Origin of the sequence: Bacillus sp. HY001 (genome assembly GCF_007558965.1) — a bacterium.
GTDB lineage: Bacteria > Bacillota > Bacilli > Bacillales > Bacillaceae_G > Bacillus_A > Bacillus_A mobilis.
Genome location: NZ_VLTE01000002.1, coordinates 1 through 57,671 on the forward strand (window position 1 = coordinate 1; position 57,671 = coordinate 57,671).

At 36.8% G+C, this 57,671-nt stretch carries 60 protein-coding genes and 1 riboswitch; of the genes, 21 read left to right on the plus strand and 39 right to left on the minus strand.

The annotated features are described in order from the left end of the window. From FOT98_RS00500 to FOT98_RS00510, 3 genes are all read left to right on the plus strand, one after another. Nucleotides 1-968: MSCRAMM family protein (locus FOT98_RS00500; RefSeq protein ID WP_144290919.1), on the plus strand; the 968-nt coding region annotated here is incomplete at its 5' end. A 487-nt stretch (nucleotides 969-1,455) separates the two neighbouring features. Then, complete coding sequence (locus tag FOT98_RS00505) at nucleotides 1,456-2,856, plus strand: M28 family metallopeptidase (protein WP_063262353.1); 1,401 nt, start codon at nucleotides 1,456-1,458, stop codon at nucleotides 2,854-2,856. Nucleotides 2,857-3,003: 147 nt separating this feature from the next. After that, nucleotides 3,004-3,378, plus strand: a complete 375-nt coding sequence (locus FOT98_RS00510; protein ID WP_063262354.1) for a hypothetical protein — start codon at nucleotides 3,004-3,006, stop codon at nucleotides 3,376-3,378. Between the two features lie 25 nt (nucleotides 3,379-3,403). Here the strand turns inward: FOT98_RS00510 and FOT98_RS00515 are convergent, their stop codons facing one another. From FOT98_RS00515 to FOT98_RS00535, 5 genes are all read right to left on the minus strand, one after another. After that, entirely contained in the window at nucleotides 3,404-4,075 is a 672-nt protein-coding gene (locus tag FOT98_RS00515; protein ID WP_063262355.1) for an ABA4-like family protein, read from the minus strand. After that, a complete protein-coding gene (locus FOT98_RS00520) occupies nucleotides 4,059-4,373 on the minus strand; it encodes a hypothetical protein (protein ID WP_063262356.1) in 315 nt (104 codons plus the stop codon). The genes FOT98_RS00515 and FOT98_RS00520 overlap by 17 nt, the downstream gene beginning before the upstream one ends. Further along, on the minus strand, nucleotides 4,360-4,887 hold the full coding sequence (locus tag FOT98_RS00525) for an RNA polymerase sigma factor (protein ID WP_063262357.1): 528 nt from the start codon (nucleotides 4,885-4,887) through the stop codon (nucleotides 4,360-4,362). Before FOT98_RS00525 ends, FOT98_RS00520 begins: the two co-directional genes overlap by 14 nt. 397 nt (nucleotides 4,888-5,284) lie before the next feature. Then, a complete protein-coding gene (argS, locus tag FOT98_RS00530) occupies nucleotides 5,285-6,955 on the minus strand; it encodes an arginine--tRNA ligase (protein ID WP_001086441.1) in 1,671 nt (556 codons plus the stop codon). After that, a complete protein-coding gene (locus FOT98_RS00535; RefSeq protein ID WP_000414868.1) occupies nucleotides 6,955-7,392 on the minus strand; it encodes a YwiB family protein in 438 nt (145 codons plus the stop codon). Before FOT98_RS00535 ends, argS begins: the two co-directional genes overlap by 1 nt. A gap of 202 nt (nucleotides 7,393-7,594) precedes the next feature. Here FOT98_RS00535 and FOT98_RS00540 point away from each other — a divergent pair, with 202 nt between their 5' ends. After that, nucleotides 7,595-8,581 (plus strand): S66 family peptidase, encoded by a 987-nt coding sequence (locus tag FOT98_RS00540; protein ID WP_063262358.1) that lies wholly within the window; start codon nucleotides 7,595-7,597, stop codon nucleotides 8,579-8,581. A 26-nt stretch (nucleotides 8,582-8,607) separates the two neighbouring features. On the opposite strand, the gene FOT98_RS00545 is transcribed toward FOT98_RS00540, so the two are convergent. Beyond that, nucleotides 8,608-8,970 (minus strand): YxeA family protein, encoded by a 363-nt coding sequence (locus FOT98_RS00545; RefSeq protein ID WP_061680051.1) that lies wholly within the window; start codon nucleotides 8,968-8,970, stop codon nucleotides 8,608-8,610. Between the two features lie 234 nt (nucleotides 8,971-9,204). On the opposite strand from FOT98_RS00545, the gene FOT98_RS00550 reads away from it, so the two are divergent. Continuing rightward, nucleotides 9,205-10,242, plus strand: coding sequence for a PTS sugar transporter subunit IIC (locus tag FOT98_RS00550; RefSeq protein WP_063262359.1), 1,038 nt, complete (start codon nucleotides 9,205-9,207; stop codon nucleotides 10,240-10,242). Nucleotides 10,243-10,588: 346 nt separating this feature from the next. Here FOT98_RS00550 and speB read toward each other — a convergent pair whose 3' ends face one another. The 4 genes from speB to FOT98_RS00570 form a co-directional block, all read right to left on the minus strand. Continuing rightward, the gene (speB, locus tag FOT98_RS00555) at nucleotides 10,589-11,461 is read right to left on the minus strand and encodes an agmatinase (protein WP_001209831.1); all 873 of its coding nucleotides are present in this window, start codon (nucleotides 11,459-11,461) and stop codon (nucleotides 10,589-10,591) included. Between the two features lie 217 nt (nucleotides 11,462-11,678). Further along, on the minus strand, nucleotides 11,679-12,506 hold the full coding sequence (speE, locus tag FOT98_RS00560; RefSeq protein WP_000424696.1) for a polyamine aminopropyltransferase: 828 nt from the start codon (nucleotides 12,504-12,506) through the stop codon (nucleotides 11,679-11,681). Nucleotides 12,507-12,692: 186 nt separating this feature from the next. Continuing rightward, nucleotides 12,693-13,856 (minus strand): MFS transporter, encoded by a 1,164-nt coding sequence (locus tag FOT98_RS00565; protein ID WP_063262360.1) that lies wholly within the window; start codon nucleotides 13,854-13,856, stop codon nucleotides 12,693-12,695. Nucleotides 13,857-13,861: 5 nt separating this feature from the next. Then, complete coding sequence (locus FOT98_RS00570) at nucleotides 13,862-14,269, minus strand: MerR family transcriptional regulator (protein WP_061680054.1); 408 nt, start codon at nucleotides 14,267-14,269, stop codon at nucleotides 13,862-13,864. A 152-nt stretch (nucleotides 14,270-14,421) separates the two neighbouring features. Here FOT98_RS00570 and FOT98_RS00575 point away from each other — a divergent pair, with 152 nt between their 5' ends. Together FOT98_RS00575 and FOT98_RS00580 are read left to right on the plus strand one after the other, a co-directional pair. Beyond that, nucleotides 14,422-15,147, plus strand: a complete 726-nt coding sequence (locus FOT98_RS00575) for a glycerophosphodiester phosphodiesterase (protein WP_063262361.1) — start codon at nucleotides 14,422-14,424, stop codon at nucleotides 15,145-15,147. 102 nt (nucleotides 15,148-15,249) lie between these two features. Continuing rightward, nucleotides 15,250-17,301 carry a transglycosylase domain-containing protein gene (locus FOT98_RS00580; protein WP_063262362.1) on the plus strand — a complete coding sequence of 684 codons (2,052 nt, stop codon included), beginning with the start codon at nucleotides 15,250-15,252 and terminating at the stop codon, nucleotides 17,299-17,301. Between the two features lie 34 nt (nucleotides 17,302-17,335). Here the strand turns inward: FOT98_RS00580 and FOT98_RS00585 are convergent, their stop codons facing one another. Both FOT98_RS00585 and FOT98_RS00590 read right to left on the minus strand, forming a co-directional pair. Continuing rightward, nucleotides 17,336-17,845: a YwhD family protein gene (locus tag FOT98_RS00585; RefSeq protein ID WP_000136683.1), complete on the minus strand. Its 510-nt coding sequence runs from the start codon at nucleotides 17,843-17,845 to the stop codon at nucleotides 17,336-17,338. A 25-nt stretch (nucleotides 17,846-17,870) separates the two neighbouring features. Continuing rightward, nucleotides 17,871-18,545 (minus strand): site-2 protease family protein, encoded by a 675-nt coding sequence (locus FOT98_RS00590; protein ID WP_063262363.1) that lies wholly within the window; start codon nucleotides 18,543-18,545, stop codon nucleotides 17,871-17,873. Between the two features lie 111 nt (nucleotides 18,546-18,656). Between FOT98_RS00590 and FOT98_RS00595 the strand changes: the two genes are divergently transcribed. Beyond that, nucleotides 18,657-18,842: a 2-hydroxymuconate tautomerase gene (locus tag FOT98_RS00595; protein WP_001147171.1), complete on the plus strand. Its 186-nt coding sequence runs from the start codon at nucleotides 18,657-18,659 to the stop codon at nucleotides 18,840-18,842. Nucleotides 18,843-18,881: 39 nt separating this feature from the next. Here FOT98_RS00595 and FOT98_RS00600 read toward each other — a convergent pair whose 3' ends face one another. The 6 genes from FOT98_RS00600 to FOT98_RS00625 form a co-directional block, all read right to left on the minus strand. Beyond that, nucleotides 18,882-20,186, minus strand: a complete 1,305-nt coding sequence (locus FOT98_RS00600; protein WP_063262364.1) for an HD domain-containing protein — start codon at nucleotides 20,184-20,186, stop codon at nucleotides 18,882-18,884. A 146-nt stretch (nucleotides 20,187-20,332) separates the two neighbouring features. Further along, nucleotides 20,333-21,280 carry an ABC transporter substrate-binding protein gene (locus FOT98_RS00605; RefSeq protein ID WP_000787719.1) on the minus strand — a complete coding sequence of 316 codons (948 nt, stop codon included), beginning with the start codon at nucleotides 21,278-21,280 and terminating at the stop codon, nucleotides 20,333-20,335. A 190-nt stretch (nucleotides 21,281-21,470) separates the two neighbouring features. Then, on the minus strand, nucleotides 21,471-22,283 hold the full coding sequence (locus tag FOT98_RS00610; RefSeq protein WP_000212060.1) for an ABC transporter ATP-binding protein: 813 nt from the start codon (nucleotides 22,281-22,283) through the stop codon (nucleotides 21,471-21,473). 15 nt (nucleotides 22,284-22,298) lie between these two features. Further along, nucleotides 22,299-23,315 carry a FecCD family ABC transporter permease gene (locus FOT98_RS00615; RefSeq protein ID WP_001260777.1) on the minus strand — a complete coding sequence of 339 codons (1,017 nt, stop codon included), beginning with the start codon at nucleotides 23,313-23,315 and terminating at the stop codon, nucleotides 22,299-22,301. Then, nucleotides 23,312-24,367, minus strand: a complete 1,056-nt coding sequence (locus FOT98_RS00620) for a FecCD family ABC transporter permease (RefSeq protein ID WP_061680058.1) — start codon at nucleotides 24,365-24,367, stop codon at nucleotides 23,312-23,314. Before FOT98_RS00620 ends, FOT98_RS00615 begins: the two co-directional genes overlap by 4 nt. A 312-nt stretch (nucleotides 24,368-24,679) precedes the next feature. Next, the gene (locus tag FOT98_RS00625) at nucleotides 24,680-24,904 is read right to left on the minus strand and encodes a YuzB family protein (protein WP_000526074.1); all 225 of its coding nucleotides are present in this window, start codon (nucleotides 24,902-24,904) and stop codon (nucleotides 24,680-24,682) included. Nucleotides 24,905-25,343: 439 nt separating this feature from the next. On the opposite strand from FOT98_RS00625, the gene FOT98_RS00630 reads away from it, so the two are divergent. Beyond that, entirely contained in the window at nucleotides 25,344-26,036 is a 693-nt protein-coding gene (locus FOT98_RS00630) for an RsfA family transcriptional regulator (RefSeq protein WP_063262365.1), read from the plus strand. A 29-nt stretch (nucleotides 26,037-26,065) separates the two neighbouring features. Here the strand turns inward: FOT98_RS00630 and FOT98_RS00635 are convergent, their stop codons facing one another. Then, nucleotides 26,066-26,656 carry a lipoprotein BA_5634 family protein gene (locus tag FOT98_RS00635; protein WP_063262366.1) on the minus strand — a complete coding sequence of 197 codons (591 nt, stop codon included), beginning with the start codon at nucleotides 26,654-26,656 and terminating at the stop codon, nucleotides 26,066-26,068. A 173-nt stretch (nucleotides 26,657-26,829) separates the two neighbouring features. On the opposite strand from FOT98_RS00635, the gene lipL reads away from it, so the two are divergent. Further along, the gene (lipL, locus tag FOT98_RS00640) at nucleotides 26,830-27,675 is read left to right on the plus strand and encodes an octanoyl-[GcvH]:protein N-octanoyltransferase (protein WP_063262367.1); all 846 of its coding nucleotides are present in this window, start codon (nucleotides 26,830-26,832) and stop codon (nucleotides 27,673-27,675) included. A gap of 48 nt (nucleotides 27,676-27,723) precedes the next feature. On the opposite strand, the gene pta is transcribed toward lipL, so the two are convergent. Next, the gene (gene pta / locus FOT98_RS00645; RefSeq protein ID WP_000067226.1) at nucleotides 27,724-28,695 is read right to left on the minus strand and encodes a phosphate acetyltransferase; all 972 of its coding nucleotides are present in this window, start codon (nucleotides 28,693-28,695) and stop codon (nucleotides 27,724-27,726) included. A 280-nt stretch (nucleotides 28,696-28,975) separates the two neighbouring features. Between pta and hemQ the strand changes: the two genes are divergently transcribed. The 4 genes from hemQ to gerQ all read left to right on the plus strand — a co-directional run bounded on the left by hemQ (nucleotide 28,976) and on the right by gerQ (nucleotide 32,247). After that, nucleotides 28,976-29,719: a hydrogen peroxide-dependent heme synthase gene (gene hemQ, locus FOT98_RS00650; RefSeq protein ID WP_063262368.1), complete on the plus strand. Its 744-nt coding sequence runs from the start codon at nucleotides 28,976-28,978 to the stop codon at nucleotides 29,717-29,719. Between the two features lie 196 nt (nucleotides 29,720-29,915). After that, nucleotides 29,916-31,193 (plus strand): serine hydrolase, encoded by a 1,278-nt coding sequence (locus FOT98_RS00655; RefSeq protein WP_144290921.1) that lies wholly within the window; start codon nucleotides 29,916-29,918, stop codon nucleotides 31,191-31,193. A gap of 175 nt (nucleotides 31,194-31,368) precedes the next feature. After that, complete coding sequence (gene cwlJ / locus FOT98_RS00660; RefSeq protein ID WP_000538161.1) at nucleotides 31,369-31,791, plus strand: cell wall hydrolase CwlJ; 423 nt, start codon at nucleotides 31,369-31,371, stop codon at nucleotides 31,789-31,791. A 27-nt stretch (nucleotides 31,792-31,818) separates the two neighbouring features. After that, complete coding sequence (gerQ, locus tag FOT98_RS00665) at nucleotides 31,819-32,247, plus strand: spore coat protein GerQ (protein WP_000068647.1); 429 nt, start codon at nucleotides 31,819-31,821, stop codon at nucleotides 32,245-32,247. A 30-nt stretch (nucleotides 32,248-32,277) separates the two neighbouring features. Here gerQ and FOT98_RS00670 read toward each other — a convergent pair whose 3' ends face one another. The 3 genes from FOT98_RS00670 to FOT98_RS00680 all read right to left on the minus strand — a co-directional run bounded on the left by FOT98_RS00670 (nucleotide 32,278) and on the right by FOT98_RS00680 (nucleotide 33,998). Next, entirely contained in the window at nucleotides 32,278-32,646 is a 369-nt protein-coding gene (locus tag FOT98_RS00670; protein WP_000688322.1) for a DUF423 domain-containing protein, read from the minus strand. Between the two features lie 65 nt (nucleotides 32,647-32,711). Next, nucleotides 32,712-32,999, minus strand: coding sequence for a YwdI family protein (locus FOT98_RS00675; RefSeq protein WP_001167358.1), 288 nt, complete (start codon nucleotides 32,997-32,999; stop codon nucleotides 32,712-32,714). Between the two features lie 6 nt (nucleotides 33,000-33,005). Continuing rightward, a complete protein-coding gene (locus tag FOT98_RS00680; protein ID WP_063262370.1) occupies nucleotides 33,006-33,998 on the minus strand; it encodes a potassium channel family protein in 993 nt (330 codons plus the stop codon). A gap of 95 nt (nucleotides 33,999-34,093) precedes the next feature. Here FOT98_RS00680 and FOT98_RS00685 point away from each other — a divergent pair, with 95 nt between their 5' ends. The 3 genes from FOT98_RS00685 to FOT98_RS00695 all read left to right on the plus strand — a co-directional run bounded on the left by FOT98_RS00685 (nucleotide 34,094) and on the right by FOT98_RS00695 (nucleotide 36,938). Further along, complete coding sequence (locus FOT98_RS00685; protein ID WP_063262371.1) at nucleotides 34,094-35,377, plus strand: purine/pyrimidine permease; 1,284 nt, start codon at nucleotides 34,094-34,096, stop codon at nucleotides 35,375-35,377. Nucleotides 35,378-35,613: 236 nt separating this feature from the next. After that, entirely contained in the window at nucleotides 35,614-36,435 is an 822-nt protein-coding gene (locus FOT98_RS00690; RefSeq protein ID WP_063262372.1) for a Cof-type HAD-IIB family hydrolase, read from the plus strand. A gap of 209 nt (nucleotides 36,436-36,644) precedes the next feature. Next, a complete protein-coding gene (locus FOT98_RS00695) occupies nucleotides 36,645-36,938 on the plus strand; it encodes a DUF3817 domain-containing protein (RefSeq protein ID WP_061680068.1) in 294 nt (97 codons plus the stop codon). A 38-nt stretch (nucleotides 36,939-36,976) separates the two neighbouring features. On the opposite strand, the gene FOT98_RS00700 is transcribed toward FOT98_RS00695, so the two are convergent. From FOT98_RS00700 to FOT98_RS00720, 5 genes are read right to left on the minus strand one after another with little or no spacing between them, the layout of a single operon-like run. Next, the gene (locus tag FOT98_RS00700) at nucleotides 36,977-37,654 is read right to left on the minus strand and encodes a uracil-DNA glycosylase (protein ID WP_063262373.1); all 678 of its coding nucleotides are present in this window, start codon (nucleotides 37,652-37,654) and stop codon (nucleotides 36,977-36,979) included. 19 nt (nucleotides 37,655-37,673) lie between these two features. Next, a complete protein-coding gene (locus FOT98_RS00705; protein WP_001206484.1) occupies nucleotides 37,674-38,666 on the minus strand; it encodes an ABC transporter permease subunit in 993 nt (330 codons plus the stop codon). Beyond that, nucleotides 38,659-39,576, minus strand: a complete 918-nt coding sequence (locus FOT98_RS00710) for an ABC transporter ATP-binding protein (protein ID WP_063262374.1) — start codon at nucleotides 39,574-39,576, stop codon at nucleotides 38,659-38,661. Before FOT98_RS00710 ends, FOT98_RS00705 begins: the two co-directional genes overlap by 8 nt. Further along, nucleotides 39,573-40,454, minus strand: coding sequence for an SGNH/GDSL hydrolase family protein (locus FOT98_RS00715; protein WP_144290920.1), 882 nt, complete (start codon nucleotides 40,452-40,454; stop codon nucleotides 39,573-39,575). Before FOT98_RS00715 ends, FOT98_RS00710 begins: the two co-directional genes overlap by 4 nt. Nucleotides 40,455-40,464: 10 nt before the next feature. Further along, nucleotides 40,465-41,442: a LacI family DNA-binding transcriptional regulator gene (locus FOT98_RS00720; RefSeq protein WP_063262376.1), complete on the minus strand. Its 978-nt coding sequence runs from the start codon at nucleotides 41,440-41,442 to the stop codon at nucleotides 40,465-40,467. Nucleotides 41,443-41,540: 98 nt separating this feature from the next. Between FOT98_RS00720 and FOT98_RS00725 the strand changes: the two genes are divergently transcribed. Continuing rightward, nucleotides 41,541-42,167, plus strand: coding sequence for a YczE/YyaS/YitT family protein (locus FOT98_RS00725; protein WP_063262377.1), 627 nt, complete (start codon nucleotides 41,541-41,543; stop codon nucleotides 42,165-42,167). Nucleotides 42,168-42,190: 23 nt separating this feature from the next. On the opposite strand, the gene FOT98_RS00730 is transcribed toward FOT98_RS00725, so the two are convergent. From FOT98_RS00730 to FOT98_RS00740, 3 genes are all read right to left on the minus strand, one after another. Then, a complete protein-coding gene (locus tag FOT98_RS00730; RefSeq protein ID WP_000659102.1) occupies nucleotides 42,191-43,486 on the minus strand; it encodes a homoserine dehydrogenase in 1,296 nt (431 codons plus the stop codon). A gap of 142 nt (nucleotides 43,487-43,628) precedes the next feature. Further along, nucleotides 43,629-44,534, minus strand: coding sequence for a homoserine O-acetyltransferase MetA (metA, locus tag FOT98_RS00735; RefSeq protein ID WP_063262378.1), 906 nt, complete (start codon nucleotides 44,532-44,534; stop codon nucleotides 43,629-43,631). Beyond that, nucleotides 44,518-45,816, minus strand: coding sequence for a bifunctional O-acetylhomoserine aminocarboxypropyltransferase/cysteine synthase (locus tag FOT98_RS00740; RefSeq protein ID WP_088027438.1), 1,299 nt, complete (start codon nucleotides 45,814-45,816; stop codon nucleotides 44,518-44,520). Before FOT98_RS00740 ends, metA begins: the two co-directional genes overlap by 17 nt. Nucleotides 45,817-45,909: 93 nt before the next feature. Continuing rightward, nucleotides 45,910-46,015, minus strand: a riboswitch (SAM riboswitch). 319 nt (nucleotides 46,016-46,334) lie between these two features. On the opposite strand from FOT98_RS00740, the gene FOT98_RS00745 reads away from it, so the two are divergent. Then, nucleotides 46,335-47,567 (plus strand): chloride channel protein, encoded by a 1,233-nt coding sequence (locus tag FOT98_RS00745; RefSeq protein WP_061680077.1) that lies wholly within the window; start codon nucleotides 46,335-46,337, stop codon nucleotides 47,565-47,567. 40 nt (nucleotides 47,568-47,607) lie between these two features. On the opposite strand, the gene FOT98_RS00750 is transcribed toward FOT98_RS00745, so the two are convergent. Then, nucleotides 47,608-48,303, minus strand: a complete 696-nt coding sequence (locus FOT98_RS00750) for a YjjG family noncanonical pyrimidine nucleotidase (protein ID WP_063262428.1) — start codon at nucleotides 48,301-48,303, stop codon at nucleotides 47,608-47,610. Nucleotides 48,304-48,409: 106 nt separating this feature from the next. Between FOT98_RS00750 and FOT98_RS00755 the strand changes: the two genes are divergently transcribed. Beyond that, nucleotides 48,410-49,081, plus strand: a complete 672-nt coding sequence (locus FOT98_RS00755; protein WP_063262380.1) for a transcriptional regulator YeiL — start codon at nucleotides 48,410-48,412, stop codon at nucleotides 49,079-49,081. A 62-nt stretch (nucleotides 49,082-49,143) separates the two neighbouring features. Here the strand turns inward: FOT98_RS00755 and FOT98_RS00760 are convergent, their stop codons facing one another. The 3 genes from FOT98_RS00760 to FOT98_RS00775 all read right to left on the minus strand — a co-directional run bounded on the left by FOT98_RS00760 (nucleotide 49,144) and on the right by FOT98_RS00775 (nucleotide 52,200). Further along, a complete protein-coding gene (locus FOT98_RS00760; RefSeq protein WP_063262381.1) occupies nucleotides 49,144-49,770 on the minus strand; it encodes an FMN-dependent NADH-azoreductase in 627 nt (208 codons plus the stop codon). Between the two features lie 190 nt (nucleotides 49,771-49,960). After that, entirely contained in the window at nucleotides 49,961-50,608 is a 648-nt protein-coding gene (locus FOT98_RS00770) for a response regulator (protein WP_061680080.1), read from the minus strand. A gap of 20 nt (nucleotides 50,609-50,628) precedes the next feature. After that, complete coding sequence (locus FOT98_RS00775; RefSeq protein WP_063262382.1) at nucleotides 50,629-52,200, minus strand: GAF domain-containing sensor histidine kinase; 1,572 nt, start codon at nucleotides 52,198-52,200, stop codon at nucleotides 50,629-50,631. Between the two features lie 134 nt (nucleotides 52,201-52,334). On the opposite strand from FOT98_RS00775, the gene pdxK reads away from it, so the two are divergent. Beyond that, nucleotides 52,335-53,159, plus strand: coding sequence for a pyridoxine/pyridoxal/pyridoxamine kinase (pdxK, locus tag FOT98_RS00780; RefSeq protein ID WP_000174252.1), 825 nt, complete (start codon nucleotides 52,335-52,337; stop codon nucleotides 53,157-53,159). Between the two features lie 79 nt (nucleotides 53,160-53,238). Here the strand turns inward: pdxK and FOT98_RS00785 are convergent, their stop codons facing one another. From FOT98_RS00785 to FOT98_RS00800, 4 genes are all read right to left on the minus strand, one after another. Beyond that, entirely contained in the window at nucleotides 53,239-54,297 is a 1,059-nt protein-coding gene (locus FOT98_RS00785; protein ID WP_063262383.1) for a GGDEF domain-containing protein, read from the minus strand. 144 nt (nucleotides 54,298-54,441) lie between these two features. Further along, a complete protein-coding gene (locus FOT98_RS00790; protein WP_063262384.1) occupies nucleotides 54,442-54,645 on the minus strand; it encodes a YbdD/YjiX family protein in 204 nt (67 codons plus the stop codon). Continuing rightward, nucleotides 54,638-56,716, minus strand: a complete 2,079-nt coding sequence (gene cstA / locus FOT98_RS00795; protein ID WP_063262385.1) for a carbon starvation protein CstA — start codon at nucleotides 56,714-56,716, stop codon at nucleotides 54,638-54,640. Before cstA ends, FOT98_RS00790 begins: the two co-directional genes overlap by 8 nt. Nucleotides 56,717-56,837: 121 nt before the next feature. Then, nucleotides 56,838-57,554 (minus strand): LytR/AlgR family response regulator transcription factor, encoded by a 717-nt coding sequence (locus FOT98_RS00800; protein WP_061680084.1) that lies wholly within the window; start codon nucleotides 57,552-57,554, stop codon nucleotides 56,838-56,840. Nucleotides 57,555-57,671: the final 117 nt, after the last annotated feature.

The window sequence follows — 57,671 nt, forward strand, 5'->3', positions numbered from 1 at the left end:
TTACTGTTGAAAAGAGTCAAACAACTACAGCTTCTGTTACTGCTACAAATAGCTTAACGAAGGGCGCTGTTGAATTAACTAAAATCGATGACATTGACGGCTCTACTCTTGAAGGTGCAGTATTTAAAATTGTTGATATGAACGGCAATGACGTTCGTTCTAATTTAACTACTGATAAAGATGGTAAAATTTCTGTTTCTGATTTACGCCCGGGAGACTATCAGTTCGTTGAAACGAAGGCTCCTACTGGATACGATTTAAGCGCTAAGCCAATTCCTTTCACAATTACGAAAGGGCAATCTCAAGTTACTTCTGTTACAGCTTTAAATAGTTTAACGACAGGTGCAATGGAGTTAACTAAAGTTGATATGGATCACCATGGAACACTTGAAGGTGCCATTTTCAATATTTTAGATCAAGACGGAAAAGTAGTACGAGAAGGTTTACAAACAGATGGGCATGGTAAATTAATCGTAAATGATTTGAAACCTGGTAATTATCAATTAGTGGAAACAAAGGCTCCTGCTGGCTATCAATTGGATGCATCACCGATAAACTTTACAATTGAAAAAGCTCAAGCTACACCACTACAACTTACAGTTTCAAATAAAAAAATCGATTCTTCATCAGGTGGAGATGATAAACCAGTTACTCCTCCTAATAAAGAAGAGGAAACAGGGAAAGAAACTTCTGAAGAACTAGAAAAAGGAAATCCTGAAACACATGGGAAAGAAACTTCCGAAGAACTAGAAAAGGGAAATCCTGAAACACATGGTAAGGGAACTTCTGAAGAACTAGAAAAAGAAAACCCTGAAACACAAATAAACAAACAGCAAGATGACCGGAATAAGGGTAAAGAACTTCCAAATACGGGTCACAAAAATGATCCTACTCAAACAGCCGGCATCGTACTTCTACTAGCTGGATTGTTAAGTATTTTAGCTACAAAACGCAAAAAATATTATTAATAGTTTTCACACCCAATCAAGTAAACATTTGATTGGGTGTTTTTTTATGCAAAAAAGGACGATACGTAGAGTATCGTCCTTTTAACGGGGTGAGGCTGCCCAAAAGTACGGAAAACCTTTGAACAGCCTCGTATTTTCATATGGATGCCTTACATATATCACTGATGATAAATATGAAATGCGGAAACATATTTATCATCACATGATTCAAACACGAGAAAAGAACCCTATAGGATTCTTTTCTCTACATAATCTAAAGTTTGGGTACACTAGATTCATGCAATGTAGGAGCTTTCCAAGCAGAAAGCGAACCTTCATTTAAAATGATAGCATACATATCTCCATCAAAAATATGCAAATATGCATATAGCGTTTTTTTATTTCTCAATGTCAGAATATTGAAAAATAATGAAGATAGCGGTAAAATAAAGTCGTTATCCGTCTTCTTTTGTCAGGCATAGAGAATAGAAGAATAGGAGAGGAAAAAATGAAAAAAACTTTGAAACAAAAAATAGTAAGCTCTTTGCTTGCTGTATCACTCGCTGTTAGCTTAGCTCCAATCGGACAAGCCCAAGCTGATTCCACGTCAGAAATCACACAGACTTCACCTATCACAAAACAAGTTGATGCAAGCCGCGCCATCGAACACATTCGTTTCTTATCCGAAACAATTGGTCCTCGCCCTGGTGGGACAAAATCAGAAGAATGGGCCTCTCGCTACGTTGGTATGCAACTTAAATCAATGGGCTATGAAGTAGAATATCAACCATTTCAAGTGCCTGATCAATACGTTGGATTTATTGATTCACCATTATCCACAAAGCGTAATTGGCAAGCTGGCGCTGCCCCTAACGCACTAATTTCTACAGAAGCTGTTACAGCCCCTCTTATCTTTGTTCAAGGTGGGACAAAATTAGAGGATATCCCAAATGAAGTAAACGGAAAAATTGTTCTATTTGAAAGAGGAACAACAGTTACAGACTATAATAAACAAGTTGAAAATGCTGTTAGCAAAGGAGCAAAAGGTGTCCTTTTATACAGTTTAATTGGCGGACGCGGAAATTATGGACAAACCTTCAATCCCCGCCTAACGAAAAAGCAGTCTATCCCTGTCTTTGGTCTTGCTTATGCGCAAGGAAATGCATTTAAAGAGGAAATCGCTAAAAAAGGGACAACAATTCTTTCTCTAAAGGCGAGACATGAATCTAACTTAACATCACTAAATGTCATCGCTAAAAAGAAACCAAAAAATAGTACAGGTAATGAAAAAGCTGTCGTTGTAAGTTCGCACTATGATAGCGTAGTTGGAGCACCTGGAGCAAACGACAATGCTTCTGGTACAGGATTAGTATTAGAGTTAGCTCGTGCTTTTCAAAATGTAGAAACTGATAAAGAAATTCGTTTTATTGCTTTTGGATCTGAAGAAACTGGCTTACTTGGCTCCGATTATTACGTTAATAGTCTGCCTCAAAAAGAACGCGATCGAATTTTAGGTGTCTTTAATGCAGACATGGTTGCAACAAATTACGATAAAGCAAAGAATTTATATGCTATGACGCCTAACGGTTCCCCAAACCTTGTAACAGACGCGGCCTTACAAGCAGGTAAACAATTAAATAATGACCTCGTACTGCAAGGGAAATTCGGTTCTAGTGATCACGTTCCATTTGCTGAAGTTGGTATCCCTGCCGCTCTATTCATTTGGATGGGAGTCGATAGTTGGAATCCATTAATCTATCACATTGAGAAGGTATACCATACACCTCAAGATAATGTGTTAGAAAACATTTCGCCTGAACGTATGAAAATGGCATTAGAAGTTATCGGAACAGGAGTTTATAATACACTTCAAAAACCTGTTACTCAAACTGAACAGAAAGCTGCTTAACCATTTAAAAGACCACTGATTTTTGTCAGTGGTCTTTTATTGAGAAAATACATATATGCATAAAAGCATATTTCCTCCTGCTCATTATCATATACAATATTAACTGTAACAAAAATGATTACAACTAATAAGGAGGCTTTTTCTACTATGAAAAAAATGATCTTAGCCGGTGCGTTAACTTTAGCAGGAACTACTGGTGCTACCGCGTTTATTCCCGAAACAAAGGTCGCTGCTGCCGTTCAAGAAAACAGCTTTACAAAATTTTATTCCTTGCAAACTGGAAGTAGTTCTGAACAAGAACCTGTTTTCCTTCAAAAGGGACAAGAGTTAACAATTCAACCTAATAGCAAAACTCCTAGTTACAGTGTGTATGACTCAAATCATAACCTTATCGGGCGTTATTCTGATGGGTACGGCAGAATTTTCACTGCAAAAACAGATGGAAATATGTATGTTCAATTTCATGCACCTTTCGTTTACTATAGTCCTGTTAGCTTTTCTGTTACTTATACTATCCAATAAAATAAAGGGCCTTTCTCAAGGCTCTTTATTTTGCTTCCCAATTCACTTTCACAAATCCATCTTTCACCATTACACCACTTATATTAAATACATACTTTTCATTTGCCTTTAATGTAGCTTTAAAAGTACCTTTTTTCGATTCACAAATTTCCTTTAACTCTTTTATCCCTTCCCCTTGTCTTTCATACAAACTAAAGCATAAATTGCCGCGTTTTGCGTCTGTCTCATAAGAAAATGTCACTTCTGTATCTTTCTCGTACTGAATTTCAATATCTTTACCAGCAATATCCCATGATGAGAATTTTGCTTCATAACTTGTCTCTCCTTGCTTCTCACTTTCTAAATATATATCACCAGCTTTCCACATATCATCTAACGTTTGAACGAAAGCAAAGCCGCTCAATAATACAAACATCACACTTGCAAATATGACAACTAATGTTATCTTTTGTTTTTTCATAGCCTTCATCGTATGTTTCCCTTCTATTTTCTTGTTACTTCTTCGTATCATATATAACAAAACTCCAATAAAAAATGGCAATACAATCGCTATAACACTCCACCATTTACTTATTCCACGCGTTTTCGCATCTGTATACACCCATGATGCTACACATACTAAAAGTGCTATAAAAGTCAAAAGCATTGTAATCCCAGCTATCTTAAATACTAAAAATGGATTAGCGAACTCTATCATGTAATTTATACTCCTTTTTTAAAAATGACTGTATGACAACATATATAGGAACGTATAGATGCATCATAATCACACTTGCTATCAACATAGGGACTGTATGATTCAAATGAGTGACAAACTGCTCCGTAACGATTGTTAATAAAATAATCCAAATAGCATGAATACAAATAGCCCATCTCTTCTCTATCTTTTGACCATTTCGCACAATCTGTTTCGTATTATTTATCAGCTTTTCGCTTGGAATCATCTCCCCCGCTAAGCTACTTTTTATCTTCTGATCAAACTTATCTTCCGTCATAAACGAACACCTCCAAACGTTCCCGCATTTGCTTCTTCGCATAATTAAGGCGGTATTTCACCGTACCAATCGGTATATTTAATATTTCGCTCATTTCTTTATAAGAGTATTGTTCATAATAGTAGAGTACGAGCACAGTTTTATATTTTTCATTCAATAACTGTATAACTTCCCGTATCATTTCCGCTTCCACTTTTTGAATAAATTCTTCTGATATATCCACTTCATCTGCGAAATCGATTTCTCCCCCATCCTCTTTATGAAACAAATCCAATACGCGATCTTTCCACCTTTTCTTCTTACGATAAAAGTCATAAAACGTACGAACACAAATTGTAGTAATCCATTTTTTATAATTTTCCACGCAAGAAAGCTGGTGCCTAGAGGAAAAAACTTTTATCCAAGTCTCTTGAAAAATATCTTCTGCATCTTCTTTCGTTTTCGCTAATTTATAGCATAAGGAATATATTTGCTGCTTATATATATCAATTAATTCTTCTACCTTTTCTTCCATCTTAAACCTCCTGTCATTTATATAAGACGACGCAAATTCTCCTTTTGTTTGATAAAATTTTATTTTTTTATTATCTCCATACAAAAAGGCAATCACAACATCGTGTGATTGCCTTTTACTGAAAGCGAAAAATCGGCTTCCGCTTTTCTCTATGTCCAGCTCTGCCTCCTAGCCCCTTCTGTCTAAGAACCTTCCCCACGAGAAGATAAAATGCATCTTCTGTGGGAAAGAACCTTAGCCTTCGGGACTAAACAGTCGGCTCCGCTTTTCTTTATTGTCCAGCTCCAGCGGCTAGAATACTCGGTGGCTTCGCGCCTTCCTCCGAGGTAAAGTACACCTCTTTGTCAGGAGCTCCATCCCCCTCCTATTCTGAACGAGCCGCTTTCGCTTTTCTTAATTACATTTTTTCTGGTGCAGATACTCCTACGATTGCTAATGCGTTTTGAAGTGTAGTACGTACTGCTTTCATTAACTCATAGCGAGCTTTACTTAATTCTAAGTTGTCTTGGTTTAATACTTTTTCTGCATTGTAGAAGCTGTGTAATGCTGCTGCTAATTCAAATGCATAGCTTGTAATGCGGTGTGGCAGACGTTTTTGCGCTGCATCCGCAACTACTGCTGGGAATTCACCAAGTTTTTTCAGTAACTCTACTTCTTTCTCAGAAGTAACAAGTTTGTAGTTCACGTCTCCGCCTGTAGCTAATCCTAACTCTTCACCTTGACGAAGGATACTGCATACGCGAGCATGAGCATATTGTGCATAGTATACTGGGTTTTCATTAGATTTTGATACAGCTAAGTCCATATCAAAGTCTAAATGAGAATCACCGCTACGCATTGCGAAGAAGTAACGCATTGCGTCCACGCCTACTTCTTCCATAAGCTCACGAAGTGTAACTGCTTTACCTGTACGCTTACTCATCTTCATTTTTTCACCATTTTGGTACAGTTGTACCATTTGGATGATTTCTACTTCAAGTGTTTCCTTATCGTAACCAAGTGCTTGAATAGCAGCTTTCATACGAGGAATGTAACCGTGGTGGTCAGCACCCCAAATGTTGATTAACTTATCGAAACCACGCTCTAATTTATCACGGTGGTAAGCAATATCTGGCGTTAAGTATGTGTAAGAACCGTCGTTTTTAATTAATACACGGTTTTTGTCGTCACCGTAAGTCATAGAACGGAACCAAGTTGCGCCGCCTTCTTCAAAGATCTCATCACGCTCTTTTAATACTGCAAGTGCAGCATCGATTTTTCCGTTTTTGTATAATGATGTTTCTGAGAACCATACATCGAATTTAACACGGAAGCTTTCTAAGTCTTTTTGAAGTTTTGCTAGCTCATATTTTAAACCGTATGAACGATAGAACTCATAGCTTTCTTCTGCATCAGCCTTTGCATAACGATCACCAAATTCTTCAGCTAAAAGCTTACCGATTCCAATGATGTCCGCACCATGGTATCCGTCTTCTGGCATTTCTTTCTCTAGGCCTAAAGCTTGCATGTAACGAGCTTCAACAGAAAGCGCTAAGTTATGAATTTGGTTACCAGCGTCATTAATGTAGTACTCACGAGATACATCGTACCCTGCTTTTGCTAATACGTTACATAAAGTGTCACCCACTGCCGCACCACGTGCATGTCCTAAGTGAAGGTCACCTGTTGGGTTCGCAGATACGAACTCAATTTGTACTTTTTCACCTTTACCAGTATTCGTTTCACCGTAAGCTTCGCCAGCGTTAACGATTGTTGGGATTAAGTCTGTTAAGTAGCTATTATCCATATAGAAGTTAATGAAACCAGGACCTGCGATTTCAATTTTTTCAATAGAAGCTTTTGCTTTATCGAAGTTTGCAACTAATTCTTCTGCAATCATACGAGGTGCTTTTTTCGCAACGCGCGCAAGTTGCATTGCCATATTTGTAGAGAAATCACCGTTTGTTTTATCTTTTGGAGATTCTAATACAACGTTTGGAATCTGTTCTTCTGTCGCTAATTCTGCCTTTAATACAGCAGCTTGAATTTCTTCTTTAATTAATCCTTTTACTTGTTCTAAAGAATTCATTATTTTGCCTCCTTCAAATTAAGTGTAATTGTATATCTGCCAGCTTCTTGTTCACTTAGAAGCAATGCGTACGTTAAGAAGAGTTGTCCTTTTTTCTTTTCATCCGACCATTTAAAAAGAACGTTATCAGTTTTCGTTTGCAATGCAAACGTACCAAGTTCACTCGTATACGTACCAGTTGTCCATTCACCTTTCACATGCGTTTGACGCATTGAAACAGCACCTGAACGCATAATGAGAACTTGTTCATCTTGAATTTTAATAATTGTTTTCACTTCGCCCTGTTCGTTCGGCTCTTGGAATGTTACGTATGTACCTTGACCTTTTACATAGTATTGACCATTTGCTTCAAAAGCAACGGTTTCCTTCCTCGCCCCTTCACGGATTTCTGTTACGAAATGAACGTGTACCGGCAAGCCTGCAAGTTGTTTCTCCACGTCTTGCACACCCTTCACATGTTATAGATATTAAATAATGTATATAATAAATCACTTTTCCTATCATATCAAAAAAAACCTCTGTCTGTCTGCTGAAAAATCAGGAAAACTCCTTTTCAAAAAATAATTCACCTTCACCTTATTTCATATGATAAAATATTTTTTAAATCTAAATATTCTTTCATTTAAAGAGGTGAGTTAAGTGCTACCAACAAAATTGAAAAAAGGTGATGAAATTAGAGTCATTTCACCATCTTGTAGTTTAAGTATTGTCTCAAATACGAACCAAGAGCTTGCTATAAAAAGATTAACTGACATGGGCTTTCAAGTTACATTCTCAACATATGCTGATGAGATCGATCGATTTGCTTCCTCTTCTATTTCTTCACGCATTCAAGACCTCCACGAAGCATTTAGAGACCCGAATGTAAAAGCCATTTTGACAACACTTGGCGGATACAACTCTAATGGTTTATTGAAACATCTCGATTATGATTTAATTCGAGAAAATCCTAAGTTTTTCTGTGGCTATTCTGATATTACCGCTTTAAATAATGCTATCTACGCAAAAGCAGGACTCGTTACATATTCAGGACCCCATTTCTCTTCATTTGGAATGGAGAAAGGGCTCGAGTATACGAACGATTACTTTTTAAAATGCTTAACTTCTAATGAGCCTATTGAAGTCCTGCCATCTGAAACATGGAGTGATGATTCTTGGTACGTCGATCAGGAAAATCGAGAATTCATTAAAAATGAAGGCTATGTTTCCATTCACGAAGGCGAAGCAACTGGAGAAATTATCGGTGGTAATATGAGCACATTGAATTTACTGCAAGGTACACCATATATGCCAAATTTACAGGATAAAATTTTATTTCTTGAAGAGGATAGTTTAACCGGAACATCTACCCTTAAAACTTTTGATCGTTACTTACACTCCCTTATGCAGCAACCAGATTTTGAGTGCGTAAAGGGAATCGTCATAGGAAAGATGCAGAAAGGTGCAGAATGTACGATAGAAGACATTCAAGAAATGATTGCTTCAAAACCTGAACTTGCACATATCCCTATCATTGCAAACGCAAGTTTCGGGCATACAACCCCGATTTTCACTTTCCCAATTGGTGGACGTGCAAAAATCATTTCTAACAAAGATAAGACATCTATCACCATTTTAACGCACTAAAAAAAGGAGCGAATGAGTCGCTCCTTTTATGGTTTTTCTATTTTTTCCAACGCTTTTTGTGGAATTGATTCTTTTGAGATTTCAGCCCATCCTTTTCCTTGCATACCTTTTGCATAAATTTTTATAAATGCTCCCGTATGCAATTCACGGTTCATCATTCTTTTCACAACTTGTAACTTTCCGTCTTCTGTATACCCTTTAAAAGTGTATAAGTATTCTCCATCTTTTTTCTCACCTTTATCTATAACCGCATAATAATCTTGTATTTCTTTATTTGAAAAGAAGTTGTCTACAAAAGCATGTACACCTTCTGTTTTTGTATTTAAATAATATGCCGTCCCCCCTAAAATAATGGCGAACACAGCTAAAACTTTAATTACCAATTTCATAAATGCGCCTCCTGTTTGCACTTCTTTCTCACTAACCTTATGTCTATACATGTATTATACGAAAAACAACATACTATACTCTATCGAAACGCCTTACACTTTCCTTACATTATTGTAAGAGTTTTTCCCTTTATAGCAAATTCCCATCAAAAATTTTTTCCGTTTAACAAACTTTTATATTATTATTGAATGATACGAATTTTTATTATAAAAATCAAAGGAGACAGTTTTCAAATGGCTATCTTGCAAGGTTTAGCACTATTACTTGTTGTACTTTGTCTATTTACACTTTTTAGTTACCGTGCTCCTTACGGCATGAAAGCAATGGGTGCTTTAGCTAATGCAGCAATCGCAAGTTTTCTTATTGAAGCATTTCACCGTTATATCGGTGGGGAAATGTTTCATAATGACTTTTTACAATCAGTAGGAGAAGCTTCTGGTAGTATGAGCGGTGTCGCAGCGGCAATTTTAGTCGCACTAGCAATAGGTGTTTCACCCGTATATGCTGTTTTAATCGGTATCGCTACTAGTGGATTCGGTATTTTACCAGGATTTTTTGCTGGATACATTTGCGCTTTCGTCGTGAAATTTCTCGAAAAGAAATTACCGGCTGGTGTAGAATTTTTAGCAATTTTATTTATTGCTGCACCAATCTCGCGCGGCATGGCAATGCTTATGGATCCAATCGTGAACGCAACACTCGGTAAAATCGGTTCTATGATTTCAGTTGCAACTACAGAAAGTCCTATCATTATGGGTATTATGCTTGGTGGATTAATAACAGTTATTTCTACCTCTCCATTAAGTTCTATGGCACTAACTGCAATGCTTGGATTAACAGGTTTACCAATGGCAATTGGTAGTCTTGCCGTAGCAGCCTCCGCCCCGATGAACTTTATTTTCTTTAAGCGACTAAAAATTTGCTCAAAGAAAGACACAATCGCTGTAGCAATCGAGCCTTTAACACAAGCCGATGTTGTTTCAGCAAATCCAATTCCTATTTATGCGACAAACTTCGTTGGCGGTGCACTTGCTGGTATTATTACATCTCTATTCCAGCTCGTTAATAATGCACCAGGAACAGCATCACCAATCCCAGGACTTCTTGTCTTATTCGGATTTAATGACGTTGTAAAAGTAACAATTGCTGCTGTATTATGTGGAATCGTTACCACTATTGTTGGATATATCGGATCAATCGTATTCCGTAAATATCCAATTCGTTCTGCTGATGAAATTCGTGGCATTACTTCTGAAGAGAAGATTGCATAAGAAAAAGAGCTATTCTCATCGTTTGAGAATAGCTCTTTTTGATGTTGCGTGACAGTAAATGAAATTATATCAGCGATTTTCTAAATATATCGACCGTAACTCGAATTATATCGGCGATTTTCTAAATATATCGATCGTAACTCAAATTATATCGGCGATTTTTCGAATATATCGACTTACCGACACATAACGACAAAATAAGAGCCCCCTATTCATATAGGGGGCTCTTACTTTATCCAGCTACGGCAGCTAGAATCTCCGACCATTTCACACTCTCGGCCTGCGCCAAAAGCGCTTCTCTGTCGAGCATTCCATGACCTGCGATTCTGAGCAAGCCGCTTCACTTTTATTTCACCCAACCGAGCAGCATTTCCCGCACGAATTTGCTTGCTGCGACTGGCGTTTGATCACTATGGTCGTAGACAGGAGCTACTTCTACTAAATCTGCTCCAACTACATTTATATTTGAATTTGCAATTGCCACGATGGAATCTAATAGTTCTTTAGATGTGATACCTCCAGCTTCTAACGTTCCCGTTCCTGGAGCGTGAGCTGGGTCTAATACGTCAATGTCGATTGTGACATAAACTGGGCGTCCTGCAAGTTTCGGTAATACTTCTTTTAACGGTTCTAATACGTCAAATTTATATAAGTTCATACCTACTTCTTTTGCCCATTCGAATTCTTCCTTCATTCCAGAACGAATACCGAAAGAATATACGTTTTCCGGACCAATTAAATCGCACACTTTACGAATAGGTGTAGAGTGGGATAAAGGCTCCCCTTCATACGATTCACGTAAATCAGTATGAGCATCCATATGGATGATTGCTAAATCCGGATATTTTTTTGCCATTGCCTTAAAAATTGGCCAAGACACTAAGTGCTCACCGCCGAGACCTAGTGGAAACTTATCGGCATCTAAAAGTTTTGATACATACTCTTCAATCATGTCTAAACTGCGTTGTGCGTTTCCGAATGGTAATGGGATATCACCCGCATCAAAATATTTTACCTCTTCTAGTTCACGATCTAAATATGGGCTATATTCTTCAAGACCGATTGATACTTCACGAATACGTGCAGGGCCAAAGCGAGAACCTGGACGGTAACTTACTGTCCAATCCATAGGCATCCCGTAAATAACTACCTTTGACTCTTCAAAACTTGGATGACTTTTAATAAATACTTTACCTGAATAAGCTTCATCAAAACGCATATTCTTTTCCTCCTTATGTGGAACTTAAGGTATCCCAACCTTTCATTATTTCTCAAATTTGGAGCGAATTGCTCCTCTTTCTCGATTTACCGGGTCTTCTGTTTCATAACAAGAAGACGATTTTCTTTACAAGAGTGTAAGTAGCTAGCATGTTCAAGTCTTCTGGACAAACACCTTAAATGAGCTACTTACACTTTATTTGTTTAATACGATTCCCTTACTTAATTAAATCGCCAACAAATTTCGGTAATGCGAATGCTGCATTGTGTAATTCTTTTGTGTAGTATTTCGTTTCGATTTCGTGGAAACGCTCTTCACTTACTTCTAATGGATCATGTTTTTTAGATCCAATTGTGAACGTCCAAAGACCGCTTGGGTAAGTTGGAATGTTCGCTGTGTATAAACGAGTAATTGGGAAGATCTCTTTTACGTCTTTAAACACAGTTGTAATTAGTTCTGGTGTGAACCAAGGGTTGTCCGTTTGTGCAACGAAAATACCGTCTTCTTTTAACGCTTTAGAAATTCCAGCGTAGAAACCTTTCGTAAATAAGTTTACTGCTGGTCCTACTGGCTCAGTAGAATCTACCATAATTACGTCATATTCATTTTCGCTTTCTGCGATGTGTAGGAAACCGTCTCCTACTTTTACTTCTACACGCTCATTGTCTAATGCGCCTGCAATTGATGGTAAGTATTGTTTAGAGTACTCAATTACTTTTCCATCGATTTCAACAAGAGTTGCTTTCTTTACGCTTGGGTGTTTTAACACTTCACGAATAACACCACCATCGCCACCACCTACAACTAATACGTTTTCAGGGTTTGGATGTGTAAATAAAGGTACGTGCGCTACCATTTCATGATAAACGAACTCATCTTTTTCTGTTGTCATAACCATGCCGTCTAAAATAAGCATGTTTCCGAACTCTTCCGTTTCAACCATATCAAGTTTTTGGAATTCTGTTTGCTCCGTATGTAATGTGCGGTTAATACGCGCCGTAATCCCAAAATGTTTTGTTTGTTTTTCAGTGAACCATAGTTCCATCGTACAATCACGCCTCTCAATGCAAATTTATAATAGGGACATCATTAATGTCCCCTAACAAAAATAAAACAAAACATCCAAAAAGTATAGTTAAAAGTACAAAAATACCGAAAATATATTTTAGTCAGAGGGTTCTAACATATATACGAAAAAAGATTGCCCCGTAACAGGAAAGAAAACCCTTTCCTAAGAAAGGGCTTTTGTCTCTACTTCTACCGGCTTTCGAACTGGAATTAAAATCATTACACAACCGACTAGCACAACAATTCCACCAACTAAAAACGGACTTTGCGGTGAAACAGTGTGACCGATGATTCCTGATAAGATTGGTGCAATTGCGCCACCTAACCAACGAACGAAGTTATAGACACCTGATGTAACAGATCTTTCATAAGGTGAAATATCCATTACATAACTTGTAAATAATGCATTATTTAATCCGGATGCTAATCCTGATAGAACAATTAATACAATTTGTAACCACATAATTTTCACGAAGAATAGTGCGATTAAGAAAAGCGCAAATACGAGTAAACTACCTTTCAACAATGCTTTTGGCTCATATTTACCTTCTAACTTGTGAGCCAAAATTGCAGAACCGTAAGCTAACGCTAATCCCCATCCGCAAAATACAAACCCTAATTGAATCGCAGATAAATGCATAATAAGTGGTGAATATGCTAATACAACGAAAAATCCGTAGTAGTATAACATTCCTGAAATTGCACCTTGCATAAACGGTTTATACTTCACCAGGTTAATTAATTCTCCCACGCCTGCCGCTTTACGTTTCACTTTTCGCTCCGGTTCTTTTACAAAAAAGAAAACTAAAATAAATGCTAAGAAAATTAAAATACTCGTCGCAAAAAATGGATAACGCCAAGAATGTCCACCTAATATCCCGCCTAATAACGGTCCGCCTGCCATTCCTAAACCGATAGCTGCTTCATATAATCCTACTGCTTCATGAACTTCTTTACTTAATGCAATCAATAATGTCATCGCCGTTGCAAAGAACATCGCATTCCCTAATCCCCATCCAGCGCGGAAAAGAGATAATTGAGCAATCGTTTGCGATATACCGCATATAAACGCAAATACAGTTACGATCGCAAGACCAATCGTCATCATTCTTTTATCACCAAATCTCGATGCGAATATTCCAGCTGGTAACATCATAATTGCCATCGTTAAAATATATGCTGTAAATAACATCTCTACTTGCCAATGCGATGCACCAATCTTTTCAGCAATAATCGGCAAGATTGGATCGACTACCCCTATACCTGAAAAGGCAAGGAAGGTAGCCACCACTGTAATCAATCTCCCTAGTTTTTGTTTGCTCTCCATTTTGATTACTCTCCTTTTGTATTCTCTAAAAATGTCGCTGCACGATGTAAACTATCTTCGAGTTCCGCCTTTACGCGCTGCATTTGCTCCATTTTCTCGTCTAGCGTTTGCACTTGTTTTTCAAGCATCTCTTTAATTTCTTGAATCACTTCGCGGTCACGAGGGTTCTCACTATTTCTTCTTTGCTCCATTCTTTCTTTTAATGATAAGAAATGTTGCATTTCTTGAAGCGTGATTCCTAGCACTTCTTTCGCTTCCACAATCCTTTTAATTCTAGCGATGTCCTCGTCTGTATACAGGCGAATGTTCCCCTCACTACGTTCAGGGGGATGAATTAAACCAATTTCCTCATAATAACGAAGTGTACGTTTTGTTAAACCAACTTGCTTTGTGACTTCATCAATTTTATACATGTTTATTCCTCCCTTCACTCAATTATTACATTTTACGTTAACGTTAACTTTTGTGCAACTGTTAGACTTTTGTAAATGTTTATCCTATTCAATTGTATTTTTCCAAAAGCAGTTTCATAATGAAAGAAAAGAAACGATAAGGAGATTTCCGTATGAATAAACCACTTATTTTCGCTCATCGCGGGGTAAAAGGAACACATCCAGAAAATACGATGATTGCCTTCCAAGAAGCTGAACGCATTGGTGCCCATGGCATTGAACTTGATGTACACCTATCAAAAGATGGTGAACTCGTCGTGATTCACGATGAAACAGTAGATCGTACAACAAATGGCATAGGTCTTGTTTCTGAAAAAACGGTAGCGGAATTACAAGCTTTAGATGCCGGCAGCCATAAAGACCCTTCTTTCCATGAAGCAAAAATCCCAACGTTACGCGAAGTATTCATTTGGCTATCTACAACAAAGTTACAGCTCAACATTGAGTTAAAAACAGATGTCATTCACTATCCAAACATTGAAGAAAAAGTTGTCGCTCTCGTTCGTGAATATCATCTATCTAATCAAATTGTGTTCTCATCGTTTAACCACGACTCTGTTTCATTACTAGCAGAAATAGCTCCTGAAACCCCAAGAGCGATTCTATATGATACACCACTTGCTGATCCGATTGCTGAAGCAAAAAATAGAAACGCAACTGGTTTACACCCTAACTTTCAATTATTAACAAAAGAATTTGTCCAATTTGCACAAAATCAAGGGTACGCTTTCCGTCCTTACACAATTAACGAATACAAAGATTTACAAACTATGATTGACTACGGCGTAGATGTCATTATTACCGATTGGCCAGCACGTGCCTTTGAGCTCCTTTCTTAATTGAAGGAGCTTTTTGTTTTCGAAATTTCATTGTTTAAAATAACCGAAAACCCTCAATACTAATACAATAATGTTTGTATTAGTATTGAGGGGCTGAAAAAGATGAATCAAACTATGAATCCGAAACTTAAAAAATATAAACGTCTTTTCTTCACCGTAATGTTTTCTTCTGTTCTTTTTTTCGTTTTTTCCTTTTTTGTTATTATTATAGTTGCAAAAATTATGGGACCTCCTCCTGTTGCTGTCCCGCAAACGAGTGTCTTTTACGCTAATGATGACACTGTTATCGGACAAAGTAATGAAATGCAAAAACGTTACAATGTATCTCTCAATGAAATCTCTCCTTATGTAAAAGAGGCGACACTATCTATCGAAGATCAACGATTCTACAAACATCATGGTTTTGATATAAAACGTATTGCTGGCGCTATTGTTGCCGATTTAAAGGCGATGGCAAAAGTCCAAGGTGCTAGTACGATTACACAACAGTATGCTCGTAACCTATACTTAGATCATGATAAAACGTGGAAACGGAAACTATTAGAAGCGATGTACACAATTCGCCTTGAAGTGAACTATAATAAAAATCATATTTTAGAAGGATATTTAAATACAATTTATTACGGGCACGGTGCTTATGGAATCGAAGCTGCGTCTCGTCTATATTTCGATAAAACAGCAAAAGAACTAACATTAGCGGAAGCTAGTATGCTCGCAGGTATTCCGAAAGGACCTAGTGTCTACTCTCCCTTTTTAAAAGAGGATCGTGCGAAAGGACGACAATCTCTCATATTAGACGAAATGGTAGAACAAGGTTATATTACGAAGAAACAAGCTGTGTCAGCGAAGAAAGAGCCATTAACCTTTGCCTCATTAGATGCGAAAAAAGTGGCAGAGATTGCGCCTTATTTCCAAGATGCTGTACAAGCTTCTCTTCTTCGTGATATCGGATTGGATGAACAAGCATTACAAAAAGGTGGTTTGCGTATTTATACAACGCTAGACCCTAAATTACAATCGGTCGCAGAGCAAGCTGTAAAAGATCACATACCTGACACAACAAACATACAAACTGCGCTCGTCTCTATGAATCCAAAAACAGGTGAAGTAGCTGCCCTTGTTGGTGGAACTGATTATAATACAAGTCAATTTAACAGGGCTACACAAGCCGCTCGACAGCCTGGATCTACGTTTAAGCCATTCCTGTATTACGCGGCATTAGAACGAGGATTTACCCCTGCTACGCGCTTAAAAAGCGAATATACTGTTTTCACTTTAGGTGACGGTGTTTCAAAGTATAAACCGAAAAACTATAAAGACTATTATGCAGATGATTTTGTAACAATGGCACAAGCTCTTGCGGTCTCTGACAATGTATATGCCGTGAAGACCAATTTATTTTTAGGCGAAGACATTCTTACAAAAACAGCGAAGCAATTCGGTATTACTACCGCATTAAAAGATGTTCCGTCTCTCGCTCTCGGTACATCTCCTGTAAAACCAATTGAAATGGTTAACGCTTATAGCATGTTCGCAAACGGTGGAAAAGAAGTAAAACCAGTGTTTATTCGCCGCATTATGGACCATGAAGGAAATATGTTATACGATGCTCATTTGGAGAGTAAGCAAGTTCTTGATAAGAGCAAAGCGTTTGTGATGGAAGAAATGATGACAGGTATGTTTAATAAAAAACTAAGTAGTTATGCTGCTGTAACTGGTCAATCGATGTTATCAAAACTATCAAGAACATATGCCGGAAAATCTGGTTCTACTGAAACGGATAGCTGGATGATTGGATTTACCCCACAAATCGTAACGGGTGTATGGGTTGGATACGATCAACCTAAATCAATTTCAAATGTAGCAGAACAAGGATATGCAAAAAGAATATGGACCGATACGATGGAAAAAGGCTTAGATGGACAACCTAAAAAAGAGTTTAAACAACCAAGTGATGTCGTTGCAGTCGATATTAACCCTGAAAACGGAAAAATCGCTACAAAAAACTGTCCCATTTCAGTTAAAATGTATTTCGCAAAAGGTACAGAACCAACTGAATATTGTATGGATCATGTTGATGATAAAGAAGAATTTGAAAAGACAACTGAAGAAAAGAAAAAAACAAGTTGGTGGAAAAAATATCTTCCTTGGTAAAAAAAATAGCTGACGGGCATCCGTCAGCTATTTTTTATTCGCTTAATAATGCACGTCGCAATTCTTCACTAGATTCGTTCCAAATCGCTTCATTATGTTCTTTCAAGAACGTACCAAGTACTTTTTTAGATGATTCATCCATATGGTCAACCATAATGTGACGCTTCATTGATTTATCCATTTTGTTTACGTGCTCTGGAAGTGATTTATATCCGCGGCGAATTTCACGGTCAACTGTCATTTCACAAGCTGTTACACCTGCATAATAAGCACCTGTCGCCGTTCTTTCAATCGTTACCCACACAAGCCAAAATGGTTTTCCGTTTGGAACTTCATCTTTATTTGTTAAAAACTTAATACCTTTTTCGACTGTACTACGCGCATGCATTGCACCGATATCAACAAATGCTGTTTTCTCTAGTACATCGACAAATACAGGTGAAATGTTTTCTAGACTTAATGCTCCAACACCAAAACCACCATGTCCATCTGTTGAATCATTTTTCACGATATTAAAACCGATTTTTTTCTTTTTCTCTGTCATATGTAAACTCCTCCTCGCTTACTGATTAGAAAAGCCTAAAAATAGGCACAATGATATTTTGTAAAAACATTAATACATGCGGAATAACTACTTGGAAAATAGGTTGAATCGTGTAATTGCTAAGCGGTGTAATAACAAGAATTAATAACGCGATTGCTCCATATTTTTCATACTGTGTCATTTTCGCACGAATATTTGCTGGTGCTAGATCCTCCACTACGCGATATCCATCAAGTGGCGGGATTGGTAATAAGTTAAATACAAGTAAAACGATATTTAACATAATAAAGATTTCAAAGAACTTCCCTAATGTTTCGGCTACTGCAACTGGAATTGCATCAAATACTCCGAATACCGTTAAGCTATATAAAATAATTAAACCAATCGCACTTAAAATAAAGTTACTAATCGGTCCTGCAATCGAAACTAATATTCCCGCAAGACGTGGTCTTTTAAAATTATATGGGTTAACTGGTACAGGTCTTGCCCAACCGAAACCAAGAATTAATACCGCAATCATCCCGATAGGATCTAAGTGTGCCATCGGTGATAAAGTTAAGCGCCCCTGTCTCTTTGCTGTATCGTCTCCAAATTTATATGCAACATATGCATGCGCAAATTCATGCACTGATAATGCAATAACAATTGCCATTGCTACCAACGGGATTTCTTGCAATGGATATCTAAATAACTGATCCATACTTCATCTCCTCTTCAATATGTCAAAAAAGAAAATATTTGTTTTTTCGATTGTTCTTCCCCATAATCCGCTATAATAAGAGTGTAACTTACATAAAAGGAGCGATTACATATGCCATACGTAACAGTGAAAATGTTAGAAGGACGCACAGAGGAACAAAAGAAAGCTCTTGCTGAGAAAGTAACAGCAGCAGTAAGCGAAACAACTGGTGCTCCTGAAGAAAACATTGTTGTTTTCATCGAAGAAATGTCTAAAAACCATTATGCAGTTGGCGGAAAACGCTTAAGCGACAAATAATTTCAAGTTCTTTCATAAGAAGCAGCTCTTAGCTGCTTCTTATTTTTTTCCTTCTAGTAACTCGATGATTCTCTCTTTATATTTTCCTTTTCTTCCATCTTCATAGATTAAATCATGCGGATAGAATAATTTTTGATCCCTTCTCTTCTTACCAGTAATCGCCTCAACAATATCCGATTCACGTGAAAGCTCTCTAAGCTCCCCATTTGGCATAAGAAGTAAGATTGGTAAACGCTCTTCTTCTTCACCAGCACGGTAAAAGTCGTATGGTAAGTCTGATGTTGAATCAACTACTAAATAGTATTCTGGATCAAGTCCAATCTTTTTGAATAAGCTACTTAATTCCATCCAATTATCTAAACCGTGCTTATCTGTAAACTCTACGTATTTAAATAGGTTTCGATTCATAAAACGGCGGCATAAATCACTTAAAATTGAATCTTCTTCGTCTTGCCATACTTGGAAGTAATAATACATAACGTTCTCGTCTAACTTTAAATAATCCTCTACTGTTACTTCTTCTTCAAATAAAGAATAGAAATGAACCGGATGATTTTTAAATGTATAATACTTCTCGTGCAATGATTTTGCACGGTGTAAAATCTTCGTTAAAATGACTTCGGCACTGCGCGTTACCGGGTGGAAATATACTTGCCAATACATTTGATAACGACTCATAATATAATGCTCAACAGCATGCATACCACTATTTTTAATGACTACTTGATTCCCATACGGACGCATGACACGTAGTATACGTTCCATATCAAAGTTTCCATACTTTACGCCAGTGAAATACGCATCTCTTAATAAATAGTCCATACGATCTGCATCAATTTGGCTGGAAATCATACTAATCGCTAATTTATTAGTAGATGTTTTTGCGATTACATCGGCCACCTTTTGCGGAAAGTCTTTATCCACGCGGCTTAATACACGGTTAATTTCCGTATCTCCAACGATAATTTTTTGCGTAAATTTCTCATGATCTAATGAAAATACCTTTTCAAACGAGTGAGAAAATGGGCCGTGACCGACATCATGAAGTAATGACGCACATAAACATAACAATCTATCTTCAGCATTCCAGTTCGGCCTGCCATCAAACACATCATCAATCATACGACGAATAATTTCATATACACCTAACGAATGAGTAAAGCGACTATGCTCTGCACCGTGAAATGTAAAAAACGTCGTTCCAAGCTGCTTAATACGGCGCAAGCGTTGAAATTCTTTCGTTCCGATTAAATCCCAAATAACACGATCGCGTACGTGCACATATTTATGTACCGGGTCTTTAAACACTTTTGTTTCGCTGAGTTTGTCGTTTAAATATACCACCTTCCGACATCCCCCTTTCTTTACTGCATTCTTACTATATATTATAAACGAAATAGGAAACAGAAAGAAATGAAAGACTATATTAATTGCCCTTATATAAAGAAAAAATCACTTTTACCGAAGTAAAAGTGATTTCTTTTTATACATTATTTACCTAAAACGAATTCAGCAACTTCATCTAAGATCATTTCTTTACCTAGAGGGAAGTAACCTTTGTTTAAGTCTTCGTTTTTAATTGTAAATACGTGGTTATTTTTAACAGCGTTCATGTTTTTCCAAATTGATTCTTCTTGGAATTCTTTTAGACGCTGAGAACCGTCACCAGTTGTAAATACAAATAGGTAATCTGGGTTGTAATCGATTAAAGCTTCTTTTTGTACTTGTACTAATGGTTTATCCGTTGGTGTACCTTTAACTGCTGGTAATTTCAAGTCATTAAAGATTACGCTACCGTAACCGTAGTCACCGTATACACGGAAAGCATTTGGATATGCAGCCATTTTCATGAATGTTGCATCGCCAGTTTTCGCAACGATTTTGTCATGTAATTTGCTTGCTTTTTCTTCATACTGTTTGAACCATTCTTTTGTTTCTTTCTCTTTACCGAAGATTTGACCTACTTCTTCGAATTTTGGACGCCATTGGTCTAATGGAGTTTTTAACATAACTGTTGGTGCAATTTTAGATAATTGATCATAGATCTTTTCTTGACGATTGTTTACAAGAATTAAGTCTGGTTTTGCAGCAGCTACTGCTTCGATGTTAATTTTATCGCCCCAAGCAGAGCCAACTGGTTTTACGTCTTTTAATTTCTTTTCAATATGTGCATCAATTTTTTCTTGAGATGTATTAGCAGTAATAATTGGTTTCATACCAAAAATTAATAATTCTTCTGTTGAACCACTAAGGTCAGCAATTTTCTTTGGATTTGCAGGGATTTTAATTTCCCCTTTTGCGTGTTGTACAGTGCGCTCTTCAGTTTTCGCATCCTTCGCATCTGCTTTCTTCTCTTCTTCTTTGTTAGAACAAGCTGCAAATAGTACAGAAGTAACGACTAGTACCATTGCTAATAGTGCCATTTTAAAATTCTTCATGTTCCCACTCCTTCTAGCTGTATTTCTCTTATAAGTTACAATGAACTATAAGAAACAAGATTAACAATTAATAAATATATATTGATTAATTGTTGCTTATGCCCCGTTCTAACGGGTGTTCAACTTCCTATTTACTAATAAGAAGCTCAACGTCCATTAGAAGCCCCCCTCTTTACGAGGGGGATTCTACTTATGCCTTTTTACGCAATTGATTACTAATCATCGCTAGATCATATGTTAAACAAATTGGTTTACAGTTTACTGGACATGGAACGATTTGAGCTTCAATCTCAAATACGTTACGAAGTGTTTCACTCGTCATCACTTCATCTGGCGTTCCTTGTTTCATTAACTTACCCGCTTTTAATGCAATCATATGATCTGAGAAACGAGAAGCATGGTTTAAGTCATGGATAACCATAACAATCGTTCTACCTTCTTCTTCATTTAACTTTTTCAATAAGTTTAATACTTCTAATTGATGCGCCATATCTAAGTACGTCGTCGGTTCATCTAATACTAGTAATTCTGTTCCTTGTGCAAGAGCCATCGCAATCCATACGCGTTGACGTTGTCCACCTGATAACGCCTCTGCTGGACGATTTGCGAATTCTGTCATTCCCGTCACTTCAAGTGCCCAATGAATGTAACGATAATCCTCTTCTTTCAACGTTCCAAATCCTTTTTGATGAGGAAAGCGTCCATATGAAACAAGCTCAAACACAGTAAGGCCAGTTGGCACTTCTGCAGTCTGTGGTAAAATTGCCATTTTCTTTGCGATTTCTTTCGTTGGTTGTTTCTCAATTGCTTTTCCGTCAAGATAAACAGTACCTTTTTTCGCCTTCAAAATACGAGAAGCCGTTTTTAATAATGTGGACTTCCCACAACCATTTGGTCCAATAATTGTTGTAATTTTCCCTTCCGGAATTTCAACTGTTAATCCATCAATAATTAACCCTTCATTATAGCCAACAGATACCGCATCAACTGCTAAAGTTGCCATACAAAAAGCCTCCCTTTATTTTGTCCTCATAAGTAAGTATATGAAATACGGTGCACCAATTACAGAAATAACAAGACCGACCGGTATTTCCGAAGTTGTTAACACACTTCTTGAAATTACGTCTGCGAATAAAAGTAAAAACGTCCCTATTAGTGCAGCCGTAGGCAGCATAATTTGATGTTTACCACCAACAAGGCGCCTCGCTAAATGCGGAGCCATTAAACCGATAAAACCAATTCCTCCGGCAACAGCGACAGATGCACCAGCTAAACAAACTGCAATAAATAATAATTTACGTCTTTCTTTTTCTACATTTACACCAAGGCCAACAGCTGTAGAGTCGCCTAGGTTCATTACATTTAATATGTGCGCCTTACTAATAGCAAGTGGCAAGAAAATAACCATCCATGGAAGTACACTTAATACGAACTTCCAATCTGTGCCCCACAAACTTCCTGCTAACCAAATCGTTGCAAAACGAAAATCGTTAGATGTCATCTTCATAGAAAAAATTAAACTAACAGCACCAAACCCAGCTGCAACAGCGATACCGACAAGTATTAATCTCGTTGATGACACGCCGTCTTTCCATGCTAGTAAATAAATGATAACTGCTGCTAATATCGCACCAACTAACGCGAAGAATGGAAGGATAAACACAGATAAAAATGTACCAGTCCCAACTTTCCCGAAGAAAAAGTAGACGAATATAACAACTGTTAATCCCGCTCCAGCGTTAATACCGATAATACCTGGATCAGCAAGTGGATTTCGTGATAACCCTTGCAAAATCGCACCGGACATTGCTAAAGCAGATCCAACTAATATAGCAATAACCATACGTGGCATACGGAATTCAAATAAAATAACAGACTGATCTTCAGCCCCAAGTCCAACCAATGACTTTAATACGTCCATTGGTGGTATTTTAAATGTCCCTGTATTTAAACTTACTAAAAATACAGTAACGATTAATCCTACTAAAATTGTTAAAACCGAAACGTTCTTTTTTGTTAAGACACTTGTCCTCACATTTTCCCTCTCCCTTCGTTACGTGCTAAGTAGAGGAAGAATGGAACCCCAATTAGCGCTGTAATTGCTCCAATTGGTGTTTCAAACGGCGGATTAATAACGCGAGATAACATATCTGCACATTCAATTAACAGTCCGCCTAAGACCGCAGAACATGGAATAACCCATCTATAGTCCGAGCCTACAAGGAAACGAGTCATATGTGGGATTACAAGACCAACAAATCCAACCGATCCTGCCATAGAAACTGCAGAACCTGTTAACACAAGAACAAGTACTGTTCCGATAAATTTAATTAGTGTCGTATTTTGACCAAGTCCAATCGCAATTTCTTCACCGAAGCTTAAAATTGTAATATACCTCGACATTATTATTGCAATAAAGAGACAAACAAGACCAATCGGTACTAACATATTAATACTTTCCCATTTCACTCCAGCAACTCCGCCTGCATTCCACATACTCACCTCTTGGGCAAGGTTGAAATATAACGCAATTCCAGATGAAATGGCCCCTAATAAAGCACTAATTGCCGCTCCCGCTAAAGCTAACTTCACAGGCGTTAATCCACCTGGTGAAGAAGACCCAACACCATATACAATGGCCGCTCCAAACGCCGCTCCAATAAAAGATGCGATAACGAACATTAAATAAGGTGAATTAGGGAAGAATGCATACATAATCGCAATCCCAAATACAGCCCCATCTGTAATCCCCATTAATGATGGAGAAGCAAGTGGATTTCGTGTCATACCTTGCATAATTGCCCCTGATACCGCTAAAAAGGCACCAGCAACTACGCCCCCTATCGCTCTAGGCATGCGAAGTTCTTGAATTACGTTATGGTGCGTAATAGAACCGTCAAACTGAAACACAGCTTGCCATACAGTCTTCAAACTAATATCTGCCGCTCCAAACGAAATAGAAACTGCCATGCTTAAAGCTAACAAAATTGTACCTACTATTAAAATAATAGAAGCAATGAGCGGTCTGCTCTTAATCTCTTTAACATTCACATCTTGCTGTTCTATACTCCTTGCGCTCGCTTCCATCCCTCAACCATCCTAACCAACAACATATATTTATTGAAATGAAATTTATTCTCAAATAGTAATAAAAAAATAAGCGAATCGGCCTTTTCTTGATAATGATTATCAGAATCAGACACCTTCTATTCTACCTATCGCTTCCAAAGACTGTCAACTATTATTTTGAAATACAAATTCATATAGGTCGAGACCTTAATACATAGATAATAACCATCTTTCGTTAACTATTATCCTCACCATTTAAGCTTCCACAGAATAAATCCTTCCTCTTATGGGCATAAAAAAAGAAGAGTAATCTGTTCACTCTTCTTTTTCTTACTTCTTTAATTTTGCTTCAATTTTTACAATTAATTCATCTTCTGTTGGAGCCGCAACTGGACGATTATTTACAAATGCGAATGATTTTTTACGACCAGGCCCACAGTAAGACTGGCATGCAACTTCAATCGTTGCGCATGAATCTACTTTTTTTAACTTCGGAATTAACGTTTTAACGTTCGTTGCCTGACAATCATCGCACACACGAAATTCGTTTCCCATTATATATAACACTTCCTCTATTTTAAACTTTTCACAAGTACATTTAAAAATAAACACTAAATGGTATTTTACCGCTCTTTGAAGCTTGTTGCAAGTTTCCCTATAAAGCTCTTTCTTCATATAATGCTACATATTTATATGTTCTCCTACAGAAGTTTCCGTCATTCTTGGCAAAATTTATCCCGCTTTAACGGGCAGTAAGACCTCCACCTCAAAATGCAGCGAAAGCAAAGAATCTAGGTGGGGGTCGTGCTGCCCATAAAAACCCGATTGGTGAGGGCTGATAATCAGTGGGGGATGAAGAAAACCTCCACTGATTAAAGTTTCACTTTATACCTTTCATCGAAATCTACCATATTTTTAAAAGCTTTGTATAAAAGCTCCTTTTTTTGCCCATTATAAAAATAGGAAGTTCATAAAAAGAAAGGGAGTTGAATCTATGAAAGTAAGACAAGATGCTTGGACAGATGAGGATGATTTATTACTTGCTGAAACTGTACTTCGTCACGTTCGAGAAGGAAGTACTCAATTAAATGCATTTGAAGAAGTAGGAGATCAATTAAATCGTACATCGGCTGCCTGTGGTTTCCGTTGGAATGCTGTTGTTCGCTATAGTTATGAACAAGCTCTTCAACTAGCAAAAAAACATCGTAAAGATAAAATGCGTGCTGCAAGCGGTGAACAAGCGAAAAAACGTTTACTTTATACACCACCAGCTTCAGAGACGATAACTGATTATGAAGAATTCGTACAAGAGGAAGCAATTGTACAATATAAAGAAGCTATTCCATATCAAGAATCTAATGTTCCTGCTGCAAAAGGCTCTATGACAATGCAAGATGTTATTTATTTTTTACAAACAGTCGGATCTTCAAATATAAAAGTGACAGCTCTTGAAAACGAGAATACGAGATTGAAACAAGAAATCAAATCACAAATTCTTCGAAATGAAGAACTAGAAAAGAAACTAGAAAAATTAGAAAAACAATCTCATACTGTACAAGAAGATTACGAAACACTTATGAATATTATGAACCGCGCTCGTAAGTTAGCAGTTATGGATGACGAGGAACGTTCTCAAACATCTTTCCGAATGGATCGAAACGGTAATTTAGAAAAAATTGCAGAATAAAAAGGATGCATTGCATGCATCCTTTTTTGTTATTTCACTTCAACCATATGCACTTCTTCTACGTTAGAACCTCTCTTTATATCTGGGAAGATTTTTTCCTTTGGATTTTCTTTAAAGGCTGCTAATCCAATCGTTTTTACCGGTTCATTTATCTTTGTATATTCAGCATCACTAACAACTGCATACATATCTGTATATTTACGCGCATCACCGATTACTACATTACCTTCATATTTCATTTTCTTTCCATCAATTACTACATCTTTTTGCTCCTCTTTAGCGAATACGATTCCCACTTCATCTGAAACAGATGGCAATGCTTTAATTGGTTCCACATCTTCTTTTACTACCTTTTTCAGCATGTTTTCTTTTACCATTTTTCCAGCTGTTGTTTTATTCATAATTAAAACCTTTTTCTCATTAACCGTACCTAGTTTTGCTTCGAATTTACTTTGGGATTCAATTTTATCTTTATATTGGTCCATTGTTTTTTGAACGCCTGTTTCATCTCCGTACATAACAACGCCCTTTGCTTGTGGCGCAATCATATCCATAATCGAACAGCCACTAAATACGGCAGCTGACATAATCGCTACGAGTCCTAATTTAACTTTTTTCATTTGTATGCCTCCTAAAATCATAATTGCATCTCTTAGTTTAACGACAGTAGCTCGTTTTACCAATTCACTTTCCTTACAACAACATTACAATTTAGTAAGATTCCTCCCTAAAACTATTTTTTATATTTTTGCTATAATAGAGATTGTCATTTTAAAGATAAGGGGTTAGTTATATGAGCAATTCCCGTTCCATTTTATCTCAGCCAGAGTGGCGTATTGTAGATCAGTCTAGTTTGGGACCAACATTCCATGCATTGCAGTCATTCGCAATGGATGACACGTTATGCACAAGTATTGGAAACGGTCAATCAGCTGCAACAATGCGTTCTTGGGTTCATCACAATACAATTGTTCTTGGCATTCAAGATTCACGCCTACCACACTTAGAAGAAGGTATTTCCTTTTTAAAGGAAAACAACTTCAATGTTATCGTTCGTAATTCCGGTGGACTTGCAGTCGTACTGGATGAAGGTGTTTTAAACGTATCGCTTTTATTCCAAGAGACGGAAAAAGGTATCGATATTGATCTTGGGTACGATACAATGTGGCATTTAATTAAAGAAATGTTAAAAGATTACGATGTTACAATCGAGGCAAAAGAGATTGTTGGTTCTTACTGTCCTGGTAGCTACGATTTAAGTATTCGCGATCAAAAATTCGCTGGCATTTCACAGCGCCGTATTCGCGGCGGTGTCGCTGTCCAAATTTATTTATGTGCTACAGGAAGTGGCTCTGAGCGTGCCGCACTCGTTCGTGATTTCTACAACCTAGCCATTCAAGGAGAAGAAACGCGCTTTACGTATCCTGAAATTGTACCAAGCACGATGGCTTCACTTTCAGAATTACTTGGCGAAACCATTACAGTACAAGATTTAATGATGCGCCTTTTAAAAACATTGCAGCAATTCGCTCCAAAGTTAACACCATCTCAATTAACAATAGATGAAATACCTTTATATGAGATGAATTTACAACGTATTATTGATCGTAACAATAAAGCACTTGGCTTAGAAAAATAAAGACCGTCGCTATTATAGCGACGGTCTTTATTTCAATTCATTATAGAATTAAAGTGCTTGAGCTGCTGTAATTAAAGCTAACTTGTACACTTCTTCTTCGTTACATCCACGAGATAGGTCATTTACAGGCATATTTAAACCTTGTAAGATTGGTCCTACTGCTTCGAAGTTACCTAAGCGTTGAGCGATTTTGTAACCGATATTACCAGCTTCTAAGCTTGGGAATACGAATACGTTAGCATCACCTTTAATTGTAGAACCTGGAGCTTTTTTCTCAGCTACAGATGGTACGAATGCAGCATCGAATTGGAATTCTCCATCTAAAGTTAATTCTGGAGCCATTTCTTTTGCAATGCGAGTTGCTTCTACAACTTTTTCTGTTTCTGGTGATTTCGCAGAACCTTTTGTAGAGAAGCTTAACATAGCAACGCGTGGATCAATACCGAATAGTTCAGCAGTTTTCGCACTCTCGATACCAATTTCAGCTAAATCTTGGCTGTTTGGTGCAATGTTAATTGCGCAATCAGCGAATACATATTTCTCTTCTTCACGTACCATGATGAATACGCCAGAAGTTTTTGTAACGCCTGGTTTTGTTTTGATGATTTGAAGTGCTGGACGAACTGTATCAGCTGTAGAGTGAGCCGCACCACTTACTAAACCGTGTGCTTTGCCCATGTATACAAGCATTGTACCGAAGTAGTTTTCGTCTTTAAGGATTTTGCGAGCGTCTTCTTCAGTTGCTTTACCTTTACGGCGTTCAACGAAAGATGCTACCATTGCATCCATTTCTTCGTATGTAGCTGGGTCGTAAATATCAACGCCTGCTAATGTTAAATTCATGCTAGCAGCTTTTGCGCTAATTTCTTCTTTATTACCAACTAAGATTGGTTGTACTAACTCTTCTTTTGCTAAACGCTCTGCAGCGCCTAAAATTCTTTCATCAGTTCCTTCAGGAAGTACGATAGAAATGCCTTTTCCTTGAACTTTTTCTTTTACTGTTGTAAATAAGTTGCTCACGAATAAACCCTCCTACTTATGTTAAAAAAACTCTATCTTTAAGAATACTGCTTTTCCTCTCTATTTTAAACTTATAGCTCCCAAAAAATAGATAAAATAAAAATGATTATATTTTCATAAAATTCAGCCTAGGAATAACGCCCCTTTAAGCCTTGTCCCCTCCTATTTTCAAATAAACTTAAATGTGACAATTTTATGCGCCAAAGCTTTATATAGATGATTTTAAAACTATATATGCTATAGTTAACGTGTAAAACTATCATTAACTGAGGTGAATAGAATGAGTGAAGCAACAACAACGTTAGATGGCTGGTATTGTTTACATGATTTACGTTCTATTGATTGGGCTGCATGGAAAACATTATCTAGCGACGAACGCGGACAAGCTGTGTCTGAATTTTTAAATGTCGTTGAAAAATGGAACGAAGTATCTACTGCGAAAAAAGGTAGTCATGCAATGTATACAGTTGTTGGCCAAAAAGCTGATATTATGCTTATGATTTTACGCCCAACAATGGAAGAGTTAAATGAAATTGAGACAGAATTGAATAAAACAACATTAGCTGAATATATGGTTCCTGCATACTCTTACGTATCTGTTGTTGAACTAAGCAACTACCTTCCAGCTGATGAAGATCCATATCAAAACCCACAAATCTTAGCTCGCTTATATCCAGAACTACCAAAAGCAAATCACATTTGCTTCTATCCAATGGACAAGCGTCGCCAAGGTGAGGATAACTGGTACATGCTTCCGATGGAAGAACGTAAAAAAATGATGTACAGTCATAGTAAAATTGGTCGCCAGTACGCAGGTAAAGTACGCCAAGTTATTTCAGGATCTGTTGGATTCGACGATTTTGAGTGGGGCGTAACATTATTCGCTGACGATGTTCTTCAATTTAAAAAACTTATATATGAAATGCGCTTCGATGAAGTAAGTGCTCGTTATGGTGAATTCGGAACATTTTTCGTTGGAAACATTTTACCAGACGCAAAGGTAGAGAAATTTTTACACATATAAATCGTGAAAAAGGAACGAAATTCGTTCCTTTTTTTATTACCTTCTATATTTCTCTTCAAAAAACTGCTTTTCTCCGCAAATTTGAACAAAAATCGACAAATTCCTTTCAAATCCCTTACAAAATTGTAACCTTTCTATATCCAAATTTATGCTAAAATGGTACGAGCTACATGCTAATAACGATGCGAAGGTGATAATCTATATGAAGAAAATCTTGTCTATTTTACTAGTGTTTTTATTGTCAATTTCTTCCTTAGGAGTAACAACATCCCATGCGGAAGAAAAAATACACATTGAGGCCGCTGCTGCACTTCTATTTGATGCAGATACAGGAAAAATACTGCATGAACAAAATCCAGATGAATTGCTAGCTATCGCTAGTATGTCAAAACTAATTGTTGTTTATGCTGTATTAGAAGCAATTAAAGAAGGAAAAATCACTTGGGATACAAAGGTAAACATTTCTGATTACGCTTATGAAGTTTCACGTAATAATGAATTCTCTAACGTTCCGTTTGAAAAGGGACGTCAGTATACTGTAAGAGAATTATATCATTCAATCGTTATCTTCTCTGCAAACGGATCTAGTATTGCCTTAGCAGAACTTCTTGCAGGAAGTGAGAAAAACTTCTTAAATCTTGCAAATGAACATGCAAAAAAACTAGGGTTAAAGAAATATAAATTTGTTAACGCTACGGGGTTAAACAACGCTGACTTAAAGGGAAAACATCCTGAAGGAACAGATCCAAATGGAGAAAATTCCATGTCAGCTCGCGATATGGGTATGCTTTCAAAAGCAATGATTACAAAGTATCCAGAAATGCTAGAGGATACAAAACAAAGATTTAGAAACTTTCCAGATAATCATCCGAAACCAATTCGTATGGAAAACTGGAACTGGATGTTACCAGGTGCTGCTTTCTCTTATGAAGGAACAGATGGTTTAAAAACTGGTAGTTCTGATACTGCTGGATACGGATTCACTATTACAGCAAAACGTGGCGACCTACGCCTTATTTCAGTAATTATTAAAACAAAATCAATGGACGAACGTTTCACTGAATCTCGTGCATTAATTGAATATGGATTTAATAACTTTGAAAAACAAAAATTAAAAGTTGATAAGCACAATACAATCTCTGTAGTAAAAGGTAAAGAAGATCAAGTAACTGTTGCACCTGAAAAAGAAATAACAGTCATTACGAAAAAGGGTGACAAATCACCTTACAAAATTTCTACTGAAGCGGATAAATCACTCGCTGAAGATGGACATTTAGTCGCTCCTGTTAAGAAGGATGCAAAGGTAGGTTCCATCGTTCTAGAACCGACTGATAAATACGGATTTTTAGATGGAAATAAAAATATGAAAGTTACTGCAAAAACGACAGAAGAAGTTGAAAAGGCAAATTGGTTCGTATTAACAATGCGCTCTATTGGAGATTTCTTCTCAAACTTATGGTCTAAAGTATTTTAATGATGAAAAGCTAGCTCACGCTAGCTTTTTTTATTTTCCTCTCCCCATGTAAAACTTCGTTTGGTTGTCATATCTGAGTCCTTTTTCTCATACGTATGAACTAGTAATTGTTACACACTCCATCTAGAGATAAACCTCTTTCCACAAGGTATTCCAAAAAGAGAGGTGACACATAATGGGCGTTATTGCTTATAACGAAGAAGATGTAAAGTTGTTAGCTAGACTGATGCGTGCTGAAGCTGAAGGAGAAGGTCAACAGGGGATGTTGATGGTCGGAAATGTTGGGGTAAATCGTGTCCGCGGAAATTGTTTAGACTTTAAAAAAATACGTAATTTACGTCAAATGGTTTATCAAAATCCTGGTGGTTTTGAGGCAACACAAAAAGGGTATTTTTATCAACGTGCAAGGGAACAAGATATCGCTTTAGCAAGGCGAACGATTCAAGGACAACGTTTTTGGCCTGCCAATTTTGCTTTATGGTTTTTTAGACCTGAAGGCCCTTGTCCATCAACTTGGTATAATCAACAAAACTCTGGTCGCTTCAAAAAGCACTGCTTCTTCCAGCCATCTGGCGAAGATTGTCCTAGCGTATATTAAGGATTGATAATGAGGAGGGATTTTTGAATGGCACAGCAACAAAACCCGTATTACGGAACAGGTTTCTATCAACCATCTGGAACTTATGTACAACCGCAGCAAATGACTCCACAACAACAGCAACAACAGCAAGCAATGCAACAACAAGCGGCGCAAGCTCAATATGCTGTTTCTCAAGGCATGTTACCATTAGAACAATCCTATATTGAAAATATCCTTCGTTTAAACAAGGGTAAGCAAGCTACGGTTGTAATGACTTATGAACGTGGTAGCTCACTCGGTACCCAATCGTATACAGGTATTATCGAAGCAGCTGGTCGTGATCATATTGTAATTAGTGAGCCACAATCAGGGAAACGTTTTTTACTATTAATGATTTACTTAGATTATGTGGAATTCCCAGAAGAAATTACGTATTTACCTAGTCAACAAGCAACTTATGCTCCAAGACCATAAAAAAAGCTGGCATATGCCAGCTTTTGTTTTTTATAACCCTTTTACAACTGCAGTCCCGACTAAGATCCATGCTACGATAAAAGCTACACCACCAAGAGGTGTAATTGGGCCAAAGAACTTAATACCTGTCGTACTTAATGCATACAAACTGCCTGAAAACATAATAATCCCAGCTACCATAAGCCAGCCAGCAGTAGTTAAAAGTGATGATTGAATTTTATCCATTAATAAAGCAACTACGAATAGTCCACCTGCATGAAACATTTGATATGTAACACCTGTTTTCCAAACTTCTAACATTTTTGCAGAAACTTTATTTTCTAAACCATGTGCTCCAAAAGCCCCTAAAGCAACAGATAGCCCTGCTGCAATACAACCTAGTAAAAAGAAAATTTTCATCTTAATTCCCCTTTTTTTACCTTTATCATAAGCAATTTTTTCATATAAGCCAAACGATTTATCTTCTAGAAATCAAATAAAGAATTACCGTTTGCACCTTCTTCTTTTATATAAACAGGCTCTCCAGAAACCGGCATAACTGGTTGAACTGTCGTCATAGGCTGAGATCCAATTACTTGCGATGGAATCTCAGGTTCTCTATACATAGAAGGCTCAGCTTGTTCATCTAATAATAAATCACATAACGCTCGCACAACTAATAAATGCGCTTTTGATTGTTGTCCTTCACTGCTTTTTGCCTTTGCAATTTCATTCGCCATTTTATTTAAAATCTTATCGCTCGATATTTGCATTCCTTGTCACCTCATACTTTGTAGTTCTTTCTCAAATTGTCCCAGCTTCTCTACTGAACCAAACACTATTATCATATCATGTTCTTGTAGTTTTTCCTGCCCAGTCGGATTATGTATAACATTCCCATTTCTCAAAATCGCTAAAATTGTTACATCAAATTGATTTCTCACATCGCTCTCTAGTAACGATTTACTAGCTAAAATAGAGCCCTCGCCAACTGCAATTTCTTCAATTACAAATGACTGCTCCACGCCATACAGTACTGTATCAATATAATGAACTGTTAGTGGATTCGCAATACCTTTTGCAATATGAATTCCTGCCATGCTAGATGGATTAATCACCTTATTTGCCCCAGCCCGCTTCAATTTGTCTTCAGTTTCTGGTTTTTCTGCTCTTGCCACAATTTTAATTGCATCGTTTAATCCTCTTGCCGTTAATGTAATAAATACATTTTCAGCATCATTTGCTACGATGGCAACTAAACCAGCTGCCTTCGAAATTCCAGCATGATGTAACACTTCGTCTTCCGTTGCATCTCCGTGTACATACAAAAGTTTTTCCTTCTCTAATATGCTTTCATCTTTATCCACAACGACAAATGGAATTTTCTTTTCTTGCAATTCATGTACAACTTGAAGCCCTACTCTACCACAACCACATACAATAATATGATTTTGTAACTGTGCTATTTGCTTATCCATCTTCTTCCTCCGCACTGCATGAAATAAATTCCCTTCAATAATCATAGCTGCCACTACACCAATCGCATACGTAACAATGCCGACTCCAACCGGTATGATAAGAAGCGCAAAAACTTTTCCTGCCTGTGTTACAGGAACAGCATCTCCATATCCAACAGTTAATACAGTAATCATCGTCATCCAAAATGCTTGAAACAAACTAATCTCTTCGATCGCCATAAATCCTAACGTTCCTAGAATTACAACGAAGGTCATACATATAACGGCTATCCATAATTGCTTACGTGCATTCATATCGTGTTTCAACTCTTTTCTCTATCTACAATCTTTGCCAGTGCAAATGAAATACATATATACTAGATACGGAATCTATGAAAGAGGTTGATATAATGAAAACATTTCTTTCCGCCTTACAATGGGCGCTATTTATTTTAGCTGGGAGCCTTATTGTACCAATTAGCGTCGCAACTAATTATGGTCTCGATGGCGCTGAAGCTATTGCATTCGTACAAAGAACATTATTTGTTCTTGGCTTTGCTGGCCTACTGCAAGCTATATTTGGGCATAAACTTCCTATTCAAGAAGGTCCAGCAGGCCTTTGGTGGGGGATTTTCTCCCTTTATGCAAGTTTAGGTGTCGTATTATTTGGATCCAGCAATGAAACGCTGAAAGTCCTTCAGTATGCCTTCCTATTAAGTGGAATCATTTGTATTATTCTTAGCGTTTTTGGACTCATCGATAAACTAGTTCGCTATTTTACACCGACAGTCATTGGAACATATTTATTTCTTCTTGTCGCGCAACTTAGCGGTTCCTTCCTAAAAGGAATGTTCGGCCTTGACGGACAACATACAGAAGTACAAGCTAACGTATTTATTCTTTCACTCATTGTTATTTTACTATCCTTTTTCATCATGAAGCTACCTATTATTGGACAATATTCCGTTCTTTTCAGTATCGTCTGCGGCTGGATATTATTCGCATGCTTCGGATTATCTAATCCAGTAACGCCTGTGACCGATATAATCCGTTTTCCGTCTCTGTTTGTTTTCGGAATGCCTCGTATTGAATGGAACATGGCAATTACGGTAGTTTTCGTTACACTATTACTTCTAACAAATATGTTGGCAAGTATTCGCGTTGTCCAAAAGATTGTCTCTAAGTATGAAAAAAATGCAGCACCAGATCGCTTCAAACAAGCCGGCATTATAACAGGAATCAATCAATTGCTAGGGGGTCTTTTTTCAGCTATTGGACCTGTCGCCATTTCTGGATCAGCAGGCTTTATCGCAACGACTAATATTTATAAGCGACTCCCATTTATGTTAGGATCAAGCTTTATTATTCTCGTTAGTATATTCCCGAAGATTACTTCATTCTTTGCGGCAATCCCTGTCGCAGTCGGATATGCTGCCATTTATCCTGTATTTGCAAGCATGATTGGTCTTGCCTTTCGCGAATACGAAACAGTACAAGATAAAGAACGATTGTTTAAAGTAGCAGGTCTTTCAATCTTTACAGGAGTCGGGGTTATGTTTGTTCCAGCAGGGGCATTTTCTACGCTCCCACCATTTTTAGCATCGTTTTTAAGTAACGGTCTCGTTCTTGGATCTGTAATGGCAATTTTACTTGAAATACTATTTTCTCGTTCAACAGAAAAACAACCATCGTAAATTGGAAAACTTCCATTATTGCACTCTATCTTTAGAGTTGTTACGATAATGATAAAGTGAAAGCTAATCAGGCGTTAGCGATATAAATTATCATGGGCAACATGCTCATGGTAATTTATACTAACAATGTAGAACCTTTCCTAACTTCATATGAAGAAGTTCGATGTCTTACTATATATTCCCCAATATCTTCATAAAACTTTATTTCTATTTCAACAAAGAGAGGAATTTTCAATATGACTTATAAAATGATTGTTTTAGATTTAGATGATACTTTATTACGTGACGACCATACTATTTCACCTCGTACGAAAGAGGCTCTAATGACTGCACAAGAGCAAGGTGTAAAGGTTGTACTTGCTTCTGGACGTCCAACCTTCGCAATGCGTGCAATTGCAAAGGAATTACATTTAGAAGAGTACGGTAGCTTCATTCTTTCCTTTAATGGCGCAAAAATTATTAACTGTAAAACAGATGAAGAGTTATTCAGTAGTACGTTATCCCCTGAAATCGTTCACAGTCTATATGATATTAGTAAAGAAGAAAATGTATGGATTCACACATACATTGGCGACGATATTATCACTGAAAAAAACAACTCTTATACAGAAATTGAAGGTCAAATTACGGGTATGCCAATCGTAGAAGTAAATAACCTGAAAGAATCTGTACAACAACCAGTTGTAAAAGTATTGATGGTAGAAAATCCAGAGCATTTACAAACGGTAGAAGCAAAACTACAAAAACAGCTAGAAGGCCAATTAAGCGTGATGCGTTCGAAACCATTCTTCTTAGAATTTACTGAAGCCGGTGTTACAAAAGGAACGAGCTTAAACAAACTGATCCAAAAACTTGGCATTAAGCGTGAAGAAGTTATCGCAATGGGTGATAGCTATAACGACCAAGCTATGATTGAATTTGCTGGTCTTGGTGTTGCAATGGGCAATGCACCAGATGATATTAAAGAAATTGCAAACTACGTAACAGATACAAATATGAACGATGGCGTTGCAAAAGTAGTTGAGAAATTTGTACTAAAAACCGAGGTACTTGTTTAATATTTTCATTCACAAAACCTATTTGAAGTCAAATACTTCAAATAGGTTTTTATTTAAATTACCACGCTTTTGTGACTATATTTTGAACTTTGCACTATTCTCGTAGTGTAAACTTTCTTTTTGTATATAATGAAACAAAATAGACTATTTTATTTTGAAAAAGAATACAAATTTACTATATACAAGCATACGTTAAAGGAGGCTATTTCATGTTATCTACACCGATCGGACGATTAAGAGCAATCGGCTTAATTGAGGGGATTTCTTTCCTATTACTATTATTTGTAGCAATGCCATTAAAATATTTCGCAGGATTTGCAACAGCCGTTAAAATTACAGGTATGGCTCATGGTGTTTTATTTATTCTATTCATCTTTGCGGTAATTCAAGTAACAATCGTACACCGCAAATCAATTGCATGGGCACTTGGGGCATTTGTTTCATCAATTATTCCATTTGGCACGTTTGTACTAGATGCAAAATTAAAGAACGAACAACAATAACAAAAAGGTAGTTAACAACTGTTAACTACCTTTTCTATTTATAGATTTGGAATTTCCCAATCAATTTCTCTCTCACCCATATTAGCTAAAATCGTATTTACTTTAGAGTATGGTTTACTACCAAAGAAACCACGTCTTGCTGATAGTGGGCTTGGATGTACAGATTCGATAATATGATGCTTCGTATTCGTAATTAACTTTTTCTTCGCCTGTGCATGACGTCCCCACAATATGAAAATAACTGGGTTTTCACGTTCATTTAATAGCTCAATTACACGATCTGTGAAATGCTCCCATCCTTTCCCTTTATGAGAATTCGCCTCACCTTGACGAACTGTTAATACCGTATTTAATAATAAAACTCCTTGTTCTGCCCACTTTACTAAATAACCGTTATTCGGGATTTCATAACCATATTCATCTCGGAGTTCTTTATACATATTTAACAATGACGGTGGCGTTTTAATACCGGGTTGTACCGAGAAGCTTAAACCATGCGCTTGATCCGGTCCGTGGTATGGATCTTGTCCTAAAATAACGACCTTTGTATTTTCATAACTTGTATACCCTAGAGCACTAAAAATATTTTCTAGCTTCGGATACACAACATGTGTACTGTACTCTTCTTTCAAAAAACCAGCCAGCTTGTGATAATATTCTTTCTCAAATTCTGGCGCCAATAAAGAACCCCAATCATTTTTCAAAACATTTTTCATGCGTTCACTTCCCGTCCAATTAATTCACCATATCCTGCTTTGTAAATACTACAAACGAAATAATAAGGGACACAACAGCCCAAACAGTTAAATTCATTAAAGAAAACCCCATCGATAACCCTTGTAATGCAGGTAATTTCCCTGATAGATAATCTGTTAATGATAGATTCACACTAAAAATATATTTCGCGCCTTCCCATGATGTTGCGAATGAGCTTAAAATACCACCTGCGATTAATGCCGCTAACATAACGCCCATACCAGCTGGTGTATTTCGAATTAAAACAGAGACCATAAACGAGATAGTTCCGACAACGATAGCAACAAACCAAGCTAATCCATATGCCATCAAGATATATTGCCACTGCGGAATAAGATGTACAAAATTCGTATTTAACGTTTCCTTATCAATAACAAACCCTGTTAAAACAGGTAAATTCCATCCCGAGTATCCAAATACAAGCCCTGATAATACGTAAGCAAACAAACCGACAAGGAGCAGTATAAGTGAAATGAAAAATAACATCGTCACGTACTTACTAAGGAGTATTTTCCAGCGCCGAATCGGCCGCGTAAGTAGCATCTTCATCGTTCCATCACTTCGTTCTCCTGAAACAATATCAATAGCGACAATCATTACAAGCAGCGGAATAAATAATGTAATTCCTTGCTCAATAAACGCCCTTACAAAAGTCGGTGCGCCCGGTGCCATCGGGTTAATATCATGATCTAAATAATATTGTTGCTGCTCCACTCTTACCTTCAGCCAATCCCGCCATTCTTCCGGTAGTCTAGAATTGTTCAAGCGGTTTTGAGAATCAACAATTTGTTGTTGCAACGAAACTTTCCAATCCGTTGTACCTAGCCTTTTTTGTGTCGTTTCTATTTCACGATACTGCGCATACACAAAGAGCGGGATTAAGATGGCTAAAATAAGCATGACAACAAAAATACGTTTCTTACGATAAATTTTCTCCGATTCATTTAAAACTAGATTCGCAAATTCACGCATGCTGCTCACCCCTTGTGAGTTCAATAAATAAATCTTCTAGCGTAAATACAAGCTCTTTAACACTATGCACATCCACCCCATGTTCTACAAAATGTTTATTCCAATTACTTATAGATTTGATATCCATACGGCATAGTAATCGATTACCTTCTATGCCTACTTCTCTTACTTCCTCAGCATCTTCTAGCATATCTTTCGCCTTAGAAATCGGTGTAACAATCCATTCTACACGATCACTTGCTGTTTTAATTAACTCTTCAATCTTGGCAACTGTTATCATTTTTCCTTTATGAATAATCGCAACCCGATCGCATATCATTTGTACTTCGCTTAGCAAGTGACTTGAAATAAACACACTCATATTTTCTTCTTTCACAAGCTTATGTATAAATTCCCTAAGTTCTCTAATTCCAGCTGGATCTAAACCATTTGTTGGCTCATCTAATATGAGCAATTTTGGATTTCCAAGAAGCGCTTGCGCAATGCCAAGGCGCTGTTTCATACCGAGTGAGTACGTTTTTACTTTATCGTGAATTCTTTCATCTAAATGAACCATTTGAGCAATTTCAATAATACGTTCATCTGATATATTACCTAACATACGGGCAAATTGTTTTAAATTCTCCCATCCCGTTAAATATGTATACAGTTCAGGGTTTTCAACGATACTCCCAATTTGACGCATCGCTTCTCTGAAATTTTCCTTAATAGAATAACCACCGATAGAAATTGTACCCTCTGTTTCTTTAATCAATCCAACTAACATCCGAATAGTAGTTGTTTTTCCAGCGCCATTTGGTCCTAGGAAGCCAAACACTTCTCCTTGCTTTACATCGAAGGAAATATTCTCTACAATAGTCTTCTTTCCAATTACCTTCTTCACGTCTCGTACAGAAAGTATCGTCGTCATTTTACCCCTCCTTGTTCTAGTTTTAATTTACTCGCAACATTTTGAACTAATCGGTCCGCCATATATGTATACCCTACTTCATTCGGATGGAAATGATCGGAGTATAATAAATCTTTCCCGCGGTTTTGGAATAAATCAAATGTCGGTGTAATATAAACACTTTTATTATTTAGCGCTAACTTTTCTAGAGATGCATTCCAGTCTACAACAATGTTTGATGATCCTTTTAAATCTTCTACATCTTCAAAAGGATTGTATAAACCAAGCCAAAAAATAGGACTATCTGTATTGAACTTACGAATTTCTTCTATAATTTTCTTCGCTTCATTTTGGAACGTTTCTGTATCAGGACGGTATGTTTCTAAATCTATCTTTCCGAGCGATTCCCATCCTGGAAATAAATCATTTCCTCCTATTGTTAAAACGATTACATCTGCTTGCCTAATTGAATATTGAGCGCCACTACTCTCCATTTGTTTTAATAAGTCGGGCATTTTTGCACCACTAACAGCTAAGTTAGTTAAAGCAACCTTTTGCTTATAATCTTTTTGTAAATCTTCTTTCATCCGTCCAATATAGCCAATTCCTTCTTTATCACCAACACCGCGTGTTAATGAATCACCTAGACTAACAATTTGTAACGCTCCCGTTTTCTTTTTCTGTTTTGCCACTACATCGGTCTTTTTAATTAAATTTGAAGCTTTCGGATTTAACACATCATTTACACCTGAAACAAAGCCATATGCAAATAAACAGAAAGATGCAATTGTGATGAGTAGAATTACTTTTACTACTTTTGATCTCATATCAAAACCCCTTTTAGCCCTCATAGATTGTCCATAATTATACCAAACGCAATTTTGAAAAGCGATTTTCACACCTTGTCTATTATGTTGTTTCCCTATGTACTAATTCTGGCAATAACTCTACGTGCTTTACATCTATTTTCTCATCATTAATCTTTTCATATAATAATTCGAATGCCTTCACACCAACATTTTTACTACAATACGAAATCGTCGTAATGCCTAAAATATCTGCCACACCTTGATCATCACAACCAATAATCGTAATATCTTCTGGAATACGAATGCCTTGTTTTTTCGCTTCCGTTACCATTCCCGCTGCAATATGATTGCAAGATACAAGAAACGCTGTCGGTTTTACTGACATATGGGTCCATTCCCTAATTACATTACGCCCATCCTCCACCGTAAAACAGCCTTTAAATTTCCAGTCCTCTATCGGTGTTACAGCAATTAGTTGAAGCGAATCCTCATATGCTTGTTTTCTTCTCTGGCTATTAATGCTATTACTTCTTCCAATGCAATACCCAATACTTGTATGGCCGGCATCTATTAAGCTCTTCATCCCGCGCGAAAAGACTTTATAGTAATCAATATGCACACTCGAAATGAAATTCGAATCTATTTCTTCACACATAACAATTGGACCAAATTTCGTATATTCTTCAAGCTTTTCCTTACTATTCGCCCGGGAGCATATAATAACCCCATCAAGCTTTTTCATTTTTAACATATTCAAAATTTCTAATTCTCTTTCCTCACTATAATTCGTCTGACAAAGCATCATATTATAATTATTTTTTGCTGTTTCCTTTGATATCCCCTCGATAATAGCACTATAATATTGATCATTTACGTGCGGTAATAAAACGCCAATGACATTCGTTTTTCCTTTCACTAAATGAATTGCATTCACATTTTGCGTATAATTTAATTCTTCTATAATTGCTAAAATTTCTTTTCGTTTCTGTTCATTCACATATGGATGATTATTCAGTACACGTGAAACAGTTGAAACAGATACCCCAGCAAGTTCAGCAATCTTTCTTATATTCGTCATTTCATTTTCCCCTTCTCTGCAAAAATTCTCCCTTGACCTGGTAAGCTTTCCACAATATATCCTTTCCTAGCAAATACATTTTGAAAGGATATACAACTATGCTTCGATTCAGATTAGAATATATATTTTTCATTGGTGGTCTACTCACTCTCGCCATCGGTATTAATATGATGACGACAATTACTTCCTTTGGACTTAGCCCTTATGATTCCTTCTTTATTGCACTATATCAAAATTTTGGGATAAGTATCGGTTTTTGGATTTTCATGATTAATTTTGCATTTACACTTATCGTACTCTTTTGGAATAAAAAACAAATAACAATTGGTACCATTGTAACGATGGTTCTTATTTCGCTTTTTGTTGATTGGATTGGTTCCATTACAACTATTATGGACGCTATCCGCTCTCTTCCAAAATATATAACACTTATTTGTGGAAATCTATTTGTTGGAGCTGGGATTGGTCTTTACGTCTCTACAAACCTTTGCGCGGCGCCTCAAGAAGCTTTCGTTTTGACGGTTGCTGAGAAAAAGAAGTGGACATTTAGAAGAACAGAAATTTCGTTAGCGTTTTTATTTTTAACATTAAGCTTCCTATTAGATGGACCTATCTATTTTGGAACAATCATCTTATCTTTTACAACAGGCTGGATTATCCAAGCATTTATTCAAGTTGGTACGCAAATTTTAAATAGAAAAAAACCTATTAAGCAGGCTGCTTAATAGGTTTTTTATTAGGGGAGATGCTACTTTGCATCTCCTTCAATTCGGTAATTTGCTTTTAGACAATCTATTTCTTCATACCCTTGCAACGTATGTAGAATATAATCATAATCAGCAAGAGATGCACGATGCGTTACAATTACAATTTCAGCTTTTCCTTTCTCTTCAAGTGGCATTTGAATAATCTTTTCAAAGCTAACACCACGCTCAGAGAACAATGAAGTAATTTTTGCAAATACACCAATTTCATCTTTTACATGAAGTCTTAAAAATTTCTTCACAACAATTTCGTCTGGCTCTTTTAATACCTTTTTATACTGCGGGGATACCGCGCTATTTCCGTTGACACCTAATCGAATATTTTGCATGACAGCTACTAAATCCGAAACAACAGCTGTTGCTGTGGGTAAACTTCCTGCACCTGGTCCATAAAACATCGTTTCCCCCACCGCTTCACCGTACACATATACAGCGTTATATTCGTTTTGTACGGCCGCAAGAGGATGTGTATTTGGAAGTAGCGTTGGTTCAACTGTAACTTCTAATTTTTCACCATCTCGCTTCGCAAGACCGATTAATTTAATCGTGTAACCTAAACTCTTACTGTATTCAATATCTTCTTCTGTAATAGAAGTAATTCCTTTTACCTTCACATCTCCAAGCTCCACATTTGTAGAGAAACCAAGGGTAGCCAAAATCGTCATTTTTCTTGCTGCATCTAAACCTTCCACATCTGATGTTGGATCTGCTTCTGCAAATCCAAGTTGTTGGGCTTCTTTTAACACGTCGTTATATGCTCTCCCTTCATCTGACATTTTCGTCAAAATAAAATTTGTCGTTCCATTTACAATTCCCATTACTTTCGTAATAAGATCTGAAGAAAGTCCTTCTACGATACTTCGTAAAATCGGGATCCCTCCGGCTACACTTGCTTCATAAAACAAGTCTGCTTTATTATCTTTTGCTACCGCTAAGAGTTCCGCCCCATGTAACGCCATTAAATCTTTATTGGCAGTTACAACATGCTTTCCACTTTGTAAAGCTTGCAAAATATATGCTTTTGCATCATCAATGCCACCCATCACTTCGATGACAACGTCAATATTCGGATTATCTAAAATTTCATTTGCATCTTGTGTTAATAGAGTAGAAGGTACCTCTACTTCTCTCTCTTTTTCAATATTTTGTACTAGTACTTTCGTTACTTTCACGGGACAACCCACTTGATGTATGAGTCTCTCTTGATGATCTGTAATAATACGAACTACACCGCTACCAACTGTCCCAAGACCTAATAAGCCAACTTGAATTTCCTTCATAATACTGTCCACCCCTCAAAAATTGTGTTTAGATGAAATTATATGAGTAAAAAATCTGAAAAACAATGTTTTTTGAACATTCGGAAAAATATAAGTTAATTTTTACAAAGAAAACGTTGCCACGTGTTACACAATCTTTTTTTTATAATACATAAGGGGTTTCTTGATACACGTAATAATTCAGCCAATTAGAGAATAATAGATTCCCATGACTTCTCCACCTTACAAGCGGTTTCTCATTTGGGTTATTATGCTTAAAATAATTTTTCGGCACATCAATATTTAACCCTTTGTCGCGGTCTCGTTCGTATTCTTCTTTTAACGTATCACAACTATATTCACTATGCCCGAGCGCGAACACTTGTCTTCCTTCTTGCCCAATAACAAGGTGGACACCCGCTTCCTCAGAGTTTGCTAATAATGTTAATTCTGTCACCTCTCTAATATCACTCTCTCGTACTTCTGTATGACGAGAATGCGGGGCGAAAAACAATTCATCAAACCCTTGTAGCAATTTCACATGTTGCTCACGGACTTCATGTTCAAATACACCGAACATTTTTTCCTTAAGAGGATACTTTGGAACGCCATAATGATGATACAAACCAGCCTGTGCCCCCCAGCAAATATGAAGCGTAGATGTTACATTCTTTTTTGAATACTCCATAATACGTTTAAGCTCTTCCCAATAATCTACCTCTTCAAAAGAAAGAGTTTCAACTGGTGCTCCCGTAATAATCAATCCATCAAATTTCTCATTCTCAATATCACGGAATGTTTTATAGAAGCTCGTTAAATGTTCCTGTGCTACATTACGGGACAAATGTGATTCCATATGAAGTAAATGAACATCTAATTGCAACGGCGTGTTGCCAATTAAACGAAGTAATTGCGCTTCTGTGTCTTGCTTTGTAGGCATTAAATTTAATATAGCAATTTTCAATGCCCGGATATCTTGTGTTTCTGCTCGCTCCTTCGTCATTACAAAGATATTTTCCTCCTGCAACACTTTGCGAGCTGGTAAATCTTTATCAATTATGATCGGCATGTTCTTTGCCTCCGACTAGCGCTGCTTCTAAATCTGCAATAATATCAGAAACATCTTCTATACCAACTGATAAACGAATTAAATCTGATGTAACGCCAGCTAAACGCTGATCTTCAGCACTTAATTGTCTATGCGTCGTGCTAGCAGGATGTATAACGCAAGTCCGTGCATCCGCTACATGTGTTACGAGAGTTGCTAGTTTTACATTTGCGATAAATTCTTTCGCTGCCTCTAATCCTCCCTTAATGCCGAATGTTAAAACACCACTAGCACCTTTTTTCAAATACGTTTGTGCTAACGAGTAATTTTCATTACTATCTAGTCCCGGATAATTCACCCATTCAATACGTTCATGGTTAGCAAGCCACTTAGCAACTGCAAGAGCATTTTCACTATGACGCTCCATTCGTAAATGCAGCGTTTCTAAGCCAATATTGCTAATATACGCATTGAATGGGCTCATACAGTTTCCGTAGTCTCTTAATAATTGAACACGTGCCTTCACAATATAAGCTGCTGCACCAAAATTTTGAACGTAACTTACGCCGTGATAACTTGGATCCGGTTCAACAAGTTCAGGATATTTCCCATTTGTCCAATCGAAGTTCCCTCCGTCAATGACAATACCGCCTAAAGAGCTTGCATGACCATCGATATATTTCGTCGTAGAATGAACGATAATATTTGCCCCGTGCTCAAATGCTTGGCATAAATAAGGTGTCGCTAATGTATTATCCACGATAAAAGGTACTTCTAACTCTTTCGCTGCATCTGAAAATTCTTTGAAATTTAAAACGTTCATCGCTGGATTTCCTAGCGATTCTGCATAAACAAGCTTCGTCTTATCATTAGCAAGAGCCACGATTTCATCAGCAGTTAAATTTGGATTAAAGAACGTAACATCGATACCAAGCTTACGCAAACTCACCCCAAATAAATTAAACGTCCCGCCGTAAACTGTGGAAGAACAAAGCAAGTGGTCTCCGCTACTACAAATATTTAAAACAGCAAGCATAATAGCAGCCTGCCCAGAAGCCGTCGCAACAGCTCCTACACCACCCTCTAACTCCGCTAATTTTTGCTCAAATGCAGCTAGAGTAGGATTTCCAATACGCGTATATATATATCCTTCTGCCTCTAAATTAAATAGTGCTGCTAAATCATCCGAAGTATCATATTTATACGTTGTACTTTGATAAAGTGGCAAAACACGCGGTTCACCATTCTTTGGTGTATAGCCACCTTGCACACAAATTGTTCCTTTTCCCCATGATTCTCCCATCTCTCATTCTCCTTTCTTCTATGCAAAATAAAAAAACTGCTCCTTTCCTGAAAACAAGAAAGGAGCAGTTTGAAAACACGCTCTAAAGGCTCTTTCTTATCTCTCAGGATTTATTACCTGCAGGATTTGGCACAATTCCGTTATACGGCTGTTGCCAAGGTTTCATCGGGCCTGTCCCTCCACCTTTTCTTGATAAGACTATGCAATTACCGTTGATTTTATAGCAATAATTTCCTAATGTCAATCAGTTTTTCTGAATGTTCTAAATTAACTACAAAGGATTTGACATACATAACAAAAGAAATATATTCCATATCCCTTTGAAAAAGACCTTTTAAAACCCACGATTACTATATAGAATTAAGTAAGTAGTTTAACTGTATACATTTCAAATTCTCACGAGACCCCAATATATTGAATAAGCCAACCTCTCAAAAAGATACTATACATATTCATTTCATTTCGCAGGAGCATATTTAATCCTTTCGACATTACAACTTACATAACGGAGGTATAACATGACAAACACAAAAGACATGCACTATATACTCGTCCTATACGGCATTCTTTTAGGCTCTATAGTAGGAGCAACAGTCTGGCTATTTTTAGTTACAATAAATATCGGCATTCACTTTATTTGGGGATACTTGCCTACTATTTTCTCTTCTCCCCCGTATTACACTATTTGTGTAACAACTATCGGTGGTATTCTCGTCGGTTTAACTCAAAAATACTTCGGCACATATCCACGTCTTATGCCGGAAGTAATGGGTGAATATAAAAAAACAGGTAGAATTGAATATCGTTTCGTACATAAAGCTACTTTAACTGCGATTATCGTTTTAATATTTGGAGCTAGCTTAGGTCCCGAAGCAGCACTTGTTGGCATTATCGGTGGACTTTGTACATGGATAGGAGATCGCTTTACATTCGCCTTAAAAGGAATGAATGAACTAACAGAGGTTGGAATTGGTGCTACTTTAAGTGTAATTTTTAACGCGCCATTATTCGGTTATTTAGCTCCAAATGAAAATGAGGGTGAGCAAATTAACGAATTTTCTAAAGGAAAAAAAGCAATTGTATATTTAGCTACCACTTTCGCTGGTTTTTCCGTTTATTTATTACTTAGTAAATTCGATAATCGTGGATCCTTTATCGTTGATTTTGGAGAAGGTTCCCTTTCTCTTAATGAATGGATTGCCTTTCTACCACTTGCTAGTATTGGTGCTATAGTTGGCTTCTTTTATTTCAAATTAGAATTCACATTAGAGAAATTAATCCATCCCTTAAAAGAATATAAACTATCACTTGGAATTATCGGTGGTATTTTATTAGGAATTACAGGAACTTTTCTCCCTTACACGTTATTCTCAGGAGAACATCAATTAAAAGATTTAGTCGTTGAATGGAGCCATTTATCCTTCTGGGTACTACTTCTTTCAGGGGTTTTAAAATTATGTATTACTGCCGTTTGTTTGAATACAGGTTGGCGCGGTGGACACATTTTCCCAATTATATTTGCTGGATCTAGTATCGGATATGCTATAGCGTCCATTATCCCTATAGATCCAATTGCTTCGGTAGCCATCGTCACAACAGCAATTTCAAGCTATGCATTAAGAAAACCAATTGCTATAACATTACTATTACTCATGTTTTTCCCGCTCAATTTACTACTACCGATGCTTGGAGCGGCAGCGATTGGTAATGCATTTCCACTTCCTAAAAACAACGAAGCTACAAGCGAATAAAAATAGGCAGTAGGGACAAAAGTTCCACTGCCTATTTTTATTACACACGTTGCTTCAATAGTGCGTATAACTCTTCAAAATTTTGCACTTCATATGTTGGCACAACCTCGCTATGATTTGATTTCTTTTCTCGATTAAACCAACAAGTATCAATTCCCGCTGCATATCCGCCTTTAATATCAGCACTTAACGAATCCCCAATAATAAGCCCCTTTTCTGGAGAAAAATTAGGAATTCGTTCAAAAACATAATCAAAATACTCTTTCATCGGTTTTTGGAATCCTGTATCCTCAGAAACAAAAATATCTTGAAACAAGGCATGTAATCCTGCATTACGTAAACGTTTATCTTGCGTCTGAGAAATACCGTTCGTCACAATATATAAATCGTACTCACTTTGAATTTGACTTATGAATTCAAATGCGCCTTGCATGAGCTGATTTCCTTCTTCTAAGTAGCTACGATAATTATTTTCGAATAATATCCCATCTACCTCTTCCCCATATTCTTTCAACAAAATCGAAAATCGTGTATTTAAGACTTCATCACGATTTATTTCCCCTTCTTCAAAAGCCTCCCAAAGGCGTTTATTAATTTTTTTATACTGCGCTTCAACCTCTCTAGTTAGATTAATCCCTCTCTCTTCAAACAGCATACGTAACGCCACTTTCTCCGCCTTTTGAAAATCTAACAATGTATCATCTACATCGAATAACAATGTTTTATATTTTTTCATAAGCACTTCACACCCTCTTTTCTACAAAAATAAATTTACGTAAATCGTATCATTCCTTCTTGTAAACATAATAGGAGATATCTCATACTAAGCAGGAGGTGAAAACATGAAAGTTAGCAAAAATAGCGAAGAAATCTCTCATTACATGCAAACTTCCAACTTCCATACCCTTTTTTCTTTTAATGTCTTACCATATGTTGAACTACACTCCTTTCAAAAGAAAGAAAGAATATGTAATGAAGGCGTTGATGTTCCTTATCTTTATTACTTAATTTCCGGGAAAGCAAAAATATATATGAGTCACAAAAACGGGAGGGTCTCCTTAATTAACTTTATTCAAGAACCTTCGTTCATTGGGGAATTAGGGTTAATCGGCGTTGAATCCGTTACGAAAACGGTGGAAGTGATTGAAGATTGTATGTGCTTGGCACTCCCTCTTAAAGATTGTCAGCATCTTTTATTGCAAGATCCTATCTTTCTACAGAAACTATGTAAATTTATCGGCGAAAAAACAATTACCCGAACAGAAAGTTACGCCAAAAATAATAGTTATCCGTTCGAAAACCGGTTAGCGGCATTTATTCTATTAACAGAACAAAATAACAGTTATACAGAGAAACATACCGAGGCTTCGGAATACTTAAATGTCAGCTATCGTCATCTTTTATATGTATTAAACCAGTTTTGCCAACAAAATTACTTACAAAAGGACGGAAGAACCTATTACATACAAGATCGAATTCAATTAGAAACACTAGCTGATGAACTTAAAATATAAAAAAGCAGCATTAACGTTTATATGTTAATGCTGCTTTTTGCGAGTGACGATTCTATTTTCAATTAAAATTTGCTTGCTACTTTAGCTGCTTCTTCAAGACCCGCTGTAATGATTTCTTCTGCTTTATCTGGGAATTGATTATGTCCTTCAATAACTACTGTTTCCATGTTTGTTGCACCGAAGAAGCCCATCATACTTGCTACGTATTTAACAGCCATTTCTACTTCTGCTGCTGGACCTTCAGAATATACACCACCGCGCGCGTTTAATAATGCAATCTTCTTATCTCCAATTAGACCAACTGGACCTTCTGGCGTATATTTAAACGTTTTTCCAGCTCGGTTTAAATAATCAATATATGTGTGCAATACTGCTGGGATTGTTAAGTTCCATAATGGGAAACCGAAAACGACTTTATCAGCTTCTAAAAATTGATTTAAATACTTATCAGCAACTGCTACTGCTTTTGCTTCCTCTTCAGTTAAATCAAATCCTTTACCTGCTTTGAATGTACCATTAATCATATCTACGCCTACATATGGTAATTCTTCTTTATATAAATCAAGTTCTACTACTGTATCATTTGGATGTGCTTCTTTATAGTTTGCTAAAAATGCCTCGTATAATTTCACACTAACTGCTTGTTCCGCCGGGCGGTTGTTTGCTTTTACAAATAAAACTGTTTCCATTGTTTTTCCTCCTAGTACTCACTCTTCTGTTGTTATATGCTTTCAAAAAAGGTATCCCTTGTAATTGTTGTTTTGTTGCTTACAAACATATTTTATCTTTATATCAGGACAATTTCGTCCTCACATAGACGTATTTTTCCATAAAAAAAGTCCACCTTCTAAAGGCGAACTAGGTCTTACGACTTTTGTCTTATACAATTCCATTTTTCACTGCATACAATGCCGCTTGCGTGCGATCAGATAAATTCAACTTACTCAAAATACTACTTACATGAGCTTTTACCGTTTTTTCTGTAATAACTAAAACGGAAGCGATCTCTTTATTACTCATCCCCTTCGCTAATAGCTGCAACACTTCATTTTCCCTCGCTGTTAACACATCAACTTGAATAGAAGGTTCTTCTTCTTTTTCTTCCATAGGTAATGTTTGAGAGAGAAGAGCATTTGCTATATCCGGATGTAATTGAATATTACCTTTATATGCGCTTCGAATAGCTTCAACAAGCTGATCCGGTTCTACATCTTTTAAAATATAACCGCTTGCTCCCGCCCTTAACGCTGGTAAAACATGCGCCTGATCAGAGAAACTAGTTAATACAATTACTTTCACATTTGGATATTCTTTTTTGATGCACGCCGTCGCCTCGACACCATCCATTTCGGGCATATATAAATCCATTAGTACCACATCAGGATTTGTCTCCCCTACTTTCACTAATGCTTCTTTCCCGTTATTTGCTTCTCCAACTAACGCTAAATCTTCCTGTGTACTCAAGAAAAATGCTAGCCCTTTTAAAACGACTGTATGATCATCAACTAACAATACTTTTATTTTCACAAACTTCCCTCATTTTCACATCATAATGGTACGTTTACTTTTACACTTGTTCTTTTCTTATCACTTACGATTTTAATTGTTCCACCAACTAATTCTACTCTTTCACGCATCGTAGTCATACCGAGTGATTTCTTCTCTTTTATATTCTTTTCTACAAAGCCGTTTCCTTGATCGACTATTTCTAATAATACATTCTTCTCCGTCACTTTGAAATAAATCGCAGCTTCTCTGACATTCGCATGTTTACTTACGTTATTTAAAGCTTCTTGTCCAATTCGCCATAGCGCTTCCTCTACTACGCGCGGCAAATCACGAACACCTGTAACTTGTTCCCGAATTTTCAATCCCAAACTTTCGCCATATTGCTTTAAAGCTGGTAATAATCCTTTCTCTAATCCCGCTGGACGTAGTTGCCAAATTAACGTCCTCATTTCTTTTAAAGCTCCTTGCGATAACTCACGTATCTCATGCAAAGATTGATCTACCTTTTCATTTCTCCCCTTTAAGACAGCTTCGGCACCTTTCGTCATAAAAGTTAATGAAAACAACTTTTGTGAAACAGAATCATGCAAATCTCTTGCTAAACGATTACGTTCTTCCATTCGTACAAGTTCTCGGCGCTTTTCATTTAACCTTAAGTTCTCTATCATTAAAGATATATGGTTTGCTAACGCCTGTACTACATCTATCGTATTTATATCAAATTCTCCATTATTCGAACTTACACTTAATACGCCAAATATATGATCTTGAATGTGTATGGGAATGGCAATAACTGCACGATTAGGATGTACGATATTCCCAACCTGACTCTTTAACAAAACAGGTTCTTCTTTTTTCAGCACTTCCTGTGCTGCTGAATTCAAATCCTCTTGCAACTCATCTATCTTATACGAAGCTCTTACAGCAAGTTCATTTTCTTCTCTAATAAAGAATACAACTTGCTCCCATAGAAATAACTTCCCTATTTGTTTTACAATCTCCTCAGGCAATGCATTAAATTTATGAATCGTCCTTAAAGCTTGAATAAAACGTTCTAACTTTACATAATAATGAGCCCTTCTCTTTTCATTCTCATACAATTTTGTACGTTTTAACGCTGTTCCAATTTGGAAAGCAACTGATTGTAATAACACTAATTCTTCTTCAGAAAAATGTGTTTTACCCGGGCTAGCGACATTTAATACGCCAAATTCATCTTCTCCCGCTTTTAGCGGCACTGTCGCATGATGCACGATTCCTTCTGTATCTCCCCAGTTATATTCAATCGCATTATTAATCCTCTTACATTCAATAATATTAACGGCTCTCTCTAGTTTCCCTTCCACAAATCGGTGTAAACACCAGCAATTCCCCTCACACATCGGTCGTTTATTTTCAAATCTTAATCCCTCTGGCAATTGATAATCGATTAATTTTGTATATCTACCATTTTCATCCGCAAGAAATATCCATCCTGTCGTTAAACCCGTTACATGCAATAGTTTTTCCAATACAGCTTGCATCACATGATATGTATCATTTGAAGTGTTCAACGTCTCTGCAATCTCTTTTAATATAACTAATTCATTTGTACGATTTTCTTGAAACATAACTCGTCTCCTACATACAAGATTTTCAATAGCTCCTAAAATAAATCATCTACTTTTCACTTTGTACTTATTCGTAACATTGATATAATGGTGAAAACATAGTTTTCATTATATCACTTGAGGGGGCTTTCATAATGACATTAAATAAAGCACTTACTATCGCTGGTTCTGACACAAGTGGCGGTGCTGGTATACAAGCAGATTTAAAAACATTTCAAGAACTTGGTGTATACGGAATGACATCTCTTACGACAATCGTAACGATGGATCCACATAACGGTTGGGCACATAACGTATTCCCAATCCCAGCTTCTACATTAAAACCACAATTAGAAACAACAATTGAAGGTGTTGGCGTAGATGCTCTAAAAACAGGTATGCTTGGATCAGTAGAAATTATTGAAATGGTTGCAGAAACAATCGAAAAACATAATTTCAAAAATGTAGTAGTTGATCCTGTTATGGTATGTAAGGGCGCTGATGAAGCATTACATCCTGAAACGAATGATTGCTTACGTGACGTTCTTGTTCCAAAAGCATTAGTTGTAACACCAAACTTATTTGAAGCTTACCAATTAAGTGGTGTAAAGATCAATTCTCTTGAAGACATGAAAGAAGCAGCGAAAAAAATCCACGCTTTAGGTGCGAAATACGTCCTAATTAAAGGCGGTAGCAAGCTTGGTACAGAAACTGCAATCGACGTCCTATATGACGGAGAAACATTCGATCTTTTAGAATCAGAAAAAATCGATACAACAAATACACACGGCGCAGGTTGTACATATTCTGCTGCAATTACAGCAGAACTTGCAAAAGGAAAGCCTGTGAAAGAAGCAGTAAAGACTGCTAAAGAATTTATCACAGCTGCTATCCGTTATTCGTTCAAGATTAACGAATACGTAGGCCCAACACATCACGGTGCATATCGTAAATTCGTTGTATCAAAAGAACTTGTCTAACCTGTAAATGAAAACACCCACAGAGTTTATATATTCTCTCTGTGGGTGTTTTTTATAAGCTCTTCTGGTCATCGTATCTTTAAGATGCAGAACTAACTTGATTTCTGCCATTTCTTTTGGAGTAGTATAATGCATCATCAGCAGCTTGAATAAATTGCTCTGGTGATTCTTCATACACTGAAATGCCTACTGAAACTGTAATTTTTATTTTTGTTCCATTTAATAATTGGAATGGATGGTTTTCAACAGCTGTGCGAACTTGTTCCCCTGTACGTATTCCATAAGCTAATCCCTTCTTCGGTATCAAAAGTGCAAACTCCTCTCCACCCTTTCGAAAGGCCAAATCTGGAAATGGTGAAATTTCTCTTAAAATACATCCAATTTGTTTTAACACTTCGTCTCCTGCAGGATGTCCATACGTATCATTTACACACTTAAAATGATCAATATCTATAAGTAGTAAACAAAGTGAATCATTTTTCATACGCTTACTCCCAATATGACGATTCATTTCTAAATCGAACTGTCTTACGTTTCCTAAACCTGTCAGCGCATCTATCGTTGCATATTGCTTCATCGTTTGAAATAGCTCATTGGATTGTAAAACGTAATTTGCACTTATGAACGTTATGTAGCCTGTAATCATACTAGAAATCAAATATAATCCTACTATGTTAATATCTTTAATTAACCATATATATAGTGAGGGAATTAGAATAGATAAAATATAAGTATGTAACCATGCCCACTTTTCTCCTAGAGAAAGGTTTAGACGCGAAATAAAGATACTACCTACTCCTATCGCAATAATTGTATAAAAAGCTACTTGAGAAGCTAATGAATAATCCATAAATACTAACCTAGTTACTAAAATCATACTAACAGCTATAGTACTCGCTATTGGGCCTCCAATTATAACGGCTAGAATAACCGCTAAGTAGCGTAAATCCAATAGGATAGTACCAACATGAACACCGAAATACATTAGTAATATACCTAATATCCCAGTAAGAATACCTACTACACATTTCTGCCAAAGAGAAAACTCTTCTTTTAACGGCCTATCTCTTAAAATCTGACCTCCAACAAAAATAAAGGAAAGAATAATTGTTGTGTTTACAAATAAGTCCCTTAACATAAAATAATCTCCCTACTTTTCTATCTATCCCTTTCCTTATTTTATTGTATACGAGATACCTATAATTCCCAAAGCTTTTTATTTATTTTTTGCTGTTCCACGTGAAACAGCAAAAATAAAAAGGGCGAAAATTCGCCCTTTTCACTAACAACATCGTGATATCTTTCCGCCCTTTGCATTAAACCTAGCTTCTTGCGCTTCTGCAAAAAACTGTTTTTGACATACCACTTCTTCTTCTGGATGATGCTTTTTCATATGCTCTACATATGTTTCATAGCTTGGTACCCCAACGAGTAAACTAATAAAGTGTTTCCTTTTCCCCCATACTTTCCTTAGTTGTTTAAGCATAATAGTTCCTCGACCCACTTTCATCTCTAGGTATATATGGTGCCTCTTTTAGCTTCATTGGCTTATTTCTTAATACTTGAATCCAAATTCGAATTGCAGAAATTAATACAGCAATTACAACTATCATAAAAATCCCACAAAGTGCTGCATCAATATAATCATTGAAAATAATTTGTTTCATTTGAGCGACATTTTTAGCTGGTGCTAACACTTTCCCCTCATCTAATGCACCTTGAAATACCTTTGCATGAGATAGAAATCCTATTTTAGGGTTTTCATGAAATAGCTTTTGATAACCCGCCGTCATCGTTACAATAAGCAATCCGACAGTTGGAATAAGTGTCACCCACACATATGCCTTTTTCCCCATTTTGAACAAAATTGTCGTTCCAAGTAATAATGCAATACCTGCTAACATTTGGTTTGCAATACCGAATAGTGGCCATAATGTATTAATTCCACCAAGCGGATCTACTACCCCTTGATATAAGAAATAACCCCATCCTAATACACATAACGTTGTAGCTATTACATTTGCTAATGTAGAATCCGTTTTCCCAAATGGCTTATATACATGTCCTAAAATATCTTGAATCATAAATCGGCCTACACGCGTTCCAGCATCAATTGTTGTTAAAATGAATAGTGCTTCAAAGAGGATTGCAAAATGATACCAAAAGGCCATCATGGCCGTTCCACCTATTACTTGTGAGAAAATATATGCCATACCTATCGCTAACGTCGGTGCGCCACCTGTACGTGATAAAATCGTTTGCTCTCCAACGTTTACAGCGAGATCTTTTAGTTCATTTGGTGTAATAGCAAACCCCCATGAAGAAATAACTTGAGCTGCCTGCGAGACATCCGTACCGATAAGTGCTGCGGGACTATTAATCGCAAAATAAGTTCCTGGTGTTAATACACAAGCTGCAATCATCGCCATCGCGGCTACAAATGACTCCATTAACATTGCTCCATAACCAATTGGTTGTGCGTGTCCCTCTTGTTCAATCATCTTTGGTGTCGTACCTGATGAAACGAGAGCATGGAATCCAGACACCGCACCACAAGCAATTGTAATAAATAAGAACGGGAATAAGTTTCCAGAGAAAACAGGACCTGTTCCATCGATAAATTTCGAAACTGCTGGCATTTGTAAATCTGGTGCTACAATTAAAATACCGATTGCTAATCCAACAATTGTCCCGACTTTTAAAAATGTGCTTAAATAATCACGTGGTGCTAAAAGCATCCAAACTGGTAATGCCGATGCGATAAACCCATATACAATAAGCATAATAGCAATCGTTTCACCGCTAAATGTGAACATACTTGCAAGTGTTGGATGTTCTGCTACATACTGTCCTCCAATAAGAGACAGTATAAGTAGAATAATTCCGATTACTGACCCTTCACCAACCCGTCCAGGCCTAATGTAGCGCATGTACACTCCCATTAAAATAGCGATAGGAATCGTTGCTGCTATCGTAAACATTCCCCAAGGACTTCCTACAAGCGCCTTTACTACTACTAATGCTAATACCGCTAATAAAATAATCATAATGCCTAAAATACCTATCATTGCAATAAGCCCTGTAACAGGACCAATCTCATCTTTAATCATTTCCCCTAAAGATTTACCATTCCGTCTCATTGAAGCAAATAAAATTACAAAATCTTGCACAGCTCCAGCAACAACTACCCCAACAATAATCCATATTGTCCCTGGTAAATACCCCATTTGCGCCGCCAAAATCGGTCCTACTAAAGGGCCTGCCCCAGCAATGGCCGCAAAATGATGTCCAAATAATACCCACTTATTTGTCGGAACATAATCTTTTCCATCATTTAAAGTATGGGCTGGCGTTTGCCGATTATTATCTAAACCGAATACCTTTCTCGCTATAAATCTACTATAAAAGCGATAAGCAACTGCATACACACATACCGCAGCTACTAAGAGCCACACGGCATTAATAGTTTCACCTTGTGATAAAGCTATTACACCAAAAGCACCTGCTCCTACTGCTGCAATAACTCCCCAAAGTAAAATCGACTTCAATGTTTTCACATACAATCCCCCCAATACTATTGCTTAGTGGGATCGTACTAAATTTTCTGAATATTTTATTTGAATCCTCCTTATCATGAAGGATTTTTAGTTTATCATGTTAAAAATTTCGCATTATCTACTATAATTCTATTTTATTTCGAAGTTTTTTCACGTAATTCCGACTAACTGGAATCGGTTGCTCATCATATTTATCTAAATACAAATTATATGTGCCATTATAATAAGGTTTTAGTTCTTGTACATATGACATATTAATTAAATAACTTTTATGTACGCGTAAAAAATCATATGCATTTAACTTATTTTCCAGCTCCTGAAGTGTATATGTTGAAATATACTGATTATTCGTTGTATAAATTGAAACCGTTTTGTTCTCCTTATTTTTGCTTATATATACAATATCTTCAGGGAAAATATATCTAATCCCCTCTTGACCTTCTATCGGTAGTTTTCGCAAATAACTCTTTGCTTTCTCGCCGTGCTCTTTACACATTCTATATAAAAGGAATTGCAAATCTTCCTCACGAAATGGGCGTAGTAAATAATAGAATGCTTGAAAACGAAATGCCGTAATCGACTCTTCTATATCTTCACCCATAAAAATCAATTTCGTATAACAATTTACTTCCCGTAATAAACTCGCATATTCAAAACCAGTTCCATCTAGTAATTTTGAATTCAAGAAAACAAAATCTGGTGTATGCTTTTTCATGATAAATAATGATTCTGTTCCCGTATTTGCTTCAAAACATTCTACATTCTTTATATTTTCAGTGAATTTTTCAGCTAAACTTCTTCGCTCTTCTACTTCTTCCATGATCAGTAAAATTTTCATTTCTTCAACCACCTAATTCTTTTGTCCATATGTCCTGTTGTATACATTCGCTTTTATAAGAAACATTCCCTTTTTCTTACTATACCATTATTTATCTAAAAAAACAGAAAAAAGGAA

What these genes read in the sequence shown, in the direction of transcription:
- FOT98_RS00505 (WP_063262353.1), top strand. Translation starts at nt 1,456, where the DNA reads ATGAAAAAAACTTTGAAACAAAAAATAGTAAGCTCTTTGCTTGCTGTA.
- FOT98_RS00510 (WP_063262354.1), top strand. Translation starts at nt 3,004, where the DNA reads ATGAAAAAAATGATCTTAGCCGGTGCGTTAACTTTAGCAGGAACTACT.
- FOT98_RS00515 (WP_063262355.1), bottom strand. Translation starts at nt 4,075, where the DNA reads ATGATAGAGTTCGCTAATCCATTTTTAGTATTTAAGATAGCTGGGATT.
- FOT98_RS00520 (WP_063262356.1), bottom strand. Translation starts at nt 4,373, where the DNA reads ATGACGGAAGATAAGTTTGATCAGAAGATAAAAAGTAGCTTAGCGGGG.
- FOT98_RS00525 (WP_063262357.1), bottom strand. Translation starts at nt 4,887, where the DNA reads ATGGAAGAAAAGGTAGAAGAATTAATTGATATATATAAGCAGCAAATA.
- argS (WP_001086441.1), bottom strand. Translation starts at nt 6,955, where the DNA reads ATGAATTCTTTAGAACAAGTAAAAGGATTAATTAAAGAAGAAATTCAA.
- FOT98_RS00545 (WP_061680051.1), bottom strand. Translation starts at nt 8,970, where the DNA reads ATGAAATTGGTAATTAAAGTTTTAGCTGTGTTCGCCATTATTTTAGGG.
- FOT98_RS00550 (WP_063262359.1), top strand. Translation starts at nt 9,205, where the DNA reads ATGGCTATCTTGCAAGGTTTAGCACTATTACTTGTTGTACTTTGTCTA.
- speB (WP_001209831.1), bottom strand. Translation starts at nt 11,461, where the DNA reads ATGCGTTTTGATGAAGCTTATTCAGGTAAAGTATTTATTAAAAGTCAT.
- speE (WP_000424696.1), bottom strand. Translation starts at nt 12,506, where the DNA reads ATGGAACTATGGTTCACTGAAAAACAAACAAAACATTTTGGGATTACG.
- FOT98_RS00565 (WP_063262360.1), bottom strand. Translation starts at nt 13,856, where the DNA reads ATGGAGAGCAAACAAAAACTAGGGAGATTGATTACAGTGGTGGCTACC.
- FOT98_RS00570 (WP_061680054.1), bottom strand. Translation starts at nt 14,269, where the DNA reads ATGTATAAAATTGATGAAGTCACAAAGCAAGTTGGTTTAACAAAACGT.
- FOT98_RS00575 (WP_063262361.1), top strand. Translation starts at nt 14,422, where the DNA reads ATGAATAAACCACTTATTTTCGCTCATCGCGGGGTAAAAGGAACACAT.
- FOT98_RS00580 (WP_063262362.1), top strand. Translation starts at nt 15,250, where the DNA reads ATGAATCAAACTATGAATCCGAAACTTAAAAAATATAAACGTCTTTTC.
- FOT98_RS00585 (WP_000136683.1), bottom strand. Translation starts at nt 17,845, where the DNA reads ATGACAGAGAAAAAGAAAAAAATCGGTTTTAATATCGTGAAAAATGAT.
- FOT98_RS00590 (WP_063262363.1), bottom strand. Translation starts at nt 18,545, where the DNA reads ATGGATCAGTTATTTAGATATCCATTGCAAGAAATCCCGTTGGTAGCA.
- FOT98_RS00595 (WP_001147171.1), top strand. Translation starts at nt 18,657, where the DNA reads ATGCCATACGTAACAGTGAAAATGTTAGAAGGACGCACAGAGGAACAA.
- FOT98_RS00605 (WP_000787719.1), bottom strand. Translation starts at nt 21,280, where the DNA reads ATGAAGAATTTTAAAATGGCACTATTAGCAATGGTACTAGTCGTTACT.
- FOT98_RS00610 (WP_000212060.1), bottom strand. Translation starts at nt 22,283, where the DNA reads ATGGCAACTTTAGCAGTTGATGCGGTATCTGTTGGCTATAATGAAGGG.
- FOT98_RS00620 (WP_061680058.1), bottom strand. Translation starts at nt 24,367, where the DNA reads ATGGAAGCGAGCGCAAGGAGTATAGAACAGCAAGATGTGAATGTTAAA.
- FOT98_RS00625 (WP_000526074.1), bottom strand. Translation starts at nt 24,904, where the DNA reads ATGGGAAACGAATTTCGTGTGTGCGATGATTGTCAGGCAACGAACGTT.
- FOT98_RS00630 (WP_063262365.1), top strand. Translation starts at nt 25,344, where the DNA reads ATGAAAGTAAGACAAGATGCTTGGACAGATGAGGATGATTTATTACTT.
- FOT98_RS00635 (WP_063262366.1), bottom strand. Translation starts at nt 26,656, where the DNA reads ATGAAAAAAGTTAAATTAGGACTCGTAGCGATTATGTCAGCTGCCGTA.
- lipL (WP_063262367.1), top strand. Translation starts at nt 26,830, where the DNA reads ATGAGCAATTCCCGTTCCATTTTATCTCAGCCAGAGTGGCGTATTGTA.
- hemQ (WP_063262368.1), top strand. Translation starts at nt 28,976, where the DNA reads ATGAGTGAAGCAACAACAACGTTAGATGGCTGGTATTGTTTACATGAT.
- cwlJ (WP_000538161.1), top strand. Translation starts at nt 31,369, where the DNA reads ATGGGCGTTATTGCTTATAACGAAGAAGATGTAAAGTTGTTAGCTAGA.
- gerQ (WP_000068647.1), top strand. Translation starts at nt 31,819, where the DNA reads ATGGCACAGCAACAAAACCCGTATTACGGAACAGGTTTCTATCAACCA.
- FOT98_RS00670 (WP_000688322.1), bottom strand. Translation starts at nt 32,646, where the DNA reads ATGAAAATTTTCTTTTTACTAGGTTGTATTGCAGCAGGGCTATCTGTT.
- FOT98_RS00675 (WP_001167358.1), bottom strand. Translation starts at nt 32,999, where the DNA reads ATGCAAATATCGAGCGATAAGATTTTAAATAAAATGGCGAATGAAATT.
- FOT98_RS00680 (WP_063262370.1), bottom strand. Translation starts at nt 33,998, where the DNA reads ATGAATGCACGTAAGCAATTATGGATAGCCGTTATATGTATGACCTTC.
- FOT98_RS00685 (WP_063262371.1), top strand. Translation starts at nt 34,094, where the DNA reads ATGAAAACATTTCTTTCCGCCTTACAATGGGCGCTATTTATTTTAGCT.
- FOT98_RS00690 (WP_063262372.1), top strand. Translation starts at nt 35,614, where the DNA reads ATGACTTATAAAATGATTGTTTTAGATTTAGATGATACTTTATTACGT.
- FOT98_RS00695 (WP_061680068.1), top strand. Translation starts at nt 36,645, where the DNA reads ATGTTATCTACACCGATCGGACGATTAAGAGCAATCGGCTTAATTGAG.
- FOT98_RS00700 (WP_063262373.1), bottom strand. Translation starts at nt 37,654, where the DNA reads ATGAAAAATGTTTTGAAAAATGATTGGGGTTCTTTATTGGCGCCAGAA.
- FOT98_RS00705 (WP_001206484.1), bottom strand. Translation starts at nt 38,666, where the DNA reads ATGCGTGAATTTGCGAATCTAGTTTTAAATGAATCGGAGAAAATTTAT.
- FOT98_RS00710 (WP_063262374.1), bottom strand. Translation starts at nt 39,576, where the DNA reads ATGACGACGATACTTTCTGTACGAGACGTGAAGAAGGTAATTGGAAAG.
- FOT98_RS00720 (WP_063262376.1), bottom strand. Translation starts at nt 41,442, where the DNA reads ATGACGAATATAAGAAAGATTGCTGAACTTGCTGGGGTATCTGTTTCA.
- FOT98_RS00725 (WP_063262377.1), top strand. Translation starts at nt 41,541, where the DNA reads ATGCTTCGATTCAGATTAGAATATATATTTTTCATTGGTGGTCTACTC.
- FOT98_RS00730 (WP_000659102.1), bottom strand. Translation starts at nt 43,486, where the DNA reads ATGAAGGAAATTCAAGTTGGCTTATTAGGTCTTGGGACAGTTGGTAGC.
- metA (WP_063262378.1), bottom strand. Translation starts at nt 44,534, where the DNA reads ATGCCGATCATAATTGATAAAGATTTACCAGCTCGCAAAGTGTTGCAG.
- FOT98_RS00740 (WP_088027438.1), bottom strand. Translation starts at nt 45,816, where the DNA reads ATGGGAGAATCATGGGGAAAAGGAACAATTTGTGTGCAAGGTGGCTAT.
- FOT98_RS00745 (WP_061680077.1), top strand. Translation starts at nt 46,335, where the DNA reads ATGACAAACACAAAAGACATGCACTATATACTCGTCCTATACGGCATT.
- FOT98_RS00750 (WP_063262428.1), bottom strand. Translation starts at nt 48,303, where the DNA reads ATGAAAAAATATAAAACATTGTTATTCGATGTAGATGATACATTGTTA.
- FOT98_RS00755 (WP_063262380.1), top strand. Translation starts at nt 48,410, where the DNA reads ATGAAAGTTAGCAAAAATAGCGAAGAAATCTCTCATTACATGCAAACT.
- FOT98_RS00760 (WP_063262381.1), bottom strand. Translation starts at nt 49,770, where the DNA reads ATGGAAACAGTTTTATTTGTAAAAGCAAACAACCGCCCGGCGGAACAA.
- FOT98_RS00775 (WP_063262382.1), bottom strand. Translation starts at nt 52,200, where the DNA reads ATGTTTCAAGAAAATCGTACAAATGAATTAGTTATATTAAAAGAGATT.
- pdxK (WP_000174252.1), top strand. Translation starts at nt 52,335, where the DNA reads ATGACATTAAATAAAGCACTTACTATCGCTGGTTCTGACACAAGTGGC.
- FOT98_RS00785 (WP_063262383.1), bottom strand. Translation starts at nt 54,297, where the DNA reads ATGTTAAGGGACTTATTTGTAAACACAACAATTATTCTTTCCTTTATT.
- FOT98_RS00790 (WP_063262384.1), bottom strand. Translation starts at nt 54,645, where the DNA reads ATGCTTAAACAACTAAGGAAAGTATGGGGGAAAAGGAAACACTTTATT.
- FOT98_RS00800 (WP_061680084.1), bottom strand. Translation starts at nt 57,554, where the DNA reads ATGAAAATTTTACTGATCATGGAAGAAGTAGAAGAGCGAAGAAGTTTA.